Raw genomic sequence first — 40,779 nt, forward strand, 5'->3', positions numbered from 1 at the left:
GCTAATTCTGCAGCTATTTCACTGGAAGCAACAATCGCATCACAAGTCCTTCCTTTGGCACTACTTAAATCAGTGGCCTCTCCGTCTACTTTATAACCGTGTTTTTTCGCCATATCTTGAATTTCCATCAATAACATCAAACTTGTTCCAAAACCCATTCCACAAACTGTTAAAATTTCCATAAACTTAATCCTCCTTTTTAATGGTATGTAATATTTCAACTTTGTTATCACTTGTCATAAGCAGCTTTAATTTTTCTTCATTTGTTAAAACTCTGCTTAATGCTTGTAACATTTTAATATGGAAATTTGTATCCACGCCACCGATAGCAATGACTAATTTAACATCATCGTTTTCTGGATGACCAAATTTAAGGGGATTTTTTAAGCGAACAATTGACATACATTGTTTAGTTACACCATGTTCTGGTCTAGCATGTGGGATTGCAATGTGCGGCGCGAGTACAATGTAGGGTCCAAGTGTTTGATAACTTTCAACCATTGCATCCACATAACTAGGTAAAGCGCTTTCACTTTTTACTAAGAGATGTCCAGCAGCTCTTATGGCTTCTACTGGGCTATCAACTTCAATATCCAACTCCATTTGTTCTAAAGTAATTGGCAACATCCTTTTTCCTCCTTTATTAAATAATATGTTTTTTTGTACGACCTTCAAGTTCGGCTAAATATTGATAACGATCTCCACGTGCTACCATATCAACAACTTCAATTGGGATGTTCCCTTTCATATAGGAAGTACGTCGAACATGTAAAACAGCGGAATCTTCCGGAATTACTAACAAAGCAGATTCGATAGGGTTAGATAATCTTGCAGTAATCATTTCATCTGCATGTACTAAACTTATATTGTAAATTTTTTCCAAATCATAGTAGAGAGAATCAGATCTTAATCCTGTTTCAATTAGACCAGGAACATATTTCGCGCGCAGATAATTAATCATAATAGCAACTGGTTCTCCGTCAATTTCTCGTACACGTCGAATGCATACCACTTGCTCATTTTTATCTAGTTGTAATGCAGCACGAATTTTCTTAGAAGGTGGCACAATCGAAATTTCTGTACTAATTGTTTTAGAATCTTTATGTTGTATCTTCATTTCTTCTGACCAACTAAAAATCCTTCCAAGTCCTTGCGTGGTCTTTGTTTGGCTTACAAAGGTCCCTTTTCCCTGTTGTTTATTTACGATTCCTTCATTTACTAGCTCTTCTATCGCTTTTCGAACGGTCATTCTACTAACTTGATACATCTTTTCAATTTCTGTTTCTGTTAAAAGTAAATCTCCTACAGACATATCTTGTTCGATTTTTTCTTGAAGTTCATTTTTTAATTGTACGTAAAGCGGTGTAGAAGCTGATTTGTTTAATTTTTTCATATAAGTTTCATTCCTCTCGAAAGGTTGTCTTTTGATTCATTATAACATTCATAATAAAATTTTCAATAAACATTATAACCTTTCGTTGGTTTCAGTGTATAACATCATGATGAATTAGTCAATATTTTTCTAAAGATTATAATGCATCAAATAAAAAAACAGAAAAGTGATTGCTTCACTTCTCTGTTTTATAGCCCTTCCAAGCGTAAGTTCTCGAAGTAAACTGGCTTGAGATTCGTTACGGTTAGACCGATCAAACGAATGCTTTCTTTGCCAGTATAGCTTTCTCTAAGTAGTAATGCTGCTGCTTGATAAATTTGCTGGGCGTCTTGAATATATTCATTTAAAGTTAATCGTTTTGTTATGGTTGTAAAATCACTATATCGTAATTTTAGTACTACCGTTTTACCATGCTTTTGTAGTTTCATCAGTCTTTCTTCTACTTTTTTAGCAAAAATCATTAAATTTTGTTCTAAAATGCGTTCATCTAAAACATTAAATTCAAAAGTCGTTTCTTTTCCCACAGATTTTCGGTCACGATGCGGATTTACAACATTATTAGAACGTCCTCGAACATGACGATACAAATGATAGCCTTGCTTATGCAACTCACGGATTAAGTCCCATTCACTCCATTGTTTCAAGTCGAAACCTGTTTCAATGCCTAACCGATGAAGTTTTTCTGCTGTAACTTTACCAACTCCATAAAATTTAGTTACAGGAATTTTTTCTAAAAAAGCTTCTGCCTCACTAGGAGAAACGACAGTAATTCCTGCAGGTTTTTGATAGTCGGATGCGATTTTAGCAATAAATTTATTAAATGAAACGCCTGCTGATGCTGTTAATCCTAATTCACGATAAATTGTTCGTTGAATATCTTGAGCTATAAGTGTAGCGGATTTTATTCCTTTTTTATTTTCAGTTACGTCAAGATAAGCCTCATCCAGTGATAACGGCTCAATAATATCCGTATATCTGGAAAATATTTCTCGAATTTGACTTGAAACTTCGACATAATGCTTCATATTGCCATGAATGAAAATACCATTAGGGCAAAGTTTTACTGCTTGTCGAGTAGGCATAGCAGAATGTACTCCGAATTTTCGTGCTTCATAAGAACAAGTGGATACTACGCCTCGTTTGTTTGGATCACCACCAATAATTAGTGGCTTTCCACGAAACTCTGGATGATCGCGTTGTTCTACAGATGCATAAAAAGCGTCCATATCAATATGAATAATTTTTCTACTTGTATCCATAACTGCACCTCTTTCTAGCAAAAAACGAACAAGTGTTCTTATTGTAATTATAAACGTATTCTTTGTTAATTACAAGTATAAAATCTTTGTTTTTTAACTTTTTAAGGCTTACTTCAAGTAGTGTTTAGCGAGGTTTCTTTACATAGAAAAACACTCTAACCATTAACTTGGTAGAATGTTTTTCTAATCAGCGCATTATTCATCTTGCGTTAATTTAAACGTATAGCTTGCCGGATATAAACTAAATCTTTCTGCACGATATGCCCAAGCTGATGTTGGGAAATTGGTGAGGTTCATTTCGAAAACAACCGTTCCTTTTTGGTTTACTTCTATTATGCTACTTTCTTTTCCATCCTTACGATGACCAAAGTTAATCAAATAATTACCTGTTGTCTCCATATATCGTGATCCACCAACAATTTCTGTCCAATATGCTTCACCCAGCGATTCTCCATAAGAAAAGACTATTTCAACTTTTTTCGTTTTCTCATTGATACGATACTGCACGGCTTCACTATATTGACCAGATGCTTCTTTGTCTCCTCGTGTAACGACTACATTATTATCATAGAGCAAAATATCTACTGTTGTTGAATTATCATCTTGGTCAGGTAAAATTTCTACTGCATGTTGACCTGCGGGGTATTTAAAATCTGTCCCAGTTGAATCAAGTAAATATTTTTTATAAGCATCTGGCCAACCTGTTTTATCGGAAAGAATCCATTTGATTGCTGTTGTTTCGTAATCGAGTTTCATTACAGTGTCTTGATTTCGACTGGAAATAACAATGCTATCATCACTCTCGTCATACCAAATGGCGTTTTGATGGAACCAGTCTACTTTCCCATCAGAACGAGCTTTATAATTTTTGTAAAATTTTTCCGGTAAAATATCCTTTAAATCAATTTCTTTTATGACTTCCCCAGTTTGACGATCAATTTCAATCATTGTATCTTCCATGTATTTGGTATCATCATTTATTGTTAAAAGTAAGTTTCCTGAGGGTAATTCTATTGCATCATGATGAATTGCGGACTTGGAAGATGAACCTGATTGTTCACTTTCAGCTTCTGTAGTCATTGAATACGCATGATATATTTTCCCTAAATAATCAGTTTCTAAAAGCAGTGAATATGTATCATCCGCATTGTCATACTTAGTTAAATACAATAAATGTCCATTTTCAAGTTCTTTAAAAACATGACTATTGTATTTTGTCGAATACCAGCGTACATCGCCATTTGAATCTACACCATAGGCATATTTAGTACTTGGTGTTATAAAAGTTAGTTGATTACCCGTTTGTTCCATTTGTGTAGTATCACTCGTAGTGACATCTATTTTTGGCATCTCGTCAGGTAGCTTATTCGTTTGGATTGTAATAGTTTTTTCCGTTTTTTTCCCGGTTTGTGTTACAGCCGTGATTTTCACTTTATTTGCCTTATTCGGATAAAGCCCTAAAACAGCTATTTCATGTTGAGTCGTATAGTCTGAATTGACCTCTGACTGAATAGTAGTGGCAGCATTTTCCCCTTCCACCTCCACAGTTATTTTCATTTTTTCCTCTGTATTAAAAAGAAGCATAGCTGTTAGCGGGCTTGTTCCATATGGATTTAACTTTATAAAGGGATTTTCCAGTGTACTACCTTCACTATCTTTTTTTAGCTGTTTTTCTATTTTTGTTTGTTCATCAACAAGCTCTGTATCTAGCATATAGTAATTTTGCTTAGAAGTTTCTGATTTATTCTGGTAGAAAAAGTAGCCAAGTCCAGTAGCGAGAAAAAGCACTAGAATGAAACCTGTGATGCATATAATTTTTGGGATTTTTCGTTTTAATTTAATTGACATAAGGAAACTCCTTTCACATTACAGCCTAGTTTAACAAGAAAGTTTGAAAAAACTATGAACGTAATGCGAAAAAAGTATATTATTTTTCCTTACTTGTAAAACCGGATTTACCTTTATTATTGAATTTCTATTTGGCGTTTTTTAATGGCTAATACAATTACTCCTGAAATTACTAAAGTTGCCGCTAAGAATAAGAAGGCAGATTGATAAGAATTGGTAGCATCAACTAAATCGCCAATAATCATTGGTGCAAAAAAGCCACCTAAGACTCCACCAGAATTAATTGCCGCATATTTTGTTGCGATATGACTTTGTTTAAATAATTTGTGTGGTAACCCCATCAATGTTGTAAAGGCCATAATTAGGAAAATATTACATAAGCACAAACAAATAACAGAAAGTGCTAACTGATCAAATAAATACACTCCATAGACGGAAAATGCGCCTAACAAGCAGAAAATAAAAATCACTATTTTTTCTTTTCCTTCAAAAAAGCGACTAATAAAGTAACCACCAAGAATACCTGCAATTAAAATACAAATACCTGCTAAAGAACTAATATAACTAACTTGGCTAATGGCAAGACCTCTTGCTTCGTTCAAATATGAAGCTAGCCAACTTGTTAAGCCATAATTTGCCGCATTGATAAATAGAGAAGATAGTAGTAAAATCCAAAGCTGTTTATCTTTCAAAAGCTCAGAAAACGGTACTTTTATTTTTGTTTTTTGACTTTCTGCTTCTGTGTTGCTAGATTTTGGAACAACTGCTAAAATCAATAAACCAATTAATACTACCATGGCTCCCATGACATAATACGTGTTTCTCCATCCCATTGAGAGTAGCAAAGGTGCTATTAATAATGGACCAATAAATGCTGCAAATCCTGATGAAGCAAGCATCGCGGACTGAGCAAAGCCACGTTTATTTAACGGAATGTTTAGCGAGATATAGTTACTAATCGATGGCGGATATCCAGCATGACCTAGAGCCCCTGATAAAAAACGTACAACTACTAAAAAAAGTAAAGAGTAGCCGAATCCAAAGATTGCTAGGAAAAGCCCTACAATAATAATTGATATACCAAGTACTGGTCGCGCTCCAATCTTATTGTTTAAATACCCCATTGGAATTTGGAAAATCGTGTACCCCAAAAAGAATGCACTTAAAATTAGCCCTTTCTGACTAGGATCAAAACCTAAATCCTGAGAAACTGATACCAGAGAAATACCAATAGTATACTTATCAACATACACACTGGTGTAGCCTAAAAATAGCACAAGTAAAACCATTAGCGAACGTTTTTCCTTTACCTGATTCATTTGAGTTAACCCCTTTTGTATTTTGAATAGTTGCATGTTCCTAAAAATATTTTATTATAAAATCTTTTTAACTTTCCAGTAATTTTTTTAGTACACATAATTAATATAACTTATAACGCTTTCTTTTTAAAATAAAAGAAGAGCATAACCAGATTTTATTCTCTGATTATGCTCTTTTCAAAACTATCGTTAGTCTAAATGATAGTAATCTAATACTACTTCAGCGACAGATTTTGCAGCAACTAATAATGCATCTTCATCAATATCAAATTTTGGATGGTGATTAAAGTAGGCAGATTCTGTTGTTTTTGGTTTTGCGCCAATGTAGAAAAATACTCCTGGGATTTTTTCTAAATAATACGCGAAATCTTCTGAACCAGAAAGCATATCATATTCAGAAACAGCAGTTAAATATTCTCCGACACCTTTTTGCAAACCAGCTACCACTTGTTCTGTTACTTTTGGATCATTGTAAAGTGGTGGGTAATCATTTGTGTAAGTTAATTCTGTCGTCACACCAAACATTGCTTCAATACCAGCAACGATTCGGTGGATTTCTGCATCTATTTTATCCCGATTTTCTGTGTTCATATAGCGAACATCGCCTTCAAGCTCTACAGCATCTTTAATAACGTTAAAGCTTCCTTTTCCGTCAAAAGAACCAATCGTAACAACACCAGTATCAAATGGATTTAAGCGACGACTAATAATTGTTTGAACAGCCGTGACAAAATAAGCACTTGCTACAATTGCGTCATTTGCCATATGTGGGGAAGAACCGTGTCCGCCAACACCTTGAATCTTCAATTTAAAATAGGTGCGACCAGCCATGGAATACCCACTATGGTAAAGAACTTCGCCAGACTCTCCAAAAGGAAAGACATGAATGCCGAATATTTGATCTAGATCATCTAAAACACCTGATTCAACAACACTTTTTGCTCCGCCTGGTGGTGTTTCTTCTGCATGTTGATGTATGATTTTTATTGTTCCGGGAATGTCTTCTTTTAAGGAAATTAAGCAATCTGCCAAAACAAGTAAGTATGCTGTATGTCCATCATGTCCACAAGCATGCATAACTCCTTCATTTTTAGATTTAAACGGCAGACCCGTTTCTTCCGTTACTGGAAGCGCATCAAAATCAGCTCGTAATCCAATTGTTTTCCCTGGTTTTCCACCTTTGATGGTAACAACAATTGCATGACCATTTCCGACTTCCGTTGCAATTTCTACATCTTTCCCTTTGTAAAAATCTTGGATGTATTTTGCCGTTTCTGCTTCATGAAAAGATAGTTCTGGATTCTCATGTAAATGACGTCTAATTTGAATAATTTCATCTTTACGTTCATCAAGCATTTTCATTAATTGCGTACGCATACTACAGCCTCCTTATTCTTTTGCAGCTTTAAGTGGTGCCGTTTTTTTCGCTTTTGGTGTAGTGACAACAACAGAGATAAGAGATACTACACAGAAAGCCACGTTAGTTAATAGTCCAATCATTGCTGCTAAATTAACATCGCCTGCAATTGTAAGTACTCCATAAATTGTTGCTGAAATAGCTACGCCGAATGAACCACCTAGAGAACTAGCCATTTTGTAAATACCTGAAGCTACGCCAACTTTATCTTCTGGTGCGTTTGAGATTGCAGTATCTGTGGAAGGTGTTGCATACATACCCAAACCAACTCCAAATAATGCAAAACCGATAAATACTAATACTGTATAAAGAACACCTGGAATGAAAGTAAGTGCCATTAGCGCAATACCAACAGCTGTAATAGCAGAACCAAGAATCATTGGTTTACGAGCACCAACACGTTGTAATATTTTTTCACCGACACGAATCATACCTAATACGCAAACCAAGTAACCGATTGATAACATTCCAGATTGGAAAGCAGTAAAGCCACGACCAACTTGAACATATGTGTTAGCAACAACTAATGTTCCAGCTGCAGCATTTAATAAAAAGTTAGACAATGTTGCGCCTGTATAAGCTTTATTATTGAATAAAGAGAAATCAATAAAGCCATTTGCTTGGCGAAGTTCTACACGGAAGAAGATCCCAGCAGATAAAAGGAATACAACTAACATAATAATAGTTGTTGGGCTAGTCCAACCGAAACTAGAACCACGAGTAATAATAAGATTTAAACAAACCATTGCAATAACGAAAAGAACAAGTCCTAAAGAGTCAAATTTTGCTTTTGTTGTTTGAACAACTTTGCTTTCTGGTGTGCCTTTAATTAATAACATACCTAGAAGTGCGAATACGATAGAGAAGATAAAAATCCAACGCCATCCCATATAAGTAGCAATTGCGCCACCAGCAAACGAACAAATACCAGAGCCGCCCCATGATCCGATTGACCAATAGCTTAATGCTCTTTGTCTGTCTGCTCCGTCAAAATAAGTTTTCATAAGTGCTAATGTTGCAGGCATAATACATGCAGCAGAAAGCCCTTGAATAATACGACCAATAATTAATAATGTTGCACCTTGTGTAATAACAAGTAGTAGTGAACCGATAATACTAAGAATAAGACCGATATATGTTAATTTCATACGACCAAATTTATCCGCTAATCCACCAGCTACTACGATGAAAATACCGGAAAATAGTGCAGTTAAACTAATAGCGACACTGAGTAAACTTGATGAAATTCCAAGATCATCTTGAACTGCTGGTACGATATTAACCATTGATTGTGCAAACAGCCAAAATGTAATAACACCAAATACAATCCCCACGATAAGTTTATTTGTACCTTTATATTCTGTTGTTGCCATTATTTATTCTCTCCTTTTAGGTAATCTAAGACACAAGCACCCATTGCTTTTGAGGCAATTAGTAATGCATCTTCATTAATGTCGAATTTTGGATGATGATGCGGGTAGGCATGGCCATCTGCTGGCATAGCTCCAACATAGAAAAATACGCTTGGACGTTCTTGGGCATAATAAGCAAAGTCTTCGGATGGTGGTTGTGGTTCACAACGAACGATATCAGTTACTTCTGGAATTGCTGCATCTTTTAGTGATTCAACAACAAATTCAGTTAAAGCGACATCATTGTTTAATACTGGATAATCATTTTTGTATTCCAGTTCACAAGTAACACCAAACATTGCTTCAAGTCCGCTAGCAATACGTTTTACTTCTTTTTCGATTGTATTACGTGTTTCTTCTGACATAGAGCGAACATCGCCTTCAAGTTCAACAGCATCTTTAATTACATTAAAACTACCTTTTCCATCAAAAGAACCGATTGTAATAGAACCTACATCAAATGGATTTAAGCGACGACTAATAATTGTTTGAACAGCTACAACAAATTCACTTGCTGCTACAATCGCATCGTTAGCTAAATGTGGTGAAGAACCATGTCCGCCTTGTCCTTGAACTTTTAATTTAAAGTAAGAACGACCTGTTTGAATAGCTCCTTCACGATAATATACTTCCCCAGTTTTCATTGTGGACATAACGTGAATTCCAAGTACATTATCAACGCCATCAAGCGCTCCATCACCAATCATTTGAATTGCGCCACCTGGAGGAGTTTCTTCTGCATGTTGGTGCAAAATAACAATTTTCCCTGTTAGCTCATCTTTCATTTCAATCAGTGTTTCTCCTAAAATTAGCATATAAGCTGTATGTCCATCATGACCACAAGCATGCATCACACCTGGATTTTGTGAAGCAAAAGGTAATCCAGTTTCTTCTTGAATTGGCAAAGCATCAAAGTCAGCACGAATGGCAAGTGTTTTACCTGGTTTTCCTGAATCAATTGTTACAACAACACCATTGCCACCTACATGAGTGCGAACATCACAGTCCATATCTTTATAAAAATCGGCAACATATTTTGCTGTATCTTCCTCTTGGAAAGAAAGTTCAGGATGTTCATGTAAATAACGACGAATTTCGATCATGCGATTTTGTTTTTCATCTAATTTTTGGAATAATTTTTCTTTCAATGTCTAAACCTCCATTTAATATACTCGCGCTGGCCAGAACACGAGTATTTATCGTTGCATACTTATTATAAGAAAAAAACGGCTAAAAGAAGTTTGTTTTTTTGCTTACTTTTGGCTTGATTATTTTTTCTTTTTTATTTCCATTAACGGGATGTCAAAAATTCGGTGCTTAGGGTATAAAAAAAGTTCAACTCAATTGAGCTGAACTTTTATATCGTATGTCTAAATTCGTAAAAATGAATCGCATTAATATCTAGATACGCATAAAATGACCAATCTTCTGTAATAGTTTCATCACTTACTGTTAAAGTGGGTTGAGAGGCATCTACTATATAGTCCAAAATCTCTTTATCCAGGCCATGTTTACTATTTAGCTGCCAATATTTGGAGTATAGCGCACCATTATCACGGTCAAATTGCCATTTACGTACTTGGTATTCACCTGCTTCTAGTCCCTGCATTCGAATATGAACTTCTTTGCGCTCTTCTTTTAAAAATTTCTCTTCTACCGCATAACGCGGATTAATCGTTGCGCTATTCATTAAAATAAGCTGATAACCATCTTCATGTTTCGTAATAATATAATCTTCCCCTTCAGCAACAACTAACCCTTTCAGACGTTTTAAAAATTTAACTGCATAAAACGCCGGGCGCTTCCCATTGAAGAAGTGAAACATTTCCAGTCCATCAAGGCTGATATTTAACTGACTATCATCCCCTTCATGCAGTTCGGTATTTATCCAAAATCCCAGTGCACTAACTTCTGGTGCCAAATCTAACATTGTTTTTAATACTAATGCTCCGCGGAAAAAAGTTCCATTTGTATGTCTGGTATTCCCAGTAAGTGTGTTCCAATTAATTAACATCATTGGCTTATTTATATGATGATGTTTTAAAAATGCTTTAAGTTTTAGTGTTTTAGCCAAACAATAATCTTCAGAAATCAAAAAGGATTTAATATCTTCATTTGAAAAATCTACTGCTTCATTTTGATTAGCATTAAAAGAAATAAAATCAATTTGATCTGGAAAATCTAAAAACCATTTGTGCTGACTTGGAACCGCATTTTTAGATAAAGAAAATGGTACAAAATTACCCACTTGAATTGCTGGAAGTATCGATTTGATTGTTTCTTGTACTTTTATATAAAGCCGCTTTAAATCTTCTTTTTTAGCTGAGGTATATTTGGGTTCAAAAAACATAAAATGCCATTTTGAAACAAACTCTCTACCAAACATTTGAATGGAATGTCTTAAAAAATGGTCCAAACGCTGAAAGACATTTTGCTCATCTCTTGAAATATCTTGATACTCTAAACGAATAAATAATTGAAGATTTTGCTGCTTTAAGAAGGTAAGTGCTAAATCAGCTTTTGCATATGGTGAGGAAGTCGGAACTAATTCATCTGTTTCCGCTTCTGGCAAAAAAGTAGAACCGCCAAATAAGTGCCTAACTCCGATATAATTAACGCCAAGTTCATCACGAGTGGTAATAATTTGCTTTTGCACTTCTTCTTTTAATACTTCTTTTAGTTCACCTATAGTTAAAATATGAATATTATTGGATAAATTACGAGGTGTGTTATGCGTCACATTAATCGTTTTTTTCTCAAATGGCGCCTCGTTCAATGCAACCCCAGGCTCCATTTCTTGATAAAGACTTGCCAATTTAATTAACATTTCTGATGTTGGCTTTATTTGTTCCATACTACTGCTAATTTGTGTTTCTGCTTGCTCTTCTGTTTGCTTATAATCCGAATGATGCTTTGCTCTATATTCACTCGGCGTTATATTAAAATGGAATTTAAACACTTCCGAAAAATGTTTCTGACTCGAAAAACCATTTTTCAGGGCAATTTCCGTTATATTTTCTGTTGAATACATTAAGCTCTGCAATGCGTGTTTCAATCTAACTTCTGTTAAGTATTGCAAAAAACCAAGTCCAGTAGTCTTTTTAAAATACCGAGATAAATAAGCTTCACTTAAAAATTCTTTTTGAGCAAATTCTCTAAGTGACAACGCCTCATCAAAATGTTCCTCTACTTCCCTAATCATTCGAGAGATACGTTTATCATTGACTTCTTTTCGAGTAGAAGACGGAATTTCTTTTTTAAAAAACCGTGTCAATAGCAATAAAATTTGGAACAAAGCAGTTTGTGCCTCAAGTTTACTAGAATGGTTTTTTGTCACGGAGGTAATTAGAAGCTCGCTAACTGATTTTCGTAAAGACCCAACAACCCGTTCTCTTCCGGGATCACTATCCTTGGAGAAGAATTTAAAGGAATGTTGGAAATAATCTTCATAATAATTAGCAAAAAATGTGTCGGTAATTGTTAAGTTAATAATTAAATTAGTCGTATCACCTTGAATAGTATAAAATGTGTTACGATCTAAAACTAAGATGTCGCCTTCTTCCAAATCAAACTTTTCTTCGGCGATCTTAATGGTTATTTTTCCAGAAAAAGCAAAAATAATTTTCGTTCCTAGTGAAATATCTGAAGTTGGTTTTTTAACACGTTCAATGCCAATGGTATAGTCTTTTAAGTGAGGCACTCTCATTCACTCCTTTGTATAGCATGTCCGAATTATTTAGTTAGCATTATTTCTTTAAAAATGCACCTTTTCCGAAAAACTCAATGACTTGAGGCATTACTTGATATAAGCGTGTGGCAATATTCATTACGAACGGCAAGTTAATTTCTCGACGTTTTGTTCCCATAATTTGCACTGTTTTGCGTGCTACTTTTTCAGGTTTTAATACGAGTTTTCCTACCGTTTCTAAATAGTTACCCGATTTATCCGCAACATCAAAAAAATTCGTCGCGATTGGTCCCGGGTTGATTGTTGTAACGTTGATTTTATGAGGGCTCAATTCTAAACGAAGTGCATTGGAGAATCCTAAAACTGCATATTTTGTTGCTGAATAAACGGTTGATTTTGGTGTTGCAATTTTAGCAGCTTGAGACGCAATATTAATAATATGCCCAGACTTACGCGCTTGCATTTTTGGCAAAAGTAATTGCGTTAATTGAATTAATCCAAGAACATTTGTGTCAAACATTTTTTCAACTGTTTCAAATGGAATATCTACTGCATTTTCAAATAAACCAAATCCCGCACAGTTTACTAGCACATCCACATTATAAGCTTGATTTACTTTTTCACTTACTTGTTTTATTTGTTCAAAATCGGTCATATCTAACGTAAAATATTCAGCATTAACTGCAAAATTCGTGGTAACTTCCTTTTGCAAATGGATTAATTTTTCTGTGCTTCTCGCTGTAATAATAACATTTGCTCCTGAAGCGGCAATTTGTCTTGTAATTTCTGCACCAAGTCCACTAGAAGCCCCTGTAATTAATACGGTTTTATTCTTTAAAAAAGCATTCATTTTATCACTCTCCTATTTGGAAAACAGCTAAGTCGTAGGCTATCTCCGTATTTTCAAAAACAGATTTTGCTTCTATTAATAGTGACTTGCTTGCTTCACGGTCATATCTGGAGCTAATATGAGTGAGAATTAATTTTTTAACGCCTGCTTTTTTTGCAAGTTCTGCTGCTTGAATAGTTGTAGAATGCATATATTCTGCGGCCATCTTCCCTTTATCGCCTTCAAATGTCGCCTCATGAACAAGTATATCAGCGTCTTTAGCTAAGGCTAATTCGTTTGCTGTTTCTCTTGTATCGCCAAAAATACTAATAATTTTCCCTTTTTGCGGTTCACCAATATAATTATTGCCATCAATTTCTCGTCCATCAGGCAGTGTGACTACTTCGCCATTTTTTAATTTTTGGAAAATCGGACCTGCTTCTACCCCATCAGCTTTTAATTTGGCTGCATTCAGAGCGCCTTGCTTATCTTTTTCAACAATACGGTAGCCAAAACTAGTCAGCCCATGATCTAATTCATCAGCAGTAATACAAAACATCTTATCTTCAAAAATAATTCCTGGCTCAATCTCTTCAAAAATAATTTTATATGTCAATCTTGTACCACTTAATTTTAGTGATGTTTCTACGTAAGCTTTAATTCCTACTGGTCCATAAATGGTTAAATCAGTATCGCCACCTTGAAATGAGCGACTGCTAAGTAAGCCTGGCAAACCAAAAATATGGTCACCATGCATATGAGTAATAAAGATACATTCTAATTTGCTTAATTTTATTTGGCTTCGTAAAATTTGATGTTGAGTCGCTTCCCCACAGTCAAATAACCAAATTGCATTTCGTTCATTTAGCATTGATAGTGCAATGGATGTGACGTTACGGCCTCGTGACGGTACGCCTGCTCCAGTTCCTAAAAAAACAAGTTCCATTTTCGTTCCAGTCCTTTCCCAGTTCGTGTCTTATTTTATCATATTCTTAAAGGAACAGGAAATAAACATTTTTCTAGTAAAACCCTTATAATTCAGAAATAACTGTCAAATTAAAAAAATAATCAGTTCAAACAGTTGCACAAATGCTTCTTTATAGATAAAATAGTATGGACTAATGAGGAAATTTAATAGCTCATTTATTAAAGGCCTTTTTTTATGGGGTTCTTTTTCAAACTAGGAGAATAGATTCTAGTAGCTAATTTTTGCCATTAAAGAGAACAAGAAAGAGGGTAAATGACGTATGACAGATGAGTTAGAACAAAAAGCATTGATTACTATTTTTGGCGGTACGGGAGATTTGGCAAATCGCAAACTTTACCCTTCGCTATATCATCTATTTAGTAAGGGCTCCCTAGGCGATAATTTTGCTGTCATTGGAACAGCTCGTCGTGAATGGAGTAATGAATTCTTCCGTGATAAAGTGAAAGAATCAATTAAAGACATTGATGGTTCTGAAAAAAATGCAGATGCTTTTGCTTCTCATTTCTACTATCAATCTCATGACGTTACTAATAAAGATTCCTACGTAAAACTTAAAGATTTATCGGATGAATTAGATGCAAAATATGAGCTAGATGGTAATCGTTTATTCTATCTTGCTATGGCGCCAAATTTCTTTGGAACAATTGCAAACCGTATCAAATCTGAGGGCTTTGTTGATACAAAAGGCTTCCATCGTTTAATCATCGAAAAACCATTTGGTCATGATTTAGCGAGTGCAGAAGAATTAAATAGTTCGCTTCGTCAAGCTTTTAATGAAGATGAAATTTATCGTATTGATCATTACTTGGGTAAAGAAATGATTCAAAATATCTCGGTCATTCGATTTGCTAATTCGATTATTGAGTCGCTATGGAATAATCGTTACATTGATAATATCCAAGTGAGTTTAACAGAAGTACTTGGTGTGGAAGATCGCGGTCGTTACTACGATGAAAGTGGCGCTCTTCGCGATATGGTTCAAAATCATATTCTTCAAATTGTCTCATTGTTAGCAATGGAACCACCAATTAACTTAACTACACGTGAAATTCGCCATGAAAAAGTACGTGCGCTTCGTTCATTACGTGTTTTTGAAGGGAAAGAAGTACATCAAAACTTTATCCGTGGTCAGTATGGTCCTGGTGAAGTAAATGGCAAAGAATTAAAAGGTTATCGTCAAGAAGATAATGTTGATCCACATTCGAATACCGAAACCTTTGTTGCTGCTAAACTTGAAATTGATAACTTCCGCTGGGCTGGCGTTCCATTTTATATTCGTACCGGAAAACGTCTTGCTAAAAAAACAACACAAATTGCGATTCAATTCAAAGATGTCCCGCTTAATTTATTTGGACAACAACAATCCCTCGGTGGAAATGTTCTTGTTATTCATATTCAACCTGATGAAGGTATTACACTTCACTTAAATGTAAAAGAACCTGGTCAAGGAATGGTGACTATGCCTGTGAATTTAAATTATATTCACTCTTCGCCGGACGGTATGAATACACCAGAAGCATACGAAAAGCTCATTTTAGATTGTTTACGCGGAGACGCTACATACTTCTCTCATTGGGATGAAGTTTCACTATCTTGGAACTTTATTGACCGTGTAGCAGATGTTTGGACAAATACAAAAGATCATTTCCCTAACTATAAATCCGGCTCATTTGGACCAAAAGAAGCAGATGACTTGATTCAACGTGACGGATTTCAGTGGTTCCCAATTGATTAATTTAAAAACCAGAAATAGGACTAATTCTCCTACTTCTGGTTTTTTTGTATGCTTGCAAAAGCCCTTTAACATGTTAGAATAGAGTTAATCAACTAGTTAAAGGAGCTCATATAATGGCTGAAAATATTGATGATTATTTAGAAAAAGGCATGTATGGGGCAAAAGAAATCAATCCAGCTGAGAAGAAAAAGTATTTGGGAACATTTCGTGAACGCGTATTAGTTGCACTTACGAAAGAAGAAGTTTTATCGCAACAATTGCTTCCTGAACTAGAAAAAGCAATACTTGAAACTCCCGATTCCAAACTTCTCTTAAATGGATTATTACATTATAATTCCATGCGACCATACATTAAACTTGCAGAAAAATGCCAACATGAATTTTCTATTGTTAGCCGTTTAGAGGGCGAAACAGAGATTTATCTTGTTCTTGCTTGCCAAAAAGAAGTTAACAAAGAAGATATTCATTTATATAAAGAAGAATCCCCAGTGGAAACCGAAGAAGAACCTCTTTCGCTCCTTGAAAAAGTGCGGAAGTTATTCAATTAAGTTTCTCGCTTATTTATTTAGGAGGTTAATTTATGCTACATGTTATTACACTGTCACTTGCCATATTGATGTCTTTACAAACGATTTATTTCTTTATTCGTAAAAACATCAACATGGGCGTAATGTTCTTGCTTATCACTGCTGCACTTCTTTTACTTAGTACTATTTAATGGAATTCCTGTCTCCACTGCTTGTTTTAACTTTTGCTGCATTATTCCAATTCCTGTTGAACCCGAAAGTGGGAACTCAAAAACTTGCTTATTATCCGTAATCGCTGCTAATAACCCTCTGAACTTTTCCCCGCCCAACATTGGGATTTGTTCAGTAGGGTCTATTTGTAGTCCTTGCCACATCTTCCTTAGATCTGCTAGCTGTATAGTATCCTGACCCACACCTCTACTTGTAAAACGGACATCGTAAGTTTCCTGAACCATATCTGTCGGTCTAAGAAAACCATATTTAGGAGATAGAATTAAATAGTTTTCTGCAAATTTTTCCGCATATGCTTTACTTAAACGATGAAATGTTCCCGTATACGCTTCGCTAGCTTTAACGGCTCCGATATTTGGAAATTTATCCCATATTTTTGGTTTACCTGACGCAATTATTATTAGCTCTTGCTTATTGGAAATTCCCATGTCATCACTCTTCCTTGTCGCTCAAAAACATCCTTTTCTTCTATATGTATTAATTGATTGTGTTTTAGTACTCGAATAGAAGCTTCGTTGTTATCATAGCAACGTGCAAAAATACGGTGAATTACTGGCTGTTTTTCTAACCATGTAATCATTCCAATTAATGCTTCTTTCATATAACCTTTATTTTGGTAATCTGGTACAATACTGTAGCCAATTTCAATTTCCCCAGTTTCATCAGGAGTTCCTTGACCACCAATTTCTCCGATAATTTTATTTTCTTCTTTAAGTACAACAAGTCTCGTCCATTTAATCATTCGATCGTCTTTTTTTACATTTTCTAAAACATATGGCAGGTAAAAAAAGAATTCAATTCCTGGCCAGTCTTTGGAAACATGGTAACCACTTGCCTTTTCTAAATTTTCCGTCCCTTTAATCGTTGCTTGAATCATCTCGAGTGTATAATTAATCAATATTAGTCTTTCTGTCTCTATAATGTCCACCACTAAACCCGGCTTTCCTACTAATTTATTACTTTCAATTTAGCAGAATTATGTATGTTTGCGCAACTATTGTGTCATTTATTATTTAAAAATTAAAAATAAAACTATTCTGACTATATGATTGACCTTTATTTTTTGAATGCGCTTCCATTTAAGTTATACTTTAAATATAAGACCAGGTACTAATTTCACTTCCAAGTTTAAGTTGCTTGAATTGTGCAAACTAACGGAAAACTTTCAAAATAACAATTGACAATCGCTTACCAACCGTTTATATTTAGTAATAACATAACATTTCTTGATATTCATTGTTTTCAAAAATGTGCGACTAATCGAAAATCTAAAACCATTTAATGAAGGGGATAATGACTTATGAAAACGACTAAATCTGTCATTACAATTTTATTACTCTAGAAGGGCTTTGAACACTGTAGCAATTTACAGTAGTTTGAGTCCTGTTTACATTAAATGGGATTCTTGCAAAGCATCCCATTGTTTTCATCATTGGGATGCTTTTTCTTTAGCCAGATTTCGAATTCTCAAGCAAAAAACAGCTATCAAGTGAGCAATTACTATCTACTATACTTTAATGCCACGCTATTTTGTGAATTCTAAAAATTCAGCGTCGGCAAATAATTCTTAATTAGAAATGGGGTAAAGTCATATGCGTAGTGACAAAATAAAAAAAGGTGTCGACCAAGCACCAGCAAGAAGTTTGCTGCATGCTACAGGTCAAATTAAAAGTCCAGGTGATATGGATAAACCATTTATCGCGATTTGTAATTCTTATATTGATATTGTTCCTGGCCATGTTCACTTGCGAGAGCTTGCTGATGTCGCGAAGGAAGCAATTAGAGAAGCTGGCGGTATCCCGTTTGAATTTAATACGATTGGTGTAGACGATGGTATTGCAATGGGACATATTGGAATGCGTTACTCCCTACCCTCTCGTGAAGTTATTGCAGATGCAGCTGAAACAGTAATTAATGCGCACTGGTTTGATGGTGTCTTTTATATTCCAAACTGCGACAAAATTACTCCTGGTATGCTGCTTGCTTCGGTTCGTACTAACGTTCCTGCCATTTTCTGTTCAGGTGGTCCAATGAAAGCTGGATTATCTGCTCATGGGAAAGCCTTAACACTTTCTTCTGTTTTTGAAGCAGTTGGCGCATTTAAAGATGGTAGCATGTCTCAAGAAGATTTTCTGGATATGGAAGCAAATGCCTGTCCAACATGTGGATCATGTGCTGGAATGTTTACAGCTAACTCAATGAACTGTTTAATGGAAATTCTTGGAATGGCGGTTCCTGGAAACGGTACTACACTTGCTGTTTCTGATGCTCGTCGCGATCTTATTCGACAATCCGCTTTCCACTTAATGGATTTAGTAAAAAAAGATATTCGACCTCGTGACATCATAACAAAAGATGCGATTGACGATGCTTTTGCACTAGATATGGCAATGGGCGGATCTACCAATACTGTTTTACATACACTCGCACTTGCAAATGAAGCCGGTATTGAAGACTATGATTTGGAACGGATCAATGATATTGCTAAGCGTGTTCCTTATCTTTCTAAAATTGCCCCTTCTTCTTCTTACTCTATGCATGATGTTCATGAAGCTGGTGGTGTTTCCGCTATTGTCAAAGAACTTGTTGACCTAGGTGGAGCAATCCATCCCGACCGAATCACAGTTACCGGAAAAACCATTCGTGAAAACGTAGCAGATGCAAAAATTAATAATACCGATGTCATTCACCCAAAAGAAAATCCGTATAGTCCTGTTGGTGGACTTTCGATGTTATTTGGAAATATCGCACCCAAAGGAGCCGCGATTAAAGTTGGTGGTGTTGATCCTTCTGTTAAAGTTTTTAAAGGAGAGGCTATCTGTTTTAGTTCCCATGATGAAGCGGTAGAAGCAATTGATAATCATACTGTACGTGAAGGACATGTTGTTGTTATTCGTTATGAAGGTCCTAAAGGCGGTCCTGGAATGCCAGAAATGCTTGCACCAACGAGTAGTATTGTTGGGCGTGGTCTTGGAAAAGATGTAGCGCTTATAACAGACGGTCGCTTTTCTGGAGCTACTCGCGGAATCGCAGTTGGTCATATTTCTCCTGAAGCAGCAGCGGGTGGTCCTATTGCACTTGTACATGATGGTGATATTATCACTATTGACTTACCAAACAGAACTTTAAACGTAGAAGTTTCTGATGAAGTTTTAGAAGCGAGAAGAAAAGAGTTACCTAAATTTAAAGCTAAAGTAAAAACTGGTTACCTTGCAAGATATACAGCATTAGTAACAAGCGCTCATACAGGTGGTATCTTGCAAATCCCAGAAGATTTAATCGACTAAAAAACGAGGTGATAAGCGTGATTGATACGACAAAGAACAATGAAAAAACAACAGAAAAGACTAGTAAAAGTGGCGCAGAACTATTAATTGATGCCTTAAAGAAGCAGCGTGTCGAAATGATTTTTGGTTATCCTGGTGGCGCGGTTTTGCCTCTATATGATGCCTTTTATGATTGCGATATTCCACATATTCTAACAAGACATGAACAAGGAGCCATCCATGCAGCTGAGGGATATGCTCGAGTAACTGGAAAGCCAGGCGTAGTTGTTGTTACTAGTGGTCCAGGTGCTACTAACGTTTTAACAGGGATTGCAGACGCGATGAGCGATTCGATTCCACTTGTTATTTTTACAGGTCAAGTTCATACTCCTGGAATTGGAAAAGACGCTTTTCAAGAAGCTGATATGATTGGTTTAACTATCCCTATTACTAAATACAATTATCAAGTACGTGATGTTCGTGATTTGCCAAAAATTGTTAATGAAGCTTTTCATATTGCTAATACTGGTCGTAAGGGTCCCGTGGTCGTTGATATTCCAAAAGATATGGGAATTATTCAAACCGATACAGTTTATCCGGACACAATTGATTTGCCGGGTTATCAACCAACGTATTCACCGAACCCACTTCAACTTGAAAAATTGATGCAAGCTTTATCTGCTGCGAATAAACCACTTATTTTAGCTGGAGCTGGCGTCAATCATTCCCGCGCAACAGCGGAACTTTTAGAATTTGCTGAACGCTATCAAATTCCAATTGTAAACACACTGCTCGGTCTTGGAAGTTTCCCACAAAATCATGATTTATTTTTAGGAATGGGTGGAATGCATGGCTCTTATGCAGCTAATATGGCATTAACCGACTGCGACTTGCTAATCAATTTTGGTTCAAGATTTGACGATCGTCTAGCTAGTGCACCTAAAGAGTTCGCACCTAAAGCAACTATCGCCCATATTGATATTGATCCAGCAGAAATCGGAAAAATCATTGAAACACAAATACCCATTGTGGCTGATATTAACGAAACCATTACGCAACTATTGCAAATGGAACTACCTGTTCATCCTGACACTTCTCATTGGTACAAATTAAATATGACACGTAAAAACCGCCATCCGTTTCATTTTGATAAAACGAAAAAAGCGGAGATTAAGCCGCAACGTGTGATTGAACTTATTGGCGAAATTACACAAGGTGAAGCGCTTGTTTCTACAGATGTTGGTCAACACCAAATGTGGGCTGCACAGTTCTATCCATTTCAATTTGACCATCAAATTATTACTAGTGGCGGTCTTGGAACAATGGGCTTTGGTTTTCCAGCAGCAGTTGGCGCACAGCTTGCTTTCCCAGAAAAAACAGTTGTAGCCATTGTTGGTGATGGTGGTTTTCAAATGACCAATCAAGAGCTAGCAATTTTAAATGATTATCAAATCAATGTAAAAACAGTCATTATCAATAACGGCTCGCTTGGGATGGTTCGGCAGTGGCAAGAAAAATTCCACGGTGAAAGATATTCCCACTCCATTTTCTCGAGCCAACCAGATTTTGTGAAACTTTCAGAAGCATACGGTGTCAAGGGAGTTCGGCTTACCAATCCAGAAACGCTAGAAAAAGATTTAAGAAAAGCTTTTTCTCATCCCGGTCCGATTGTCATTGATGTCCATGTTGCAAAAGACGAACTAGTACTTCCAATGGTTCCAAGCGGTAAACCAAATCACCAAATGGAAGGGGTGGAATAAATGCGCCGAATCATTACTGCTACAGTGAATAACTCTTCTGGCGTACTAAATCGTATCACTGGGGTTATCTCCAGACGCCAATATAATATTGATAGCATTTCTGTTGGCTGGACCGAAATCCCTAATGTATCTCGGATTACTATCGTTGTCCATGTAGATTCGCTATATGAAATCGAACAAGTAACGAAGCAATTAAATAAGCAAATTGATGTGCTAAAAGTGAGTGATATTACGGATGATGCGCATATCGAACGGGAACTTGCTTTAATTAAAATCAACTCCCCCGCCGCGCTTCGATCAGAACTAAATGCAGTGATTGAACCATTTAGAGCAACTGTAATTGATGTTGGAACAAAAAATGTCGTTATCCAAGTTACAGGTACAAGCGAGAAAATCGATGCTTTCGTCGATATTATACGCCCTTACGGAATTAAACAAATGGCGCGAACAGGTGTCACTGGTTTTACAAGAAGTGCAAAAAAAATGAATTAAGTTTGTACAAAGCATGCAAGTCAGGTGCTTTGCAATATAAAAAGAAATTAGTGGAGGTTAGGAAAATGACAAAAGTTTATTATGAAGATGCAGTGAAAAATAACGTGCTAGAAGGTAAAACAGTAGCAGTAATTGGATATGGCTCGCAAGGTCATGCCCACTCTCAAAATTTACGTGATAATGGGAACCAAGTAATTATTGGTATTCGTGAAGGGAAATCTGCAGAATCAGCTCGTAATGATGGTTTTGATGTCTATTCTGTTAGTGAAGCAGCTGAAAAAGCCGATGTTATTATGATACTTTTACCGGATGAAACGCAAGGCGATACGTATGAAAAAGAAATTAAACCACACTTAAAAGCTGGGAATGCACTAGTTTTTGCTCATGGTTTTAATATCCATTTTGACGTAATTAAGCCACCTAGTGATGTGGATGTTTTCCTTGTAGCTCCAAAAGGACCTGGACATCTTGTTCGTCGTACTTTTGTTGAAGGTGGTGCGGTCCCTTCTCTATTCGCTATTTACCAAGATGCAACTGGCAATGCACGTGACACTGCCCTTTCTTATGCAAAAGGAATTGGAGCTACTCGCGCTGGCGTTATCGAAACTACTTTCAAAGAAGAAACTGAAACGGATCTATTTGGTGAACAAGCTGTCCTTTGTGGCGGGGCAACTCATTTAATTCAAGCAGGATTTGAAACACTTGTAGAAGCCGGCTACCAACCAGAACTTGCTTATTTTGAAGTACTCCATGAAATGAAATTAATTGTTGATTTAATGTATGAAGGCGGCATGGAAAAAATGCGCTATTCCATTTCTAATACAGCAGAATATGGAGATTACGTTTCTGGTCCACGTGTCGTTACAGCAGATACTAAAAAAGCGATGAAAGAAGTACTTACGGACATTCAAAATGGAAACTTTGCTAAAGCTTTTATAGATGATAATAAAAATGGCTTTAAAGAGTTCCATAGAATGCGCGCGGAACAACAAGGTCATCAAATCGAAAAAGTCGGTGCTGAACTTCGTGAAATGATGCCATTTGTGAAACCACAACATTAATACTTAAGACGATTGCTAGGTAAGAATCCTTGCCTAGCAACCGTTTATTCCATTTCATTATGAGTTTAAGAAAGAAATATTTCTTTCCTAAACTGATACTGAAAGCAGGAAAAATCCAAGCTTCCCTATCTAATATAAAACAAGAGGTGAAATCGAATGAAGAAAATCCAGTTTTTTGATACAACACTACGAGATGGCGAACAAACCCCTGGAGTTAATTTTGACGTAAAGGAGAAAATCCAGATCGCCTTACAACTCGAAAAACTCGGGATTGATGTAATTGAAGCCGGCTTTCCGATTTCTTCTCCTGGAGATTTTGAATGTGTCAAGGCCATTGCAAATGCGATTAAACATTGTTCTGTAACAGGGCTAGCTCGCTGTGTGGAAGAAGATATCAACCGAGCTGAGGAAGCGCTTAAAGAGGCTGTTTCTCCGCAAATACATATCTTCTTAGCAACTAGCGATGTACACATGAAATTTAAATTAAAAATGAGTCGGGCGGAAGTTCTCGCTTCCATTAAACACCATGTTAGTTATGCAAAACAAAAATTTGATGTCGTACAATTTTCACCAGAAGATGCCACAAGAACCGATCGAGCTTTCCTTATTGAAGCTGTTCAAACGGCAATTGATGCAGGTGCAACTGTCATAAATATTCCAGACACAGTCGGCTATACAAATCCTACTGAGTTTGGTAAATTATTCCAAGACTTGCGCCGTGAAATCAAGCAATTTGATGAGGTTACATTTGCTTCCCACTGCCATGATGACCTTGGTATGGCTACCGCAAACGCACTTGCTGCAATTGAAAATGGGGCAACTCGCGTGGAAGGAACCATCAACGGTATTGGCGAACGTGCTGGAAATACTGCACTTGAAGAAGTAGCTGTTGCTCTCCATATTCGCAAAGATTTTTATCAAGCAGAGACGAACATCATTTTAAATCAATTTAAAAATGCGAGTGATTTGGTAAGCCGTTTGTCAGGCATGCCCGTTCCTCGTAACAAAGCGGTTATCGGTGGAAATGCTTATGCACATGAATCAGGCATTCACCAAGACGGTGTGCTAAAAAACCCTGATACGTATGAAATTATTACACCAGCGCTTGTTGGTGTAGATAAAAACTCACTACCACTTGGAAAACTTTCCGGCAAACATGCATTTAATACGCGTATGGAAGAAATGGGCTATGCGTTAAACGAACAAGAACAAAAAAATGCTTTTAAACGATTTAAACAACTTGCAGATGCAAAAAAAGAAGTCACCGAAGAAGATCTTCATGCGCTGATTCTTGGTCAGTCTTCTGAGTCCTCAAAAGATTTTGAACTAAAACATTTACAAGTTCAATATGTTACTGGTGGAGTCCAAGGAGCCATTGTCCGCATTGAAGAAAAAGATGGTGTTACTACAGAAGATGCTGCAACAGGCTCTGGTAGTATTGAAGCGATTTATAACACGATTAATCGTTTAATGAAGCAATCTGTGGAATTAACGGATTACCGTATTCAAGCAATCACTGCAGGCCAAGATGCTCAAGCAGAAGTTCATGTGGTTATAAAAGATACTAAAGGTTTAGAATTCCATGGTATCGGCATTGACTTTGATGTACTAACTGCAAGTGCCAAAGCTTATTTGCACGCCTCAGGGAAAAGTAAAATTGCGAGTAACCAAGCTGATTTTGAGGAGGTAAAATAACGTGGCTTATAAAATCACCTCCCTTGCTGGTGACGGTATTGGACCAGAAATTATGACAGCTGGCATAAAAGTCCTTGAAGCAATCGCCAAAAAATATCAGCATACATTTACAATAGAATCACATCCTTTTGGTGGTGCTGCAATTGATGTAGCTGGTGTTCCACTCCCCACCACAACATTAAAAGCTTGTCAAAATGCCGATGCTATTCTACTCGGCGCAATTGGTGGGCCTAAATGGGACAATGCTACAAAACGACCAGAAGATGGATTGCTGGCACTTCGAAAGGCTCTTGGTCTTTTCGCCAATATTCGCCCCATTCAAGTTCCAAGCTCAATAACACAGCTATCCCCTTTAAAAAAGGAAATTGTTGAAGGAACTGATTTTATTGTCGTTCGTGAATTAACTGGCGGTCTATACTTTGGCGAACCTAAACATTGGGATAATAATTCAGCAGTAGATTCGTTAACTTACACGAGAGCAGAGATAGAACGAATTATCGAAAAAGCTTTTACCATTGCTGCCACTCGGAATAAAAAAGTAACTTCAGTAGATAAAGCAAATGTTCTTGCTTCTAGTAAATTATGGCGTCAAATCGCGGAAGAAGTAGCAAGTAGACATCCAGACATCACTTTAGAGCATTTATATGTAGATGCTGCGGCGATGCTTCTTATTCAGCGCCCCACTTCATTTGATGTTATTGTGACAGAAAATTTATTTGGCGATATTTTAAGTGATGAAGCTTCTGTTATTACAGGTTCGCTTGGGATGCTCCCTTCCGCTAGTCATGCTGAGAACGGTCCTTCTTTATACGAACCAATTCACGGCTCGGCACCAGATATAGCTAACCAAAATATTGCTAATCCAATGTCGATGATTTCTTCCATTTCAATGATGCTTCGTCAATCTTTCGGCCTTTTTAAAGAAGCTGATGCAATTGATAAAGCAACTGCCACAACAATGGAAGCTGGATTTTTAACTGCTGATCTTGGAGGGAATACATCCACTACTGATTTTACAAGTGAAGTACTAAAACAAATTAAAGGAGGAGAATAAAATGGGGCAAACACTATTTGATAAACTTTGGAATCGCCATGTCATTTCTGGCAAAGAAGGTGAACCGCAATTATTATATGTTGATCTCCATTTAATTCATGAAGTTACTTCTCCTCAAGCTTTTGAAGGGCTTCGTATGGAAAACAGACCACTACGTAGACCCGATAAAACTTTTGCAACGATGGATCACAATGTGCCAACAGAAGATATTTTCAACATTCAAGATCTTGTGGCTAAAAAACAAATTGAAGCACTTCAAACAAACTGTGCAGAATTTGGTGTTACGTTAGCAGATATGGGAAGTGACCGTCAAGGAATCGTTCATATGGTTGGTCCAGAAACAGGACTTACGCAACCGGGAAAAGTGATTGTTTGTGGTGATTCACATACTGCAACTCATGGCGCTTTTGGAGCAATTGGTTTTGGGATTGGCTCTAGTGAAGTAGAGCATGTCTTTGCAACCCAAACAATTTGGCAGCAAAAGCCAAAATCTATGGGAATTGAAATTAACGGGAAATTGCCAAAAGGTGTCTATGCAAAAGATATTATTTTGCATTTAATTGCCACATATGGTGTTGCCTTTGGTACTGGATATGCGGTGGAATACTACGGCGAAACGATTCGTAATATGTCAATGGAAGAGCGAATGACCATTTGTAACATGGCAATTGAAGGTGGCGCAAAAATGGGAATGATGGCACCAGATGCTACTACGTTCGAATATGTTCGCGGTCGTGAATATGCCCCTACCGATATGGAAGCAGCCATTCAAGACTGGGAAACACTTGCGACCGATGAAGACGCTACCTATGATCTTCATATCGAAATGGATGCAAGCATTTTAGAACCATATGTTACTTGGGGAACCAACCCGGAAATGGGCGTCCCCTTCTCAAAAGCATTTCCTGAAATCAAAGATATGAACTATGAACGTGCTTATGAATATATGGGACTAGCGCCTGGTCAAAAAGCTGAACAAATTGAACTTGGTTATGTTTTTATCGGTTCGTGTACCAATGCTCGCCTGTCTGATTTGGAAGAAGCAGCACGGATTGTTAAAGGAAACAAAGTCAAAAATAATATTCGTGCTCTGGTTGTTCCTGGTTCTCGACAAGTTCGTAATGCTGCAGAAGCAATTGGACTTGATAAAATATTTAAAGAAGCTGGTTTCGAGTGGCGTGAACCTGGTTGTTCGATGTGTCTCGGTATGAATCCCGATCAGGTTCCAAATGGCGTTCACTGCGCTTCGACCTCCAACCGAAACTTTGAAGGTAGACAAGGAAAAGGCGCACGTACACATCTAGTTTCCCCGGCAATGGCTGCTGCAGCGGCGATAAATGGGCACTTTATTGATATTCGTAAGGAGGCGGTTATAAGTGGAAGCAATTAAAGTTCATATCGGTAAAACAGTTGCACTAATGAATGATAATATTGATACGGATCAAATCATTCCTAAAAGTTTTTTAAAACGAATTGAGCGCACTGGTTTTGGAGAATTCCTCTTTGATAGTTGGCGCTATTTGCCTAATCGTAAACCTAATCCAGATTTCCCGTTAAATGCTCCAGACCGTCAAGAAGCGACTATTTTAATTACTGGAGATAATTTTGGCTGTGGTTCTTCTCGGGAACATGCTGCATGGGCGTTACTAGATTACCGTTTTCGCGTGATTATCGCTGGAAGTTATAGTGATATTTTTTATATGAATTGCACAAAAAATGGTGTCCTCCCTATCGTTCTGCCAAAAGAAGCACGCGAAAAATTAGCGGAACTTTCAGCAGAAGAAAAACTAACAATCGACTTACCAAACCAACAAGTTATTAGTTCAGTTGGGACTTACCCGTTCGCAATAGATGCAACATGGAAAAATAAATTTATTAATGGATTAGATGATATTGCGATTACATTTGAATATATTGATGCCATTAAAGCATATGAACAAAAAGTCGATTCGATATAAGAAAAGGTTGTGAGGATGATGGAATTAGTTGATTTATTAGTAACAGAGAAAGATGTAGAAAAAGCTTATAACGTATTAAAATCTATCGTCAGACATACACCACTCGAATATGATTTTTACCTTTCTGAAAAATATCATTGCAATGTGTATTTAAAACGAGAGGATTTACAACGTGTTCGTTCCTTTAAATTACGAGGTGCTTTTTATGCAATTTCAAGACTTCCAGCAGAAAAATTAGAACGTGGCGTAGTTTGTGCTAGTGCTGGAAATCATGCGCAAGGTGTGGCTTACACATGTAAACGCATGACAGTTCCAGCAACCATTTTTATGCCTACAACTACTCCACAGCAAAAAGTATCACAAGTAAAATTTTTCGGTGGTAGTAATGTAGAAGTAGTTTTAATTGGTGACACATTTGATGCTTCTGCGGCAGCGGCCAAAGAATTTGCTATAGAACATGGGCAAGCTTTTATCCCACCCTTTGATGATCCAGATATTATTGCTGGTCAAGGCTCTCTTGCTGTTGAAATGGTGGCAGATTTAAATAAAGCGCATGAACAGGCTGATTATGTATTTGCTGGAATTGGTGGCGGCGGATTAATTAGCGGTGTGGCAACTTACTTAAAAGCGAAAAGTCCTATCACGAAAATAATCGGTGTCGAACCAGATGGCGCACCTTCCATGACCGAAGCCTTAAAACAAAACCAAGTCGTAAAACTAGATAAAATCGACAAATTTGTTGATGGAGCTGCGGTCAAAGAAGTTGGTAATTTAACTTTTGAACATGCGAAAGTATTGGTAGATGAAGTAACGACTATTTCAGAAGGCGCTGTTTGTTCAACGATTTTAGATATGTATACGAAACAAGCAATCGTTGCCGAACCTGCTGGTGCTCTGTCGGTTGCTGCACTTGACACCTATCGCGAGGAAATCAAAGACAAAACAGTGGTCTGTGTTATTAGCGGTGGTAACAACGACATTAATCGAATGCAAGAAATAGAAGAACGTTCCTTGCTACATGAAGGTTTAAAACATTATTTTATCGTTAATTTCTCACAAAGACCTGGAGCATTAAAAGAATTTGTTAATGATGTGCTTGGTCCACACGATGATATTACCAAGTTTGAATATACGAAAAAAGTAAATCGTGGTAATGGTCCGGTTATTATTGGCGTACTTCTCCAAAATAAAAATGATTATGAGGGGTTGGTTGAACGAGTCGCCGCATTTGATCCTAGTTATATTCCTATTAATGACAATCAAACACTATATACACTTCTTGTGTAAAAGGGTTCCTACTTTTTAGTAGGAACTTTTTTATATTACAGTTTAACATGCTGTTATAGTTGTAATTTATTTTAAAAACCAGTTTAAAATCTTTTGTTTACGGTTATAAAGTAGTATAATAAAGTTATCAAAATAAAACTGTATTATTAAATTCGTTTTTTCATATATAACAATTCAAGGAGTGGCAATTATGGACGCAGTAAGAAAAAATCGATTATTTCAGCATTCAACTATGGCAGCACTAGTTGGCGGGCTATTTAGCGGAACAACTAGTTTTAAAGAATTATTACAGCATGGAGATCTTGGTATTGGAACACTTGATGAGTTTGACGGTGAACTAATTATTTTAGACGGAGAAGCTTTTCAAATTCGTTCTGACGGTCAAGCTTATAAAGTTAAGCCGGAAGACACAACACCTTATGCTAGTACTACTTTTTTTGACGCGGATACTTCTTTTAAAGTCACGGAGCCAACAACAAAACAAAGAGTGGAAGAACAAATCGCGGAATTAGTACAAGGGCCGAATGTTTTTTATGCGGTAAAAATGACTGGAAATTTCAAATTTGTTGATACACGTGTGGTTCCCAAACAACAACGACCTTATCCGCCATTAATAGAGGCAGTGAAAGAGCAGCCAACTTATCATTTTGAATATATTACTGGGACTATTGTTGGCTTTTGGACTCCTGCTTATATTAGCGGAATCGGCGTTTCTGGTTATCATGTGCATTTCATTGATGATTTGCGAAAAATTGGTGGTCATGTGTTTGATTATGAAATGCTTGAAGGAACGATAGAAGTTGCCCAACAAACAGAATTCGAACTACAATTACCACAAACGACCGAATTCCTTAGAAGTGATTTAAGTACACCAGATATGTTAGAGCAGATTGAAGCCGCGGAAAATTAATGTTATTAATCAAAAACCAGAAATTAGATTATTCCTCTAATTTCTGGTTTTTTGATTTATTATAGTTGAAATCTATTTTATTTTGCTGTTAAAGATAGATAATCATCTGTTAATGGCATATAACCTGTTTTATTTTGGTAAGTTACTTGATACCATACACCTATGTTAGTGTCCATATCAACTTTTACTTTAGCATTTGCTGGAACTACTTGACTGATACTACTATCCCAAGTTGCTTCACTTCTTAAATTTAATGCATTGATGGCATAGTATGTTTTTAAATTTAATGGCGTTGTCACTAAGTAGTTATCGTTTAAAATCATGTAGCCTGTTTTACCAGCATAAGTGACTTTATGCCAGCCATTTGTGCCAGCTTTTACATTGACTGTTACTTTTTCACCTTTTTCTACTTTTTGAGCTACATCGCTTTCCCATGTTGCTGCACTTCTTAGATTTAAGTTATCTTTCGCATAATAAGTTTTTAATACCGCTGTTTCAGATAGATAATCACTAGTTAACGGCATATAACCTGTTTTATTTTGATAGGTCACTTTGTACCATGCGCCTGTATTGGTGTCCATTTCAACTTTTACTTGTGCGCCTTCTGGTACTGTTTGACTGACGCTACTATCCCAATTAGCGGCACTTCTTAGATTTAACGCATTGATGGCATAGTAAGTTTTCATATTTAATGGCGTTGTCACTAAGTAGTTATCGTTTAAAATCATGTAGCCTGTTTTACCAGCATAAGTGACTTTATGCCAGCCGTTTGTACCAGCTTTTACATTGACTGTTACTTTTTCACCTTTTTGTACTTTTTGAGCTACATCGCTATCCCATGTTGCTGCACTTCTTAGATTTAAGTTATCTTTCGCGTAATAAGTTTTTAATACCGCTGTTTCAGATAGATAATCACTAGTTAACGGCATATAACCTGTTTTATTTTGGTAGGTCACTTTGTACCATGCGCCTGTATTGGTGTCCATTTCAACTTTTACTTGTGCGCCTTCTGGTACTGTTTGACTGACGCTACTATCCCAATTAGCGGCACTTCTTAGATTTAACGCATTGATGGCATAGTAAGTTTTCATATTTAATGGCGTTGTCACTAAGTAGTTATCGTTTAAAATCATGTAGCCTGTTTTACCAGCATAAGTGACTTTATACCAGCCGTTTGTACCAGCTTTTACGTTGACTGTTACTTTTTCACCTTTTTGTACTTTTTGAGCTACATCGCTATCCCATGTTGCTGCACTTCTTAGATTTAAGTTATCTTTCGCATAATAAGTTTTTAATACCGCTGTTTCAGATAGATAATCACTAGTTAACGGCATATAACCTGTTTTATTTTGGTAGGTCACTTTGTACCATGCGCCTGTATTGGTGTCCATTTCAACTTTTACTTGTGCGCCTTCTGGTACTGTTTGACTGACGCTACTATCCCAATTAGCGGCACTTCTTAGTTTTAATGTGTTAATCGCATAATAAGTTTTCATATTTAACGGCGTTGCCACTAAGTAGTTATCATTTAAAATCATGTAACCTGTTTTACCAGCATAAGTGACTTTGTACCAGCCATTGTTATTTGATTTTAAATCCACAATTACTTTTTCGCCTTTTTGTACTTTTTGAGCTACACTACTATCCCATGAAGCTTGTGTTCTTAAATTAATGTTGTCTTTTGCATAGTAGGTTTTTAATACAGGTGTGGTTGAAAAATAGCTTGTTGTATTTAGCATATAACCTTTAACGCTACCATAGGTTACCATACACCAGCCATTCTTATCGCTGTCTAAATCAATAGAGACTTTTGCTCCTTTTGGTACTTTCCCAGCAACCGAGCTATCCCAATTGTTCTGAGTGCGTAGATTCAAGTCTGAGACCGCGTAATAGTATTTGCTGCCTAGCTTTTCTTTGAAGTTGAAAGGTCTTGCATAACCAACAAAATGATCTTTCCAATAACTACCGTTAATATTATCAATTTTAACACCATCGTTTTGTGCATTGATCATTTTTCCATCACCTATGTATATTCCTACATGTCCTGGGTCTCTGAAATACACTAAATCTCCTGGTTTTTGATTTCCAGTCTTCACTTTATCAGAATTATTATATTGTGGTCCTGATGTATCACCAATTTTCACTCCTGTAACTTTTTTATATACATATTGTGTATAACCCGAACAATCGAAAGAATCCGGTCCCGTTCTATTAACTAGTGAATATGGTTTCCCTAAATGTTTCTTCGCTTCATTATAAAGCTCCTCAAATGTGCTATTCGTATTAACTGCCGCACTGGCTTTGATTGTAAACGGGGTAAACATCCCAAGTACAATCGCAAAAATGCATAGTACTGATATAACTTTTTTCATTTCTCCATCTCCCTATTCTTTTGATGCAAAATAAAAAAACGATACAATTTGTAACCGCTTTTATTTTGTATATTTATAATAACATATTTTTGTGTGAAAAAAGTATCATTCGCAAGAATAATAGCGAAATTTACAATATAATAACAAAAAAAGCTGTGAAAACAGCTTAACATCAACATACAAGCTATATTCACAGCATAAAAAATATTATTCAGTAATAACTTTATGAACTAGAGTTGGAGCAGTTGCCTGGTCGGCGATTTCAATGTTTTCGTAGATTTTTGCTTGAACGCTTGCTACGTTATCTTGATCTGCAAAAATGGTTACTAGTGACTCGCCTACTTTGACAGGGTCGCCTACTTTTTTGCGAAGCATTAAGCCAACTGCTAAATTAATTTCATCTTCTTTGATTGCTCGACCTGCGCCTAATATCATTGCTGCAATACCAATTTCATCTGCAACAATTTTACTTACGAAACCAGCTGTTTTTGCTGGTACTTCGATTTGGTATTTAGCTTGTGGAAGTTTTTCTGGATTATCCACAATGCTTGCATCCCCGCCTTGATTGGAAAGGAATGTTTTAAATTTCTCCAAGGCTGCACCGTTTTCGATTACTTCGATTAGCTTAGCACGAGCTTCGTCTAATGTTTCTGCTTTTTTAGCAAGTACGACCATTTGACTACCTAATACTAAAACTAATTCTGTTAAATCTTCTGGTCCTTGTCCTTTAAGTGTATTGATGGCTTCTTTTACTTCCAGTGCGTTTCCGATTGCTTCTCCAAGTGGTTGAGACATATCAGAAATGACTGCCATCGTGTTTCTGCCAACATTATTACCGATACGGACCATTGCATGGGCAAGGTTTTCTGCATCTTTATCTGTTTTCATAAATGCACCAGCGCCTGTTTTCACGTCCAGCACAATTGCATCAGCACCAGCGGCAATTTTTTTACTCATAATCGAACTTGCAATTAGTGGAATTGAATTTACCGTACCTGTTACATCACGAAGCGCGTACATTTTTTTATCTGCAGGGGTTAAATTACCAGATTGACCTATAACTGCTACTTTATCGCGATTCACTAAATTAATGAAATCTTGTTTATCTAATTCAATGTGAAAGCCTTCGATGGATTCTAATTTATCAATTGTACCACCTGTATGACCTAACCCGCGACCAGACATTTTAGCGACTGGAACACCTACTGCCGCAACTAGGGGTGCAAGAACTAGTGTGGTAGTATCACCAACTCCACCTGTACTATGCTTATCTACTTTAATGCCTTTAATTTCGGATAAATCAATGGTCTCACCAGAATCAACCATTGCCATTGTTAAGTCTGCGCGTTCCTCATCATTCATATCTTGGAAAAAGATTGCCATTGCAAGAGCGCTTGCTTGATAATCTGGAATGTCCCCATTTGTATATCCATCAATAAAAAACTGAATTTCTTCCGTTGATAAAGCTTTTCCATCCCTTTTTTTAGAAATAATATCTACCATTCTCATTTCTTCGTCACCCTTTCTTTTCGCTATTTTAGCATTTCTATGTATCACATTTGAGAACGGTTACACATTTTAAGTAAACCGTTTTACTAAACAAGAACATGTCCTTAACATGCTCACTATATCGTACTCATTCACTGGTTGTCAATACTTTTTGTGCTGCTTCGATTGATTAATGAAATCTCTAATAGTCGGTCTTCTAATTTTTCAGTTGGATTTTGAATGTTTTTCAGTAAAAGTTCTGCGGCAACTTCCCCAATTCGGTATATTGGTTGACGAATCGTTGTTAGTGGTGGTGTCATATATTCGGAAAGTTCAATGTCATCAAAACCAATCACGCTTAAGTTATCAGGTACGACTAAACCTTTTTCCAGGGCTGCGCGATATGTTCCCATTGCCATTAAATCATTTGTTGCAAAAATAGCGGTAACATTTTCTTTTAATAATTTTTGCGTTGCTAAGTAGCCAGCATTCATTGTTTGGTCACCACTAACGATCCAACTATCTTGTACTGTCAGTTTGTATTCTTTCATACAAGCCAAATATCCCTCATATCGCTCATGTACATTGTAAAAAGAAGTATCTGAAATTATGATACCAATCTTCCTATGTCCTAGCTTTATTAAATGTTCTGTAGCCATGAACCCGCCTTTAAAGTCATCAATCGTAATATTCCCTTCTGGTCGCGGATTCCGCTGTCGATCTAACAAAATATACGGCGCCCGCTTTTCTTCCATGCGATTAATAACTCCTGAAAGAAGAATATTTGGGCTGGCGATAATTAAACCATCCACAGCCCGGTGTAATAATTCTTCTACATATAAATCTTCACGTGCTTTATCATTAGAAGAGTTACAGAGCATAATCATATACCCATCTCTATTTAGGTAATCTTCCGCCCCTTTAACCATTTGCGAAAAAAATGGATCGGTAACTTCTGGGACAATCATTCCAATGGTATTTGTGTGACTAACAATCATATTTTTAGCAAAAAAATTTGGTTTATAGGACATTTCTTTTGCAGTTTTAAGAACTTTTTCGCGAGTTAAGTCACTAAATCGTTCTCCTTTGCCATTTAAAATTTGAGAAATAGTCGTAATTGAAACACCCGTTTTTTCTGCTATTTCGCGGATGGTTGCAGCCATTTAAACTCCCCCAGTCAGTTTATCTATCCTTTTTATTTTGCCATACTTAAGCATAATAATAAAGGGGTTTAGGGAAAATTAGTAATTATCTGGTTTAGCTGGTTTTTCGCCGGAAACGATTGCTACTCCCGCACTTGCACCAATTCGAGATGCACCAGCTGCAATCATTTTTTCTACGTCTTCTTTTGTGCGAATTCCTCCTGATGCTTTTACACCAATATCGGGACCAACTGTTTTACGCATTAAGGCGATGTCTTCTACAGTAGCGCCTCCTGTTGAGAATCCAGTAGATGTTTTTACGAAGTCCGTTCCTGCTTTTACAGCGATTTCACATGCGCGTACTTTTTCTTCGTCCGTTAATAAACATGTTTCGATAATTACTTTTACTAGGGCATGACCTTTAGCTGCATCAACTACTGCACGAATATCACGCTCAACTAATTCATTATTTTTATCTTTTAATGCACCGATATTAATAACCATATCTACTTCTTTTGCACCATTTTTAATTGCATCGTTTACTTCAAGAGCTTTCACTTCTGGTGTGTTTGCTCCAAGCGGAAAACCAATAACGGTACAAACTACAGAATCAGCACCTGTTAACTGGTCTGCTGATAATTTTACCCAGGTTGGATTTACGCAAACGGAAGCAAAACCAAATTCTTTTGCTTCTTTAGTTAAAGTTAAAATTTGTTCTTTTGTTGTGTCTGGTTTTAATGCTGTATGGTCAATCATTTTAGCAATATTCATTTCAAAAAACTCCTTTATTGTTGGATTTGCCTTTATCATAGCGTAATACAGAACATTTGTAAACTAATCGTTGAAATTATGTTCAAGTAAGTGTTTTGCAGTAAATTGATCTGTGATAAAGTGATTGGCATACCCGCCACGAAGAGCTCCGTGAATTGCTTGAACTTTTCGCTCGCCGCCTGCCACTAAAATAGTTGTTTCTTTTTGGTTTAAATCTTGTAAATTTATGCCGATGGTTCGCTCATTCATTTGCTGATCTGCAATATCACCATTGATTGTGAAAAATCGAGAACAAATATCACCAACTGCTTTTTCCTTTAAGCGATTTTTTTCTTGTTCCGTAAAATAACCAAGACGGAATAATAAGGCTTCCTCGCGAACTGTTCCTACTGTAAAAATCGCTACATTTGCTTTTTTGCCTAATTCAATAATGTTTTTAATATGTCTGTCTGCTTCGACCATTTGTTTGGCTACAGGGTTATCAAGCACTACTGGTAGTGGCAAGGAGACTGGCGCTGTATCAAAAGCCGAACCAAATAAAGCTAATGTTTCTGCAGCATAGGTATGCACATCTGAATGACTAACTCCACCTTTTAACTGCACTATTTTTATTTCAGCTTTTAAAGGGGTTAGTTTTTGGGCTATTTTATACATCGTTGTTCCCCAGCTGACACCCAGAATATCTCCATCTTGAATAATCTCTGATAAATATTCTGCAGCACGTTGGCTAATTTGCTTCGTTATTTCAGGATAATCATTTGTTTGGCTAAAAGTAACAGAGACGTTTTTTAATTTATATTTTTCTTTTAACGCCGTTGCTAGTTCGGCGAGATTCGCAAATGGATCTTGGACTTCGATTTTGACATAGCCTTTTGTTTTGGCATTTTGTAGTAGTCTTGAAACAGTTGGGCGTGATACACCAAGCCTAGCAGCAATTTCCTGTTGGCTAAAATCCGCTTGATAGTAAAGTCTTGCAACTTCTATACTTAGTTGTTCTTTTTGTTTATCCATTTCGTCCCTCCCGCTTTTCTTTTTAGTATAACGCAAGAATAGAAAGAGTTCGAGGCTAAAAATGATTCTAAATAGAAAAGAGCCTGGGACATAAGGGTCTCTAAAATGAAAAACAAGCAGAAATCATGTCTAATCCATTTTTCGAAATGGCTCTATACAATGATTTCTGCTTTTCTATTTTTCAACTTTTAGTGCTGAGCTTTAGTTTTGTCCCAGCCTCTCGCAATATAAATTATTTGTTTACGGGCAAGGCTCCCACGACTTGATGCGGAATATATAATTCCTCTAGATAGTCTATTTCTGAAGTAGACAATTTAATATCAAGAGCCGCTACTGCACTTATTAGATGACTTTCTTTTTGGGCACCAATAATCGGTGAGGTAATTTCTTTTTTATTTAACATCCAAGCAAGCGCAATCTTATCTCTTGTCACTTGATGTTCTTCCGCTAGTTTTGCAACACGTTCTATAATACCTTTATCCGAATCCATCGCGCCATCATACTTGGATTTTTGGATGGCATCTGTTTCTGAACGATAAGTAGTCGCTGCTAAGTCTCTAGTTAATCTCCCAGAAGCAAGTGGGCTATACGGTGTAATGGCCAATTTTTCATCTCGGCAAAATGGAATCATTTCTCGTTCTTCTTCACGATAAATTAAATTGTAATGGTTTTGCATGGAGCTAAATTTAGTCCAACCATTTCTTTCGGCAACTCGCTGCGCTTTTTGGAATTGCCAAGCATACATTGCGCTTGCTCCAATATAGCGAGCTTTCCCCGACTTAACAACATCATGCAATGCTTCCATGGTTTCCTCAATCGGTGTATTTTCATCAAAACGATGAATAATATATAAATCTACATAGTCTGTTTCTAGTCGTTTCAAACTATGGTCAATTTCACTTAAAATCGCCTTTCTAGATAAGCCACCACCATTAGGACGTTCTGGACGCATGCTTGAATGTACTTTAGTCGCAAGTACAACGTCATCTCGATTTGCATAATCCTTTAAAGCACGTCCAACAATTTTTTCACTTTCGCCATAAGAATAAATATTTGCGGTATCAAAGAAGTTAATTCCAAGATCAAGTGCTTTTTTAATAATTGGCCGACTGTTCTCTTCATCTAAAACCCATTTATGTAGCCATTTATCTTTGTCACCAAACCCCATTGTTCCTAAACAAATTTTTGAAACATCCATCCCAGTATTTCCAAACTTTACATATTCCATTGAAACCCCTCCATTATTTATGATACTTATAGCATAAACCTTAAAGTCCACTCCAAGTCAAATTTGACCACAAAAAAAGAAAACCTTTACACGAATAGAAAGGTTTTCTTTTGTTTCTTAATAAAATTGATCTGGTAATAATGTTTCCCCGAGTTGGATATTATCGCGATAATCAATTGGGATATCTACCACTACCGGGCCTTCTGTTTCAAGTGCTTCTTTTAAAACATCTGCTAATTCTTCTGGTTTGGTTACTCTAAGTCCTTTGGCACCGAAACTTTCTGCAAATTTCACGATATCAACATCACCAAAACGAACAGCGGCTTCTTTACCATATTTCATTTTTTGTTGGAAGGCGACCATATCGTAACTACCATCATTCCACACAAGATGAACAAGTGGCGCCCGTAATCTAACCGCTGTTTCTAGTTCCATTGCCGAAAACAGGAAGCCGCCATCCCCAGAAATGGATACTACTTTTTCCCCTGGATGGACAAGAGTAGCTGCAATACCCCAAGGAAGTGCTACACCAAGCGTTTGCATGCCATTACTAAAAAGTAAGCGGCGTGGTTCATAGGAACGGAAATGCCGAGCCATCCAAATATAATGTGAGCCTACATCGACAGTTACCGTTACATTATCATCTATTGCTGAACGAAGCGTTTGAATAACAGATAACGGGTGAACACGATTAGTTTCATCGCTAACCGGCGGAACATCTCTTTCTTCTAGTCGATCATGCAATTCTTTTAAAGTAGCTAGTTCTTCATCTGCTAACTCTAGCCCACTAAACTTAGCATTTACACGGTCTAACGTAAGTGCAATATTCCCTACTAATTCAGTTACAGGTTGATAATAATGATCTATATCTGCTCGAATATCATCTAAATGGACAATTGTTCTATCCCCTGATGCATTCCAAGCTTTTGGATCGTATTCAATAGGGTCATAACCAACTGTAATAACTAAATCTGCTTTATTAAGCAAAATATCGCCTGGTTGATTGCGAAACAGACCTACTCGTCCAAAGAAATTATCTTCTAAATCGCGGGAAATCACGCCGGCAGCTTGGAATGTTTCTACTACTGGAATACTTGTTTTTTGAAGCAAGCGTCGAATTGCCCCGGTTACTTCTGGACTTGAAGCACGCATTCCTAATAATAACACAGGCAATTTTGCTTTTTTCAAACGAGTAACTAACTTAGCGACTTGTTCTTTTGAAGCAGGTCCATTTTCCGGTTTTGCTAATGGACGAATTGCTTTTACAGGAACATTTGCTTCATTCACAATATCCTGAGGTAAACTAATAAACGCAGCACCTTGATTAGGCTCAGCAGCAGAGCGAAATGCGTTTGTAATCGCTTCTGGTATACTTTCCGCATGCACTACTTCTTCGCTATATTTTGTTATCGGACGAAAAAGAGCAGCATTGTCCATGGATTGATGTGTTCTTTTTAGGCGGTCCTGTCTCGTTACATTCCCAGCAATGGCAACAACTGGATCACCTTCTGCCGTTGCTGTTACAAGACCTGTGGCAAGATTTGATGCCCCTGGACCACTAGTTACTAATACCACACCTGGTTTCCCTGTAAGTCGACCAATTGCAGCAGCCATAAATGCGGCATTTTGTTCATGACGACTCACAATCAATTCTGGTCCTCGCTCTTCCATAACATCAAATACTTTATCAATTTTCGCACCCGGAATGCCAAAAACGTGGGTAACTCCTTGATTAATTAAACTATCAACAACTAAATCAGCACCCGATTTCCCTTGATTAACAATTTTTTCTTGTTCTATTTCTTGCTTTTCCATCTCTATCATCCTTTGTTATATAAAATAATTAATTTTAAATAGTACAGTTAACAATTAAATCCTATTCACAAGACTAATTATACTACTTAAAGCAATTATTGCAAGATTAGCGACTTATAAACTGTTATATAATTAAAAATAAACTGTTATATAAAAAAGAGAGCTTAGCATTCGGGAATGCAACTATTTTTTGACACAATATAAAAAGAGCAACTCAATAAGCCATTTTTTTTCGATAATCTATTGGCGAAAGATAGCCTAGTTTGGCTAAGATTCGTGATTGTTCCAAAAATAGATGTAATTCTCAACTATATCGATTACAATGTTATTAGAACCTATGGGTTCTTTATGAAGGTAGAATGTTTCAGACTTTAGTGAGGAATGAAATGATTCTATTGGGGCGTTATCTGAAGGTGTTCCTTTACGGGACATACTTCGGATAATGTTTTTTTGTTTAGCTACTTGAAAGAATTCTTTCGAAGTGTAAGTCGCCCCTTGATCACTATGTAAAATGGCTCCCTTAGGCAATGTCTTAATCTGATTTAAAGTATCTACTGGCTGTGCATTTGGATGATTGGATATTTTGTATGCTACAATCTCACTATTATAGGTATCCATAATCGTAGATAGATATAACATAGATTTACCAAAAGGTAGATAGGTGATATCCGTTGTCAATTTTTGGCGTGGTTTTTCTGCCTGCCAATTTTTAGCAATGACGTTTTCAAACGTCTTATAGATAGTTCCTGGCTTTCTAAATTTTTTCTTTTTCGCCTGGCAGTTCCATCCTCTATTACGCATAATTTTAGCCACTTTATTAATT

Annotated in this window: 35 protein-coding genes (1 of these 35 only partly in view); 13 read left to right on the plus strand and 22 right to left on the minus strand. The window is 36.7% G+C overall.

Translation table 11 applies throughout. The annotated features are described in order from the left end of the window. The 12 genes from HCJ50_RS03260 to rnz all read right to left on the minus strand — a co-directional run. Positions 1–182 carry the 5' portion of a PTS sugar transporter subunit IIB gene (locus HCJ50_RS03260; RefSeq protein ID WP_185345370.1) on the minus strand. 100 nt of this gene lie to the left of the window's left edge, so only the first 182 of its 282 coding nucleotides appear in the window; it begins with the start codon at positions 180–182; the stop codon falls past the left edge of the window. A gap of 4 nt (positions 183–186) precedes the next feature. Next, on the minus strand, positions 187–627 hold the full coding sequence (locus HCJ50_RS03265) for a PTS sugar transporter subunit IIA (protein ID WP_185345372.1): 441 nt from the start codon (positions 625–627) through the stop codon (positions 187–189). 16 nt (positions 628–643) lie between these two features. After that, complete coding sequence (locus tag HCJ50_RS03270; RefSeq protein WP_185345375.1) at positions 644–1,393, minus strand: GntR family transcriptional regulator; 750 nt, start codon at positions 1,391–1,393, stop codon at positions 644–646. Positions 1,394–1,581: 188 nt separating this feature from the next. Next, complete coding sequence (dinB, locus tag HCJ50_RS03275) at positions 1,582–2,652, minus strand: DNA polymerase IV (protein WP_185345378.1); 1,071 nt, start codon at positions 2,650–2,652, stop codon at positions 1,582–1,584. A 195-nt stretch (positions 2,653–2,847) separates the two neighbouring features. Next, positions 2,848–4,500 (minus strand): aryl-sulfate sulfotransferase, encoded by a 1,653-nt coding sequence (locus HCJ50_RS03280; protein WP_185395470.1) that lies wholly within the window; start codon positions 4,498–4,500, stop codon positions 2,848–2,850. Positions 4,501–4,616: 116 nt separating this feature from the next. Continuing rightward, positions 4,617–5,819, minus strand: coding sequence for an MFS transporter (locus HCJ50_RS03285; RefSeq protein WP_185395471.1), 1,203 nt, complete (start codon positions 5,817–5,819; stop codon positions 4,617–4,619). A 189-nt stretch (positions 5,820–6,008) separates the two neighbouring features. After that, positions 6,009–7,196 carry an amidohydrolase gene (locus HCJ50_RS03290; protein ID WP_185395472.1) on the minus strand — a complete coding sequence of 396 codons (1,188 nt, stop codon included), beginning with the start codon at positions 7,194–7,196 and terminating at the stop codon, positions 6,009–6,011. Positions 7,197–7,208: 12 nt separating this feature from the next. Further along, positions 7,209–8,609: an MFS transporter gene (locus HCJ50_RS03295; RefSeq protein WP_185395473.1), complete on the minus strand. Its 1,401-nt coding sequence runs from the start codon at positions 8,607–8,609 to the stop codon at positions 7,209–7,211. Then, on the minus strand, positions 8,609–9,751 hold the full coding sequence (locus HCJ50_RS03300) for a M20 family metallopeptidase (protein WP_185345467.1): 1,143 nt from the start codon (positions 9,749–9,751) through the stop codon (positions 8,609–8,611). The genes HCJ50_RS03295 and HCJ50_RS03300 overlap by 1 nt, the downstream gene beginning before the upstream one ends. Positions 9,752–10,005: 254 nt before the next feature. Further along, the gene (locus HCJ50_RS03305; protein WP_185395474.1) at positions 10,006–12,348 is read right to left on the minus strand and encodes a helix-turn-helix domain-containing protein; all 2,343 of its coding nucleotides are present in this window, start codon (positions 12,346–12,348) and stop codon (positions 10,006–10,008) included. A gap of 46 nt (positions 12,349–12,394) precedes the next feature. Continuing rightward, on the minus strand, positions 12,395–13,186 hold the full coding sequence (locus HCJ50_RS03310; RefSeq protein ID WP_185395475.1) for an SDR family NAD(P)-dependent oxidoreductase: 792 nt from the start codon (positions 13,184–13,186) through the stop codon (positions 12,395–12,397). A gap of 4 nt (positions 13,187–13,190) precedes the next feature. Continuing rightward, complete coding sequence (gene rnz / locus HCJ50_RS03315) at positions 13,191–14,111, minus strand: ribonuclease Z (RefSeq protein WP_185395476.1); 921 nt, start codon at positions 14,109–14,111, stop codon at positions 13,191–13,193. Positions 14,112–14,412: 301 nt separating this feature from the next. Here rnz and zwf point away from each other — a divergent pair, with 301 nt between their 5' ends. The 3 genes from zwf (at position 14,413) to HCJ50_RS03330 (ending at position 16,606) form a co-directional block, all read left to right on the plus strand. Next, a complete protein-coding gene (gene zwf, locus HCJ50_RS03320) occupies positions 14,413–15,888 on the plus strand; it encodes a glucose-6-phosphate dehydrogenase (protein WP_185345403.1) in 1,476 nt (491 codons plus the stop codon). A gap of 113 nt (positions 15,889–16,001) precedes the next feature. Continuing rightward, positions 16,002–16,436, plus strand: a complete 435-nt coding sequence (locus tag HCJ50_RS03325) for a YueI family protein (protein ID WP_185345406.1) — start codon at positions 16,002–16,004, stop codon at positions 16,434–16,436. A gap of 32 nt (positions 16,437–16,468) precedes the next feature. Beyond that, a complete protein-coding gene (locus HCJ50_RS03330; protein WP_185345409.1) occupies positions 16,469–16,606 on the plus strand; it encodes a hypothetical protein in 138 nt (45 codons plus the stop codon). Here the strand turns inward: HCJ50_RS03330 and HCJ50_RS03335 are convergent. Both HCJ50_RS03335 and HCJ50_RS03340 read right to left on the minus strand, forming a co-directional pair. After that, positions 16,589–17,074: a DUF6884 domain-containing protein gene (locus tag HCJ50_RS03335; RefSeq protein WP_185395477.1), complete on the minus strand. Its 486-nt coding sequence runs from the start codon at positions 17,072–17,074 to the stop codon at positions 16,589–16,591. The two genes, HCJ50_RS03330 and HCJ50_RS03335, sit on opposite strands and share 18 nt — an antisense overlap. Continuing rightward, a complete protein-coding gene (locus HCJ50_RS03340; protein ID WP_185395478.1) occupies positions 17,047–17,574 on the minus strand; it encodes a GNAT family N-acetyltransferase in 528 nt (175 codons plus the stop codon). Before HCJ50_RS03340 ends, HCJ50_RS03335 begins: the two co-directional genes overlap by 28 nt. 664 nt (positions 17,575–18,238) lie before the next feature. On the opposite strand from HCJ50_RS03340, the gene ilvD reads away from it, so the two are divergent. From ilvD to budA, 10 genes are all read left to right on the plus strand, one after another. Then, positions 18,239–19,933, plus strand: a complete 1,695-nt coding sequence (gene ilvD / locus HCJ50_RS03345; protein ID WP_185345419.1) for a dihydroxy-acid dehydratase — start codon at positions 18,239–18,241, stop codon at positions 19,931–19,933. Between the two features lie 17 nt (positions 19,934–19,950). Beyond that, the gene (ilvB, locus tag HCJ50_RS03350; RefSeq protein WP_185345422.1) at positions 19,951–21,672 is read left to right on the plus strand and encodes a biosynthetic-type acetolactate synthase large subunit; all 1,722 of its coding nucleotides are present in this window, start codon (positions 19,951–19,953) and stop codon (positions 21,670–21,672) included. Beyond that, entirely contained in the window at positions 21,673–22,164 is a 492-nt protein-coding gene (gene ilvN / locus HCJ50_RS03355) for an acetolactate synthase small subunit (protein WP_185345425.1), read from the plus strand. Between the two features lie 65 nt (positions 22,165–22,229). After that, the gene (gene ilvC, locus HCJ50_RS03360; protein ID WP_185395479.1) at positions 22,230–23,225 is read left to right on the plus strand and encodes a ketol-acid reductoisomerase; all 996 of its coding nucleotides are present in this window, start codon (positions 22,230–22,232) and stop codon (positions 23,223–23,225) included. A 156-nt stretch (positions 23,226–23,381) separates the two neighbouring features. Further along, entirely contained in the window at positions 23,382–24,920 is a 1,539-nt protein-coding gene (locus tag HCJ50_RS03365) for a 2-isopropylmalate synthase (protein ID WP_185395480.1), read from the plus strand. A 1-nt stretch (position 24,921) separates the two neighbouring features. Then, positions 24,922–25,974 carry a 3-isopropylmalate dehydrogenase gene (leuB, locus tag HCJ50_RS03370; protein ID WP_185395481.1) on the plus strand — a complete coding sequence of 351 codons (1,053 nt, stop codon included), beginning with the start codon at positions 24,922–24,924 and terminating at the stop codon, positions 25,972–25,974. Between the two features lies 1 nt (position 25,975). Next, positions 25,976–27,364 (plus strand): 3-isopropylmalate dehydratase large subunit, encoded by a 1,389-nt coding sequence (leuC, locus tag HCJ50_RS03375; protein ID WP_185345437.1) that lies wholly within the window; start codon positions 25,976–25,978, stop codon positions 27,362–27,364. Further along, positions 27,351–27,932 carry a 3-isopropylmalate dehydratase small subunit gene (gene leuD / locus HCJ50_RS03380; RefSeq protein WP_185345439.1) on the plus strand — a complete coding sequence of 194 codons (582 nt, stop codon included), beginning with the start codon at positions 27,351–27,353 and terminating at the stop codon, positions 27,930–27,932. Before leuC ends, leuD begins: the two co-directional genes overlap by 14 nt. Before the next feature lie 18 nt (positions 27,933–27,950). Further along, entirely contained in the window at positions 27,951–29,219 is a 1,269-nt protein-coding gene (gene ilvA, locus HCJ50_RS03385; protein ID WP_185345470.1) for a threonine ammonia-lyase, read from the plus strand. A gap of 190 nt (positions 29,220–29,409) precedes the next feature. Further along, positions 29,410–30,129, plus strand: a complete 720-nt coding sequence (gene budA, locus HCJ50_RS03390) for an acetolactate decarboxylase (protein WP_185345442.1) — start codon at positions 29,410–29,412, stop codon at positions 30,127–30,129. Positions 30,130–30,206: 77 nt separating this feature from the next. Here the strand turns inward: budA and HCJ50_RS03395 are convergent, their stop codons facing one another. From HCJ50_RS03395 to HCJ50_RS03430, 8 genes are all read right to left on the minus strand, one after another. Next, entirely contained in the window at positions 30,207–32,501 is a 2,295-nt protein-coding gene (locus tag HCJ50_RS03395) for an SH3 domain-containing protein (RefSeq protein ID WP_185395482.1), read from the minus strand. Positions 32,502–32,708: 207 nt separating this feature from the next. Next, positions 32,709–34,010: a pyrimidine-nucleoside phosphorylase gene (locus tag HCJ50_RS03400; RefSeq protein WP_185349556.1), complete on the minus strand. Its 1,302-nt coding sequence runs from the start codon at positions 34,008–34,010 to the stop codon at positions 32,709–32,711. A gap of 131 nt (positions 34,011–34,141) precedes the next feature. Further along, on the minus strand, positions 34,142–35,152 hold the full coding sequence (locus HCJ50_RS03405) for a substrate-binding domain-containing protein (protein WP_185349558.1): 1,011 nt from the start codon (positions 35,150–35,152) through the stop codon (positions 34,142–34,144). A gap of 78 nt (positions 35,153–35,230) precedes the next feature. After that, on the minus strand, positions 35,231–35,902 hold the full coding sequence (deoC, locus tag HCJ50_RS03410; protein WP_185349560.1) for a deoxyribose-phosphate aldolase: 672 nt from the start codon (positions 35,900–35,902) through the stop codon (positions 35,231–35,233). A gap of 63 nt (positions 35,903–35,965) precedes the next feature. Continuing rightward, positions 35,966–36,913, minus strand: a complete 948-nt coding sequence (locus HCJ50_RS03415; protein WP_185349562.1) for a sugar-binding transcriptional regulator — start codon at positions 36,911–36,913, stop codon at positions 35,966–35,968. A gap of 232 nt (positions 36,914–37,145) precedes the next feature. Beyond that, positions 37,146–38,141, minus strand: coding sequence for an aldo/keto reductase (locus HCJ50_RS03420; protein ID WP_185349564.1), 996 nt, complete (start codon positions 38,139–38,141; stop codon positions 37,146–37,148). A gap of 117 nt (positions 38,142–38,258) precedes the next feature. Beyond that, on the minus strand, positions 38,259–39,956 hold the full coding sequence (gene alsS, locus HCJ50_RS03425; RefSeq protein WP_185349566.1) for an acetolactate synthase AlsS: 1,698 nt from the start codon (positions 39,954–39,956) through the stop codon (positions 38,259–38,261). A gap of 267 nt (positions 39,957–40,223) precedes the next feature. After that, the gene (locus HCJ50_RS03430; protein WP_187127464.1) at positions 40,224–40,757 is read right to left on the minus strand and encodes an IS3 family transposase; all 534 of its coding nucleotides are present in this window, start codon (positions 40,755–40,757) and stop codon (positions 40,224–40,226) included. Positions 40,758–40,779: the final 22 nt, after the last annotated feature.

The organism is Listeria immobilis (assembly GCF_014322765.1).
In the GTDB taxonomy this organism is placed as follows: domain Bacteria; phylum Bacillota; class Bacilli; order Lactobacillales; family Listeriaceae; genus Listeria; species Listeria immobilis.

What these genes read in the sequence shown, in the direction of transcription:
- HCJ50_RS03270 (WP_185345375.1), bottom strand. Translation starts at nt 1,393, where the DNA reads ATGAAAAAATTAAACAAATCAGCTTCTACACCGCTTTACGTACAATTA.
- zwf (WP_185345403.1), top strand. Translation starts at nt 14,413, where the DNA reads ATGACAGATGAGTTAGAACAAAAAGCATTGATTACTATTTTTGGCGGT.
- HCJ50_RS03330 (WP_185345409.1), top strand. Translation starts at nt 16,469, where the DNA reads ATGCTACATGTTATTACACTGTCACTTGCCATATTGATGTCTTTACAA.
- HCJ50_RS03310 (WP_185395475.1), bottom strand. Translation starts at nt 13,186, where the DNA reads ATGAATGCTTTTTTAAAGAATAAAACCGTATTAATTACAGGGGCTTCT.
- HCJ50_RS03295 (WP_185395473.1), bottom strand. Translation starts at nt 8,609, where the DNA reads ATGGCAACAACAGAATATAAAGGTACAAATAAACTTATCGTGGGGATT.
- HCJ50_RS03325 (WP_185345406.1), top strand. Translation starts at nt 16,002, where the DNA reads ATGGCTGAAAATATTGATGATTATTTAGAAAAAGGCATGTATGGGGCA.
- HCJ50_RS03265 (WP_185345372.1), bottom strand. Translation starts at nt 627, where the DNA reads ATGTTGCCAATTACTTTAGAACAAATGGAGTTGGATATTGAAGTTGAT.
- dinB (WP_185345378.1), bottom strand. Translation starts at nt 2,652, where the DNA reads ATGGATACAAGTAGAAAAATTATTCATATTGATATGGACGCTTTTTAT.
- HCJ50_RS03430 (WP_187127464.1), bottom strand. Translation starts at nt 40,757, where the DNA reads ATGCGTAATAGAGGATGGAACTGCCAGGCGAAAAAGAAAAAATTTAGA.
- deoC (WP_185349560.1), bottom strand. Translation starts at nt 35,902, where the DNA reads ATGAATATTGCTAAAATGATTGACCATACAGCATTAAAACCAGACACA.
- ilvD (WP_185345419.1), top strand. Translation starts at nt 18,239, where the DNA reads ATGCGTAGTGACAAAATAAAAAAAGGTGTCGACCAAGCACCAGCAAGA.
- ilvC (WP_185395479.1), top strand. Translation starts at nt 22,230, where the DNA reads ATGACAAAAGTTTATTATGAAGATGCAGTGAAAAATAACGTGCTAGAA.
- HCJ50_RS03300 (WP_185345467.1), bottom strand. Translation starts at nt 9,751, where the DNA reads ATGATCGAAATTCGTCGTTATTTACATGAACATCCTGAACTTTCTTTC.
- HCJ50_RS03415 (WP_185349562.1), bottom strand. Translation starts at nt 36,913, where the DNA reads ATGGATAAACAAAAAGAACAACTAAGTATAGAAGTTGCAAGACTTTAC.
- HCJ50_RS03395 (WP_185395482.1), bottom strand. Translation starts at nt 32,501, where the DNA reads ATGAAAAAAGTTATATCAGTACTATGCATTTTTGCGATTGTACTTGGG.
- leuC (WP_185345437.1), top strand. Translation starts at nt 25,976, where the DNA reads ATGGGGCAAACACTATTTGATAAACTTTGGAATCGCCATGTCATTTCT.
- rnz (WP_185395476.1), bottom strand. Translation starts at nt 14,111, where the DNA reads ATGGAACTTGTTTTTTTAGGAACTGGAGCAGGCGTACCGTCACGAGGC.
- ilvN (WP_185345425.1), top strand. Translation starts at nt 21,673, where the DNA reads ATGCGCCGAATCATTACTGCTACAGTGAATAACTCTTCTGGCGTACTA.
- HCJ50_RS03335 (WP_185395477.1), bottom strand. Translation starts at nt 17,074, where the DNA reads ATGGGAATTTCCAATAAGCAAGAGCTAATAATAATTGCGTCAGGTAAA.
- HCJ50_RS03280 (WP_185395470.1), bottom strand. Translation starts at nt 4,500, where the DNA reads ATGTCAATTAAATTAAAACGAAAAATCCCAAAAATTATATGCATCACA.
- HCJ50_RS03420 (WP_185349564.1), bottom strand. Translation starts at nt 38,141, where the DNA reads ATGGAATATGTAAAGTTTGGAAATACTGGGATGGATGTTTCAAAAATT.
- HCJ50_RS03285 (WP_185395471.1), bottom strand. Translation starts at nt 5,819, where the DNA reads ATGAATCAGGTAAAGGAAAAACGTTCGCTAATGGTTTTACTTGTGCTA.
- budA (WP_185345442.1), top strand. Translation starts at nt 29,410, where the DNA reads ATGGACGCAGTAAGAAAAAATCGATTATTTCAGCATTCAACTATGGCA.
- HCJ50_RS03400 (WP_185349556.1), bottom strand. Translation starts at nt 34,010, where the DNA reads ATGAGAATGGTAGATATTATTTCTAAAAAAAGGGATGGAAAAGCTTTA.
- HCJ50_RS03365 (WP_185395480.1), top strand. Translation starts at nt 23,382, where the DNA reads ATGAAGAAAATCCAGTTTTTTGATACAACACTACGAGATGGCGAACAA.
- HCJ50_RS03290 (WP_185395472.1), bottom strand. Translation starts at nt 7,196, where the DNA reads ATGCGTACGCAATTAATGAAAATGCTTGATGAACGTAAAGATGAAATT.
- ilvA (WP_185345470.1), top strand. Translation starts at nt 27,951, where the DNA reads ATGGAATTAGTTGATTTATTAGTAACAGAGAAAGATGTAGAAAAAGCT.
- alsS (WP_185349566.1), bottom strand. Translation starts at nt 39,956, where the DNA reads ATGGAAAAGCAAGAAATAGAACAAGAAAAAATTGTTAATCAAGGGAAA.
- HCJ50_RS03405 (WP_185349558.1), bottom strand. Translation starts at nt 35,152, where the DNA reads ATGGCTGCAACCATCCGCGAAATAGCAGAAAAAACGGGTGTTTCAATT.